Source organism: Streptomyces sp. NPDC104831 (genome assembly GCF_055583025.1).
In genome coordinates, this window is record NZ_JBVJOT010000050.1 from 1 (window position 1) to 56,475 (window position 56,475).

At 75.4% G+C, this 56,475-nt stretch carries 49 protein-coding genes and 1 pseudogene (1 of these 50 only partly in view); 30 read left to right on the forward strand and 20 right to left on the reverse strand.

The features are described from left to right. The first annotated feature begins 403 nt into the window (after positions 1-403). Positions 404-1,312 carry a CAP domain-containing protein gene (locus ACZ63H_RS29035; RefSeq protein ID WP_469870039.1) on the forward strand — a complete coding sequence of 303 codons (909 nt, stop codon included), beginning with the start codon at positions 404-406 and terminating at the stop codon, positions 1,310-1,312. A gap of 404 nt (positions 1,313-1,716) precedes the next feature. On the opposite strand, the gene ACZ63H_RS29040 is transcribed toward ACZ63H_RS29035, so the two are convergent. The 3 genes and pseudogenes from ACZ63H_RS29040 to ACZ63H_RS29050 all read right to left on the reverse strand — a co-directional run bounded on the left by ACZ63H_RS29040 (position 1,717) and on the right by ACZ63H_RS29050 (position 4,421). Next, positions 1,717-3,429: a CAP domain-containing protein gene (locus ACZ63H_RS29040; protein WP_469870041.1), complete on the reverse strand. Its 1,713-nt coding sequence runs from the start codon at positions 3,427-3,429 to the stop codon at positions 1,717-1,719. A 205-nt stretch (positions 3,430-3,634) separates the two neighbouring features. After that, positions 3,635-3,853: pseudogene (locus ACZ63H_RS29045) on the reverse strand (RNA polymerase sigma factor); the annotation flags it as partial. 166 nt (positions 3,854-4,019) lie between these two features. Then, positions 4,020-4,421, reverse strand: coding sequence for a winged helix-turn-helix transcriptional regulator (locus ACZ63H_RS29050; protein ID WP_469870043.1), 402 nt, complete (start codon positions 4,419-4,421; stop codon positions 4,020-4,022). 106 nt (positions 4,422-4,527) lie between these two features. Between ACZ63H_RS29050 and ACZ63H_RS29055 the strand changes: the two genes are divergently transcribed. The 3 genes from ACZ63H_RS29055 (at position 4,528) to ACZ63H_RS29065 (ending at position 7,622) form a co-directional block, all read left to right on the forward strand. Continuing rightward, positions 4,528-5,394 carry an alpha/beta fold hydrolase gene (locus tag ACZ63H_RS29055; RefSeq protein WP_469870045.1) on the forward strand — a complete coding sequence of 289 codons (867 nt, stop codon included), beginning with the start codon at positions 4,528-4,530 and terminating at the stop codon, positions 5,392-5,394. 403 nt (positions 5,395-5,797) lie between these two features. Then, positions 5,798-6,871, forward strand: a complete 1,074-nt coding sequence (locus tag ACZ63H_RS29060) for an NAD(+)/NADH kinase (protein ID WP_469870046.1) — start codon at positions 5,798-5,800, stop codon at positions 6,869-6,871. Between the two features lie 250 nt (positions 6,872-7,121). Beyond that, a complete protein-coding gene (locus ACZ63H_RS29065; protein WP_469870048.1) occupies positions 7,122-7,622 on the forward strand; it encodes a peptidylprolyl isomerase in 501 nt (166 codons plus the stop codon). 79 nt (positions 7,623-7,701) lie between these two features. Here ACZ63H_RS29065 and ACZ63H_RS29070 read toward each other — a convergent pair whose 3' ends face one another. After that, positions 7,702-8,481, reverse strand: coding sequence for a thioesterase II family protein (locus tag ACZ63H_RS29070; protein ID WP_469870050.1), 780 nt, complete (start codon positions 8,479-8,481; stop codon positions 7,702-7,704). Between the two features lie 162 nt (positions 8,482-8,643). Between ACZ63H_RS29070 and ACZ63H_RS29075 the strand changes: the two genes are divergently transcribed. The 3 genes from ACZ63H_RS29075 to ACZ63H_RS29085 are packed head-to-tail and all read left to right on the forward strand — an operon-like array spanning position 8,644 to position 11,494. After that, positions 8,644-9,300 (forward strand): helix-turn-helix transcriptional regulator, encoded by a 657-nt coding sequence (locus ACZ63H_RS29075; protein WP_469870052.1) that lies wholly within the window; start codon positions 8,644-8,646, stop codon positions 9,298-9,300. 8 nt (positions 9,301-9,308) lie between these two features. Further along, entirely contained in the window at positions 9,309-10,475 is a 1,167-nt protein-coding gene (locus ACZ63H_RS29080) for an alanine racemase (protein WP_469870054.1), read from the forward strand. 50 nt (positions 10,476-10,525) lie between these two features. Continuing rightward, positions 10,526-11,494, forward strand: coding sequence for a threo-3-hydroxy-L-aspartate ammonia-lyase (locus ACZ63H_RS29085; RefSeq protein WP_469870056.1), 969 nt, complete (start codon positions 10,526-10,528; stop codon positions 11,492-11,494). Positions 11,495-11,837: 343 nt separating this feature from the next. Here ACZ63H_RS29085 and ACZ63H_RS29090 read toward each other — a convergent pair whose 3' ends face one another. The 3 genes from ACZ63H_RS29090 to ACZ63H_RS29100 all read right to left on the reverse strand — a co-directional run bounded on the left by ACZ63H_RS29090 (position 11,838) and on the right by ACZ63H_RS29100 (position 14,829). Beyond that, positions 11,838-12,344, reverse strand: coding sequence for an NUDIX domain-containing protein (locus ACZ63H_RS29090; RefSeq protein ID WP_469870058.1), 507 nt, complete (start codon positions 12,342-12,344; stop codon positions 11,838-11,840). A gap of 383 nt (positions 12,345-12,727) precedes the next feature. After that, positions 12,728-13,801 (reverse strand): enoyl-CoA hydratase/isomerase family protein, encoded by a 1,074-nt coding sequence (locus ACZ63H_RS29095; protein WP_469870060.1) that lies wholly within the window; start codon positions 13,799-13,801, stop codon positions 12,728-12,730. Positions 13,802-14,058: 257 nt separating this feature from the next. After that, positions 14,059-14,829, reverse strand: coding sequence for an SAM-dependent methyltransferase (locus tag ACZ63H_RS29100; RefSeq protein ID WP_469870062.1), 771 nt, complete (start codon positions 14,827-14,829; stop codon positions 14,059-14,061). Between the two features lie 432 nt (positions 14,830-15,261). On the opposite strand from ACZ63H_RS29100, the gene ACZ63H_RS29105 reads away from it, so the two are divergent. From ACZ63H_RS29105 to ACZ63H_RS29130, 6 genes are all read left to right on the forward strand, one after another. Continuing rightward, positions 15,262-15,600 (forward strand): antibiotic biosynthesis monooxygenase family protein, encoded by a 339-nt coding sequence (locus tag ACZ63H_RS29105; RefSeq protein ID WP_469870064.1) that lies wholly within the window; start codon positions 15,262-15,264, stop codon positions 15,598-15,600. Beyond that, positions 15,597-16,484 carry an NAD(P)-dependent oxidoreductase gene (locus ACZ63H_RS29110; protein WP_469870066.1) on the forward strand — a complete coding sequence of 296 codons (888 nt, stop codon included), beginning with the start codon at positions 15,597-15,599 and terminating at the stop codon, positions 16,482-16,484. The genes ACZ63H_RS29105 and ACZ63H_RS29110 overlap by 4 nt, the downstream gene beginning before the upstream one ends. Continuing rightward, positions 16,481-17,593, forward strand: a complete 1,113-nt coding sequence (locus tag ACZ63H_RS29115) for an amidohydrolase family protein (protein WP_469870068.1) — start codon at positions 16,481-16,483, stop codon at positions 17,591-17,593. The genes ACZ63H_RS29110 and ACZ63H_RS29115 overlap by 4 nt, the downstream gene beginning before the upstream one ends. Next, on the forward strand, positions 17,590-18,834 hold the full coding sequence (locus ACZ63H_RS29120; RefSeq protein ID WP_469870070.1) for a cytochrome P450 family protein: 1,245 nt from the start codon (positions 17,590-17,592) through the stop codon (positions 18,832-18,834). The genes ACZ63H_RS29115 and ACZ63H_RS29120 overlap by 4 nt, the downstream gene beginning before the upstream one ends. A gap of 126 nt (positions 18,835-18,960) precedes the next feature. Then, positions 18,961-20,532: a benzoylformate decarboxylase gene (gene mdlC, locus ACZ63H_RS29125; protein WP_469870072.1), complete on the forward strand. Its 1,572-nt coding sequence runs from the start codon at positions 18,961-18,963 to the stop codon at positions 20,530-20,532. 52 nt (positions 20,533-20,584) lie between these two features. Further along, the gene (locus tag ACZ63H_RS29130) at positions 20,585-21,838 is read left to right on the forward strand and encodes an MFS transporter (protein ID WP_469870074.1); all 1,254 of its coding nucleotides are present in this window, start codon (positions 20,585-20,587) and stop codon (positions 21,836-21,838) included. Here the strand turns inward: ACZ63H_RS29130 and ACZ63H_RS29135 are convergent. Continuing rightward, a complete protein-coding gene (locus ACZ63H_RS29135; RefSeq protein ID WP_469870076.1) occupies positions 21,795-23,885 on the reverse strand; it encodes a SpoIIE family protein phosphatase in 2,091 nt (696 codons plus the stop codon). The two genes, ACZ63H_RS29130 and ACZ63H_RS29135, sit on opposite strands and share 44 nt — an antisense overlap. Before the next feature lie 500 nt (positions 23,886-24,385). On the opposite strand from ACZ63H_RS29135, the gene ACZ63H_RS29140 reads away from it, so the two are divergent. Continuing rightward, complete coding sequence (locus ACZ63H_RS29140) at positions 24,386-25,225, forward strand: class I SAM-dependent methyltransferase (RefSeq protein ID WP_469870078.1); 840 nt, start codon at positions 24,386-24,388, stop codon at positions 25,223-25,225. Here the strand turns inward: ACZ63H_RS29140 and ACZ63H_RS29145 are convergent. The 4 genes from ACZ63H_RS29145 to ACZ63H_RS29160 are packed head-to-tail and all read right to left on the reverse strand — an operon-like array spanning position 25,213 to position 29,908. Then, positions 25,213-26,268, reverse strand: coding sequence for a 2-hydroxyacid dehydrogenase (locus ACZ63H_RS29145; protein ID WP_469870080.1), 1,056 nt, complete (start codon positions 26,266-26,268; stop codon positions 25,213-25,215). The genes ACZ63H_RS29140 and ACZ63H_RS29145 overlap by 13 nt on opposite strands. 28 nt (positions 26,269-26,296) lie before the next feature. Continuing rightward, on the reverse strand, positions 26,297-26,902 hold the full coding sequence (locus tag ACZ63H_RS29150) for a histidine phosphatase family protein (RefSeq protein ID WP_469870082.1): 606 nt from the start codon (positions 26,900-26,902) through the stop codon (positions 26,297-26,299). Further along, a complete protein-coding gene (locus ACZ63H_RS29155) occupies positions 26,899-28,395 on the reverse strand; it encodes an FGGY-family carbohydrate kinase (RefSeq protein WP_469870084.1) in 1,497 nt (498 codons plus the stop codon). Before ACZ63H_RS29155 ends, ACZ63H_RS29150 begins: the two co-directional genes overlap by 4 nt. Continuing rightward, complete coding sequence (locus tag ACZ63H_RS29160) at positions 28,388-29,908, reverse strand: FGGY family carbohydrate kinase (protein WP_469870086.1); 1,521 nt, start codon at positions 29,906-29,908, stop codon at positions 28,388-28,390. The genes ACZ63H_RS29155 and ACZ63H_RS29160 overlap by 8 nt, the downstream gene beginning before the upstream one ends. A gap of 333 nt (positions 29,909-30,241) precedes the next feature. Here ACZ63H_RS29160 and ACZ63H_RS29165 point away from each other — a divergent pair, with 333 nt between their 5' ends. The 4 genes from ACZ63H_RS29165 to ACZ63H_RS29180 all read left to right on the forward strand — a co-directional run bounded on the left by ACZ63H_RS29165 (position 30,242) and on the right by ACZ63H_RS29180 (position 34,631). Beyond that, a complete protein-coding gene (locus ACZ63H_RS29165) occupies positions 30,242-31,063 on the forward strand; it encodes a DeoR/GlpR family DNA-binding transcription regulator (RefSeq protein ID WP_469870087.1) in 822 nt (273 codons plus the stop codon). A gap of 232 nt (positions 31,064-31,295) precedes the next feature. Beyond that, on the forward strand, positions 31,296-32,618 hold the full coding sequence (locus ACZ63H_RS29170; RefSeq protein ID WP_469870088.1) for an MFS transporter: 1,323 nt from the start codon (positions 31,296-31,298) through the stop codon (positions 32,616-32,618). Positions 32,619-32,936: 318 nt separating this feature from the next. Continuing rightward, positions 32,937-33,992: a class I mannose-6-phosphate isomerase gene (locus ACZ63H_RS29175; RefSeq protein ID WP_469870089.1), complete on the forward strand. Its 1,056-nt coding sequence runs from the start codon at positions 32,937-32,939 to the stop codon at positions 33,990-33,992. Positions 33,993-34,061: 69 nt separating this feature from the next. After that, positions 34,062-34,631, forward strand: a complete 570-nt coding sequence (locus tag ACZ63H_RS29180) for an AAA family ATPase (protein ID WP_469870090.1) — start codon at positions 34,062-34,064, stop codon at positions 34,629-34,631. Between the two features lie 12 nt (positions 34,632-34,643). Here the strand turns inward: ACZ63H_RS29180 and ACZ63H_RS29185 are convergent, their stop codons facing one another. Next, a complete protein-coding gene (locus ACZ63H_RS29185; protein ID WP_469870091.1) occupies positions 34,644-35,075 on the reverse strand; it encodes a tetratricopeptide repeat protein in 432 nt (143 codons plus the stop codon). 146 nt (positions 35,076-35,221) lie between these two features. Then, positions 35,222-36,724, reverse strand: coding sequence for a glycoside hydrolase family 43 protein (locus ACZ63H_RS29190; RefSeq protein WP_469870093.1), 1,503 nt, complete (start codon positions 36,722-36,724; stop codon positions 35,222-35,224). Positions 36,725-36,924: 200 nt separating this feature from the next. Here ACZ63H_RS29190 and ACZ63H_RS29195 point away from each other — a divergent pair, with 200 nt between their 5' ends. After that, the gene (locus tag ACZ63H_RS29195) at positions 36,925-37,500 is read left to right on the forward strand and encodes an NUDIX hydrolase (protein ID WP_469870095.1); all 576 of its coding nucleotides are present in this window, start codon (positions 36,925-36,927) and stop codon (positions 37,498-37,500) included. 181 nt (positions 37,501-37,681) lie between these two features. On the opposite strand, the gene ACZ63H_RS29200 is transcribed toward ACZ63H_RS29195, so the two are convergent. The 5 genes from ACZ63H_RS29200 to ACZ63H_RS29220 all read right to left on the reverse strand — a co-directional run bounded on the left by ACZ63H_RS29200 (position 37,682) and on the right by ACZ63H_RS29220 (position 42,469). Beyond that, positions 37,682-38,503, reverse strand: coding sequence for a hypothetical protein (locus ACZ63H_RS29200; RefSeq protein WP_469870097.1), 822 nt, complete (start codon positions 38,501-38,503; stop codon positions 37,682-37,684). 53 nt (positions 38,504-38,556) lie between these two features. After that, the gene (locus ACZ63H_RS29205; RefSeq protein WP_469870099.1) at positions 38,557-39,165 is read right to left on the reverse strand and encodes a TIGR03086 family metal-binding protein; all 609 of its coding nucleotides are present in this window, start codon (positions 39,163-39,165) and stop codon (positions 38,557-38,559) included. Positions 39,166-39,329: 164 nt separating this feature from the next. Continuing rightward, positions 39,330-40,679, reverse strand: a complete 1,350-nt coding sequence (locus ACZ63H_RS29210; protein WP_469870101.1) for an aminotransferase-like domain-containing protein — start codon at positions 40,677-40,679, stop codon at positions 39,330-39,332. Between the two features lie 139 nt (positions 40,680-40,818). Then, positions 40,819-41,775 carry an alpha/beta hydrolase gene (locus tag ACZ63H_RS29215; RefSeq protein ID WP_469870103.1) on the reverse strand — a complete coding sequence of 319 codons (957 nt, stop codon included), beginning with the start codon at positions 41,773-41,775 and terminating at the stop codon, positions 40,819-40,821. A gap of 49 nt (positions 41,776-41,824) precedes the next feature. After that, positions 41,825-42,469, reverse strand: a complete 645-nt coding sequence (locus ACZ63H_RS29220; protein ID WP_469870105.1) for a TetR/AcrR family transcriptional regulator — start codon at positions 42,467-42,469, stop codon at positions 41,825-41,827. Positions 42,470-42,646: 177 nt separating this feature from the next. Here ACZ63H_RS29220 and ACZ63H_RS29225 point away from each other — a divergent pair, with 177 nt between their 5' ends. Then, a complete protein-coding gene (locus ACZ63H_RS29225; protein WP_469870107.1) occupies positions 42,647-43,723 on the forward strand; it encodes an alpha-hydroxy acid oxidase in 1,077 nt (358 codons plus the stop codon). Positions 43,724-43,931: 208 nt separating this feature from the next. After that, entirely contained in the window at positions 43,932-45,419 is a 1,488-nt protein-coding gene (locus tag ACZ63H_RS29230) for a class I adenylate-forming enzyme family protein (RefSeq protein ID WP_469870109.1), read from the forward strand. On the opposite strand, the gene ACZ63H_RS29235 is transcribed toward ACZ63H_RS29230, so the two are convergent. Further along, positions 45,360-46,037, reverse strand: a complete 678-nt coding sequence (locus ACZ63H_RS29235) for a 4'-phosphopantetheinyl transferase family protein (RefSeq protein ID WP_469870111.1) — start codon at positions 46,035-46,037, stop codon at positions 45,360-45,362. The two genes, ACZ63H_RS29230 and ACZ63H_RS29235, sit on opposite strands and share 60 nt — an antisense overlap. An 18-nt stretch (positions 46,038-46,055) precedes the next feature. On the opposite strand from ACZ63H_RS29235, the gene ACZ63H_RS29240 reads away from it, so the two are divergent. The 9 genes from ACZ63H_RS29240 to ACZ63H_RS29280 all read left to right on the forward strand — a co-directional run. Further along, the gene (locus ACZ63H_RS29240; RefSeq protein WP_318204976.1) at positions 46,056-46,319 is read left to right on the forward strand and encodes a phosphopantetheine-binding protein; all 264 of its coding nucleotides are present in this window, start codon (positions 46,056-46,058) and stop codon (positions 46,317-46,319) included. Positions 46,320-46,473: 154 nt separating this feature from the next. Beyond that, a complete protein-coding gene (locus ACZ63H_RS29245) occupies positions 46,474-48,123 on the forward strand; it encodes a class I adenylate-forming enzyme family protein (protein WP_469870114.1) in 1,650 nt (549 codons plus the stop codon). Beyond that, complete coding sequence (locus ACZ63H_RS29250; RefSeq protein ID WP_469870116.1) at positions 48,120-49,403, forward strand: beta-ketoacyl-[acyl-carrier-protein] synthase family protein; 1,284 nt, start codon at positions 48,120-48,122, stop codon at positions 49,401-49,403. Before ACZ63H_RS29245 ends, ACZ63H_RS29250 begins: the two co-directional genes overlap by 4 nt. Beyond that, the gene (gene hppD / locus ACZ63H_RS29255; RefSeq protein WP_469870118.1) at positions 49,400-50,464 is read left to right on the forward strand and encodes a 4-hydroxyphenylpyruvate dioxygenase; all 1,065 of its coding nucleotides are present in this window, start codon (positions 49,400-49,402) and stop codon (positions 50,462-50,464) included. Before ACZ63H_RS29250 ends, hppD begins: the two co-directional genes overlap by 4 nt. A 46-nt stretch (positions 50,465-50,510) precedes the next feature. After that, on the forward strand, positions 50,511-51,428 hold the full coding sequence (locus ACZ63H_RS29260; RefSeq protein WP_469870120.1) for a phytanoyl-CoA dioxygenase family protein: 918 nt from the start codon (positions 50,511-50,513) through the stop codon (positions 51,426-51,428). After that, on the forward strand, positions 51,428-52,324 hold the full coding sequence (locus ACZ63H_RS29265; RefSeq protein WP_469870122.1) for a prephenate dehydrogenase: 897 nt from the start codon (positions 51,428-51,430) through the stop codon (positions 52,322-52,324). Before ACZ63H_RS29260 ends, ACZ63H_RS29265 begins: the two co-directional genes overlap by 1 nt. Positions 52,325-52,391: 67 nt before the next feature. Next, the gene (locus tag ACZ63H_RS29270; RefSeq protein ID WP_469870124.1) at positions 52,392-54,344 is read left to right on the forward strand and encodes an FAD/NAD(P)-binding protein; all 1,953 of its coding nucleotides are present in this window, start codon (positions 52,392-52,394) and stop codon (positions 54,342-54,344) included. Continuing rightward, positions 54,341-55,828, forward strand: a complete 1,488-nt coding sequence (locus ACZ63H_RS29275; RefSeq protein WP_469870126.1) for a nitrosuccinate lyase — start codon at positions 54,341-54,343, stop codon at positions 55,826-55,828. Before ACZ63H_RS29270 ends, ACZ63H_RS29275 begins: the two co-directional genes overlap by 4 nt. Then, positions 55,825-56,475, forward strand: the 5' portion of a protein-coding gene (locus ACZ63H_RS29280) for an alpha/beta hydrolase (RefSeq protein ID WP_469870128.1). 228 nt of this gene lie beyond the right edge of the window; the window shows 651 of its 879 coding nt (coding positions 1-651); the start codon lies at positions 55,825-55,827; the stop codon falls past the right edge of the window. Before ACZ63H_RS29275 ends, ACZ63H_RS29280 begins: the two co-directional genes overlap by 4 nt.

Below are 56,475 nucleotides of genomic sequence, written 5' to 3' on the forward strand. Positions count from 1 at the left end.
TTCGCGATCTCCCACAACCCATCCGGAACAATCCAACTCCACGTACCCCGCCCCATGCCCTGACCAACGAACAATCACCACATAGGACACGGTCTAAGGGGGGCGGATAGTAGACGCCACTCCCGCGACATAGGGGATTTGTCCGTCTTGCCGTGGACGAGGGGCGGAGGGACGACGACGGCGGGACAGCCCGCGAATGCCTCGTCGTATCCCCCGTCCAGGGCGCGTTCCTGAGGAGTCGACAGCACAAGGCGAACATCGCGGTCGCGAAGATCTGCATCTCCCGGTCCCGCTGACAAGGGCCGGGACGACCTACGTAAGGCGGTAGTAGAAGGTCCCTTTGCGTCTCGTGTGAGGCCGTCCCGAGAATGGGCGCTCCGCGATCACCGAGTGAGGTTGACGTATGGGACAGCACCGCAAGTCCAAGCACTACCGGCGCATAGTCGTCACCGCCGTCGCCGTCGGCGCCGTGGGCGTGCCATCCGTCGCCCTGGCCTGCACCGACTGGCCGTACGGCACGGACCCGCACCCCCGCGCGGAGGTGACGAGCGCGCCCGTGGCGCGGGGGCAGCACCCGCACGGGCAGCACCGGCGCACCGGGGTGGAGGCGGCCACGGGGCAGACCACCGCACCGGCCGCCACGGCACCGGCCCCGGCGCCCGCCACCACTCCCCCGCCCGCCGCGCCGTCCGTCTCGGCGCCGGTCGCGCCACCGGTCGCCAACCCTTCGCACACGCACCGGAGCGCACGGCCGAAGACGCGTCCGGTCGTGACGGTCCGGCCCACCGCCCAGCGGACCCAGACCCCCGCCACGCCCGCCATCCCCGCGACCGCCACGCCCGGTACCCCCACATCCACGGCGTCCGGCGCCACCGCGACCCCCACGACCACCGCGACCGCCATGCCGAGCGCCCCGCAGCCCGCCGCCACGGCGTCCGGGGCCACCGCCGAGGTCCTGCGGCTGGTGAACGCCGAGCGCGGCAAGGTGGGTTGTCCGGCGCTGACCGCGAACCCGGCGCTGACCCGGGCCGCGCAGGCCCACAGCCAGGACATGGCCGCCCACCGGAACATGTCGCACACCGGGTCCGACGGCTCCGACCCGGGCCTGCGCCTCACGCACGCCGGTTACACGTGGAGCAGCTACGGCGAGAACGTCGCGTACGGCTACACCACGGCGGAGCAGGTCATGGCGGGCTGGATGGACAGCCCCGGCCACCGGGCCAACATCCTCAACTGCGCCTTCCGGGAGATCGGCGTCGGTCTGGCGCAGCCCGGCGGCTACTGGACCCAGGACTTCGGCACGTCCCGGTAGCAGCCGGCTCGGCACCGGCATCGGCAACAGTGGGCCCAGGCTGTTGAGGGGGTTTGTCGGCCCGCCGACGCCGGTGGCCGGCCCGAGCGTGATGCCGCCGGCAGTGCCGACGCGCGAGGGCAACCGGTCCTGACCGTGCGTCACCTGGAGAGGGAAGGGACGTACAGGCCGGCGGAGGTCAGCGCCACGCCTAGGTACGGCGCGGGGCCGGGGACGCACACCACGCCCCGCGACCGCGGCGGCCGGGAGCAGGTACGACCAGCGGGCACACCGCGAGGGCGGGGCGAGGGCTCTCCCGGCTGTTCCGCCGCGACCTCGGGATGACGTTCCCGCAGTGGCGCGCCCAGGTGCGGCTGCACCACGCGCCGGCCCGGCCGGGGGCGGCTGACGGGCCGGGTGGCGGCTCAGGGTTTCGCGCCGAAGTTCTGGGTCCACCAAGGGCCGCCCGAACCGTTGTGGACGCCCACGCCGATGTCCTTGAACGAGCAGTTGAGGATGTTGGCGCGGTGGCCGGGGCTGTTCATCCAGGAATCCATCACCGCCTGCGGACTCCGCTGGCCCCGGGCGATGTTCTCGCCGTACGTGGACCAGCGGTAGCCGGCGGCGGTGACGCGCTCGCCGGGGCCGGCGCCGTCCGGGTCGGTGTGGTCGAAGAAGCCGCGCGCGGCCATGTCGTCGGAGTGGCCCTGGGCGGCCCGGTCCAGTTGCGGGTCCTCGGTGACCGGTCCGCATCCGGCGGCGGCCCGTTCCTCGTTCACCAGCGCGACCACCTGCGCCACGGTACCGGCGGGCGCCGGCCGTGTCCGCGGTGTCGCCGGGGTGGGGCGGGGGGTCGCGGACGCGGGCGGCCGGGCCTGCGGCGTGCCGGTCGTCCGCGCGGGATCGGGGCTCTTGGCGGCGGGGCCCGGCTTCTTCGTCTTCTGCTTCCGCGGCAGCGAGGGGGACGGCGACGGGGAGGGCGGGGGCGGCGCCGAGGTGCGGACGGGGGCGGGCGCGGAGAGGTCCGCGGCGGGGGCGTCGGCGGTGGGCGCGGCGGCCGTCCGCCCGGTCTCGGGCCCGGAGCCGGTGCCGAAGTACCACATGCCGCCGCCCGCCACGCAGACCGCGACCACGGCGCCGCCGACGGCACGGCGCCGGCCGCGCCGACGGCGCCGTGCCTCGTCGCGGGCGGTCGCACGCCGACGGGAGGCGCGTACGCCGACGGGGCCGCCCCGCTCGGTGTCACCGGCCCGACCGGTCCCCGCGGACGAGTCACCACCCGGCCCACCGAAGCCCGCCCGCCCCGCGTCCGGCCCGACGAGACCCGAATGCCCCGCGTCCGGTCCGGGGAAGCCCGGCTCCCCCGCCTCGGGCCCGGCGAAGCCCGCCTGCGTCCCGCCCGGCTCGCCGAAGCCCGCGTGACCCGCGTCGGAGCCGCCAAAGCCCGCGTGCGTCCCATCCGGCCCGCCGAAGCCCGCGTGACCCGCGTCGGAGCCGCCAAAGCCCGCGTGCGTCCCATCCGGCCCGGCGAAGCCCGCGTGACCCGCGTCGGAGCCGCCAAAGCCCGCGTGCGTCCCCTCCGGTCCCGCGAAGCCCGCCGTCTGCGTCCCGTCCGGCCCGCCGGAGCCCGCGTGGTGTCCCCCATCCCCGGCAGAGCCCAACCGCGTGGCGTCCGACCCGCCGGAGGCTGCCTGGTGCGCGCCGTCCGCCGCGGCGAAGCCCGTGTGCGGCAGGGGGGAGGTCGTGTGCGCGGTCAGGTGGAGGCCGGTCGCCACGGCGGAGCGTGCCGTCGTGAGCAGGGCCGAGGACACCGCGACGAGGGCGAGCCCGGCGAGCAGGCCCTCGGCCGGGAGCAGGCCGCTCCACAGGCCGCCGCAGCGCGCGCAGTCGCGGGCGTGCCGGGCTATCCGCTTGCGCCACAGGGCGGAGGGCAGGCCGTCCCAGGACGTCAGCACGCCCCCCAGATCCCCGCAGGCGGGCCGGGTGTCGAGCGCTCGTACCACCACGCGGGCCGACTCCAGCCGCGCCTTCATCCGCTGCACCCGTACCGCCGTGTGCTGCGGCGACACCCCGAGGGCGGAGGCGACCTCGGCGCGGGTCAGTTCGCCGGCGCACTCCAGCCACCACAGCGAGAGCACCTCGCGGTCGTCCGGCTCCAGCCAGCGCGTCGCGCGCGGTCTCCTGGCGCTGGCCGGACAACTGGAGCCGGACGATGGTCAGGTCGACGAAGTCGGCGCCCGGGTCCGCGACGTCGGCGGCCTCCTCCACGGCGCCCGGGGCGAGTTGGCGGTCCCGCCAGTGCGCGCGGACCCGGTTCATCGCGATGGCCACCAGCCAGGAGCGGAAGTTCTCCGGGGTACGCAGGTCACCGAGCGAGCCGAGGGCCCGGAGCACGGTCTCCTGGACCACGTCGTCGACGTCGACCGAGCCGTTCAGGGCCCGCCCCACGATGTTGTACACGAGCGGGAGGTAGGCCCCGACCAGGGCGTCCTGGGCGCCCGGGTCCCCCGCCCGGGCGGCCTCGACCAGTGCCGCCGTGTCCACCGTGTGCTGTGTCCTCATCAGAGCTTCCCTGTCCTCGGCGCCGAACGATGCTGTGCGTCACCTGGGAGACCGTCCGGTGCGGCGCCGATAACAGTTTCGGATGACAGTTCTTCGGAGAATCGTTCGAGGGGAGGCTCACAGGGGCGGCACGCCCTCCGCAAGGAGGGAGATCACACCGGGTCGCTCACCGCTGTTCTCGCCGGTCGCTCAGCTCGTTGGCCCGGTCGACCTCGGCCATGTGCTCCTCGGCCCAGTCCCGTACGGCGGCGAGAACGGCGTCGAGCGACAGGCCGAGCGCGGTGAGCCGGTAGTACACGCCGGGCGGTACGGAGGGCTCCACCCGGCGCTCGGCCAGGCCGTCGCGGACCAGGTTCCGCAAGGTCACGGAGAGCATCTTCTGCGAGACGCCCGGCATCCGGCGCTGCAGTTCGGCGAAGCGCACCTCTTGCGGCGCGGCCTGCGCGAGCACCTTCACCGCCATCGACGTCCACTTGGTGCCGATCCGGTCCAGCAGCCGGCGGGTCGGGCACGCGGGGTCGAACAGGTCGCCGCGCGCGGCGGACGCGTCCTTGGCCTGGGAAGTCACCTGGAGCTCACCAACTGACGGGAAAGTGCGGTCTGTTGCCGCCGAGCCTAGTTACCTAACGTGCCCTTGTCACCATCGGTTACTCAAGGATGGCGAGGGATCGCTCATGACTGTCACCCCCGTGCCCGGTGTGCGGCTGCGCCGGATCGTTGTCGGCGGGACCGGACTCAATGTCGCCACGGCCGGCGCGGGCCCGGCGGTACTGCTGCTGCACGGCTTCCCGCACACCTGGCGGCTGTGGAGCGAGGTCATCGGGCCGCTGGCCCGCCGCTACCGGGTGATCGCGCCGGATCTGCGCGGGTTCGGCGACAGCGACCGGCCGGCGGACGGCTACGACGCCGCGACGCTCGCCGCCGACGCGGCGGGCCTGCTGGAGGCGCTGGACGCGGGCCCGGCGGCCGTGGTCGGCATCGACCTCGGCACCCCGCCCGCGTTCCTGCTGGCCATGCGGCGGCCCGGCCTGGTTCGGCGGCTCGTGCTGATGGAATCCCTGCTGGGCGATCTGCCGGGCGCCGAGGAGTTCCTCGCGGCCGGGCCGCCGTGGTGGTTCGGGTTCCACGCGGCGCCCGGGCTGGCGGAGTCGGTGCTGACGGGTCACGAGGCGGCGTACGTCGACTGGTTCCTGGAGCGCGGCACGCTGGGCCGGGGCGTGCGGCCGGACGTGCGTGCCGCGTTCGGCCGCGCCTACACCGGCGGCGGGGCGCTGCGCGCGGCGTTCGGCCCCTACCGGGCGCTGCCCGCCACTGCCCGGCAGGTCCGGGAGGCCGTGGCCGGCGCCCGCCTCACCGTGCCCGCCCTCACCGTGGGCGCCCACCCGGTGGGCCGCTCGCTGGAACGGCAACTGCGGCCGTACGCGGACCGGTTGACCGGACACGTCATCCCCGACTGCGGCCACATCATCCCGTTGCACCGCCCGGACGCGCTGCTGGCCCTGCTGGAGCCGTTCCTCGCGGCGGACGACGGCCGGGGATGACGGCTGCCGCCCCACGCGGACGCGGTACGGCGCCGGACGGCCCGGCTCGCCGCACGCCCGCCCCGGCATACGGCCCGGCACGGCGCACGGCCAGCCCCGGCATACGGCCCGGCTCGACGTACGGCCCGGCACGCCGTACGGCCCGGCTCGACGTACGGCCCGGCTCGACGTACGGCCCGCCCCGGCACACGGCCCGGCTCGGCGTACAGCCGCCCCGACGCACGGCCCGGCACGCCGTACAGCCCCCCGGCATACGGCCCGCCCCGGCACACGGCCCGGCACGGCGCACGGCCCGGCACGGCGGTGTCCGGGCCGTCCGGCGGCGTGGCGCGCGGCGTGCCGGTGCCGTCCGCGGCGAGGATGGCGCCGGGCAGGAAACCGGCTGGGAGGCGGGTGTGCGGGTATGACGGTGAACCGTGTCGGCCTGGTCGTGCACGGCGGGCGCGCCGAGGCGGTGGCCGCCGCGCGGGACGTGCGCGCTTGGTGCGCCGAGCACGGGGTGGGGTGCGCGGACATCGACGTGTGGCGGGAGGGCGCGCGGCACAGCGCCCGCGAGGAACTGGCCGACGCGGGCGATCCGGACCTCATCATCACCCTGGGCGGTGACGGCACGTTCCTGCGCGGAGCCCGGCTGGCGGCCGAGAACGACGCCCTGGTCCTCGGCGTCGACCTGGGCCGGGTCGGCTTCCTGACGGAGGTGCCCGCCCCGGCGGTGCGGACCGCGCTGGACGCCGTGCGGGAGGGTCGGATCCACGTGGAGAGCCGGATGCTGCTCACCCTGCGCGCGTCCTGCCGGCTGGAGGTGCCCGCGCACATGGAGGCGCTGCTGGAGTACGGGCGCGGGCCGCTGCTGCCGCCGCCCCCGGTGCGCACGGAGTGCGAGTCGGGCGGGGACTGGGGGGTGGCCCTGGACGTGACCGCGCTGAACGACGTGGTCCTGGAGAAGCTGTCCCGGGACCGGCAGGTGTCGGTCGGGGTGTATCTGGCGGGCCGGCTGCTGGCCTCGTACTCGGCGGACGCGCTGCTGGTGGCCACGCCCACGGGGTCCACGGCGTACAGCTTCGCCGCGGGCGGCCCGGTGGTCTCGCCCCGCGCGGAGGGCCTGGTGTTCACGCCGGTCGCGCCGCACATGGTGTTCAACCGGTCGGTGGTGGCCGCGCCGGACGAGCCGATCGCGCTGCGGGTGCTCCAGCGGTCGGGGCGGGCCGCGGTCAGCATCGACGGCCAGTTGCGCGGGGTGCTCGGCCCCGGGGACTGGATCGGCGTGTACGCCGCTCCCCGCCGGCTGAGGGCGGTCCGGCTCGGTCCGATGGACTTCTACGGCCGGCTGCGGGAGCGGATGAACCTCACCGACGCGCCGGCCGCGCTCGCCGACGGGCAGGCCGCCCCGCTGTGGCCGGTGACCACGCCGCCGCCGGGCGACCTGGCGCATCTGGCGCTGCCCCCGGCGCCCGGCGACGGGGCCCGGCCGTCCTGACGCCCGGGCCGGACGGCGCGGCGCCGCGGCCGGCCGGGAACCGGCTCGCGGGCCGTGCCCGCACCTCGGCGTGACCCGGATGGCCGTTCGAGGCCCGGGGCGCCGCGGCGTCGTACGCGTGACCTGTGGTCGTATATTCCATGGTGATCTCGGGCCGCCGGACCGGCGTGCCCGTCGGTCGCACCGGAGAACGGCCGGCCGGGCCGTACCTGTAGCGTGGGCGAGTCCCACCGGAATGAGGAGATTTTTGATGTCGACAGTCGAGCTGAACACCAGCGCCGGCCGGATCGTGCTGGAGCTGAACGACGCCGAGGCGCCCAAGACGGTCGAGAACTTCCTGGCGTATGTGCGCAGCGGCCACTACGACGGCACGATTTTCCACCGGGTGATCAACAACTTCATGATCCAGGGCGGCGGTTTCACGCCGGACATGAAGCAGAAGCCCACCCAGGCGCCGATCCAGAACGAGGCCGACAACGGCCTGAAGAACGACAACTACACCGTGGCGATGGCGCGGACGAACGACCCGCACTCGGCGACGGCCCAGTTCTTCATCAACGTTTCGGACAACGCGTTCCTCAACTACTCCTCGAAGTCCCCGAACGGCTGGGGCTACGCCGTGTTCGGCCGGGTCACCGAGGGCCAGAACGTCGTCGACGCCATCAAGGGCGTGAAGACGGGCAACTACCAGGGCCACCAGGACGTCCCCAAGGAGCAGGTGGTCATCGAGTCCGCCAAGATCCTGGGCTGACGCCCTCCGCCGGGCGGCACCGTCTCGACCGGTGCCGCCCGTGCCGTGTTCCCGGCCGGTGCCGCCGCCGTCCGCGGGCTCAGAGCGCCGCGCCGGTGCCGGGCGCAAACCGCCGCAGCGCGGCCCGGATCCGGTCGAGGACGGCCTGCCGCTGGTCGACCAGGTAGAAGTGGCCCCCGGGGTGGACGTGGCACTCGAAGGGGCCGTCGGTCTCCTTTTCCCAGGTCCGGGCCTCGTCCGGGGTCACCCGCGGGTCGGCGTCGCCCGTCAGCACGACGAGCGGGCAGCCGAGCGGCGGGCCGGGGGTGGGCCGGTAGGTCCCCACGGCGTGGTAGTCGGCCCTCAGCGCGGGCAGGACCAGCTGGAGCAGGTCCTCGTCCTGGAGGACGGCGGAGTCGGTGCCGTCCATGCGCATGACCTCCTCGATCAGCTGGGCGTCGTCGCCCAGGTGGACGGTCTCGGTCCGCTCCGCGGACGGGCCCCGGCGGCCGGAGAGGAAGAGCACCGCGGGCGGGCGGCCGGCGTTCTCCAGCAGGCGGGCCAGCTCGAAGCCGACCAGGGCGCCCATGCTGTGCCCGAACAGCGCGAGCGGCGTCCCGTCCCGCTCGTCCAGCGCGTGGAACACCCCCTGGGCGAGTTCCCGGAGCGAGTGCGCGAAGGGTTCCCCGGCGCGGTCCTGGCGGCCGGGGTACTGCGCGGCACGCACGTCCACCGCGGGCGACAGCGCCTTGGAGAAGGGGAAGTAGAAACTCGCGGAGCCGCCGGCGTGCGGCAGGCAGAGCAACCGCGGCGCACCCGGGTCCGGTTCGTGGAAGCGGCGCAGCCACTTCGGGTGCCCCGCGCTGGACCGGTCTGCCATGGATCCCCCTCGTCGGTCATGCCGTGCGCGAAACGCGCTGGTACGGAGGGTAGTTGACGTCCGGCGGCGATGCGGGCCGGATCACCTGGACAGCGGCGGCCCACCCGACTTAGACTCACCGTCCAGAAATGGACCGCAAGTCGAGGCCGGTGGGGAGGCCCCGTGGAGCACCGGGCGGACGCCGGACGCGCGGACGGCGCGGACGACGAGCACCTCCTGCGGGAGGCGGAGAAGATCGCCGTCGCGCTGGGCCGCATGTTCCCCGGCCTGTGCGAGGTCGTGCTGCACGATCTGCGCGATCCGGACCACGCGATCCGCGCCATCGAGAACAACCTCTCCGGCCGCCGGGTCGGCGACCCCGCCACGGAGCTGGGCCTGGCCCGCATCGCCGACCCCGACTACCCCGGCGTCGTGCAGAACTACCCGAACCGGTTCCCCGACGGCCGCCCGGCGAAGAGCACGTCCATCGGCATCAAGAACGCGGCGGGCGAGTACGTCGCCGCCCTGTGCCTGAACCTGGACGTGTCCGTCCTGTCCCCGGTCACCCTGGCCCTGTCCAACCTCGTGGCCACGGACTGCGCGCACCGCGAGCCGCCCCTGGAGACCCTGCGGGACCGCGCCGCGCGGGAGCTGCGGGAGACGGTGGAGGCCCGCGCCGCCGAGCGCGCCGCCACCCCGCGCTCGCTGAGCCGGGAGGAGAAGAGGGCGCTGGTACGGCAGTTGCAGCGCGACGGCTACTTCGACTCGCGCGACGCCGCGCAGACCATCGCGGACCTGCTCGGCGTGTCCCGGGCGACGGTCTACAACTACGCGAAGTGAGGGGTCACATGAGCACCGCCTGCTCCCCCGCTGCCCGGACCCTGGCCGGCCCCGACACCCCGTTCGCCGTCGTGGACGCGCACCGGTCGCGGCGCAACAGCGCCCGGCTGCGGGCCCGGGCGGACCGCCTCGGGGTCGGCCTGCGCCCCCATGTGAAGACGGCGAAGAGCCTGGACGCCGCCGCCCTCCTGCACGGCGGCGCGCCCGGTCCGGTCACCGTCTCCACCCTCGCCGAGGCCGAGGCGTTCGCCGACGCCGGGTACCGCGACCTCACCTATGCCGTCGGCGTCGAACCGCGCAAACTCCAGCGCGTGACCGCCCTGGTGCGCCGCGGGGTCACCCTGCGCGTCCTGCTGGACAGCACCGAGCAGGCGTCGTTCGTCGCCGGGGCGGCCCGGGAGGCCGGCGTGGCCCTGCCGGCACTGATCGAGATCGACTGCGACGGCCACCGCGGCGGCCTCAGGCCCGGCGCCCCCGAACTGACCGGGATCGGCCGGATCCTGCACGACGCGGGCTGCCTGGACGGCGTACTGACGCACGCCGGCGAGTCGTACTCCGCCTTCACCGTCGAGGAGCGGCGCGCGGCGGCGCGGAGCGAACGCGACGCGGCGGTCGCGGCGGCCCGGCGGCTGCGCGCGGCGGGGCTGCCGGTGCGCACCGTCAGCGTGGGCTCCACGCCCACCGCGCACGCCGCCGAGGACCTCACCGGGGTCACCGAACTGCGCGCCGGCAACTACGTGTTCTTCGACCTGGTGATGGCGGGGCTCGGTGTCTGCGCGCCGGCCGACATCGCCCTGTCGGTGGTGGTCACCGTCATCGGGCACCGCCCGGAGTACGGGTGGATCGTGACCGACGGCGGCTGGATGGCCCTCTCCCGCGACCGCGGCACCGCCGCCCAGCCCCGGGACCAGGGCTACGGCCTGGTCACCGACCTGTCCGGCGCCCTGATCCCGGGCCTGGTCATGACCGCCGCCAGCCAGGAGCACGGCACGCTGACCGCCCGGGACGGCGCCGCCCTGCCCGGACTGCCCATCGGCACCCGGCTGCGCGTCCTGCCCAACCACGCCTGCGCCACGGCCGCCCAGCACCACGGCTACCACGTCGTCGACAGCTCCGGCGGTACGACGGCGTGCCCCGCGATCGAGGCGTACTGGCCCCGGATCTCCGGCTGGTGACCGTCCCGTTGCGCTTCCCCGTCCCGTCCCGTCGTCCGGAGGACCCACTCATGCCCGCCGCACCGCCCGTCACGTTCGCCGATGTCCGCGCCGCCGCCGCCCGCCTCGAGGGCGTCGCGCACCGCACGCCCGTCCTGACCTCCCGCACCCTGAACTCCCTCGTCGGCGCGGAGGTGTTCATCAAGGCGGAGAACTTCCAGCGGATCGGCGCCTTCAAGTTCCGCGGCGCGTACAACGCCGCCGCCCAGCTTCCCCCGGAGCAGCTGGCGAAGGGCATCGCCGCCTACTCCTCCGGCAACCACGCCCAGGCCACCGCGCTGGCCGCCCGCGAACTGGGCACCAGCGCCGTCATCCTGATGCCCGAGGACGCGCCCCGCTCCAAGCGGGAGGCGACCGCCGGGTACGGGGCGGAGATCGTCACCTACGACCGTTACACCGAGGACCGCATCGCGCTCGGCCACGCCCTGGCCGAGGACCGCGGTCTGGCCCTGATCCCGCCCTACGACCACCCGGACGTGATCGCCGGCCAGGGCACCGCCGCCCTGGAACTGCTGGAGGAGACCGGCCCGTTGGACGCCCTGGTGGTGCCGGTGGGCGGCGGCGGCCTCATCGCCGGCAGCGCCACCGCCGCCACCGCGCTGCACCCGGGCATCCGGGTCGTCGGCGTCGAACCGGAGGGGAGCGACGACACCAGGCGCTCCCTGGAGGCCGGCGCCCGCGTCACCGTCCCGGTGCCCCGCACCATCGCCGACGGACAGGCCCTGCCCACCCCCGGCGAACTCACCTTCCCCGTGAACCAGCGGCTGGTCGACTCGATCGCCCTGGTCAGCGACGCGGAGATCCTCACCGCGATGCGGTTCGCCTTCGAGCGCCTGAAGATCGTCCTGGAGCCGAGCGGCGCCACCCCGCTGGCCGCGCTGCTCGCCGGACGCGTCGGCGCCCTCCCGCGCCGGGTCGGTGTCATCGCCTCCGGGGGCAACATCGACGCCGACCGCTTCACCGCCCTGATCGGCGGCTGAACCGCCGGACGCCCGCGGGTCGGGCGCCGGCCGGGGCGAGGCCGGCGGGGACGCGGTACCCGCCGGGCGCCGGCACGCCCACCGGATGACCCTGCCCGCGGCGACCGCCGCCGGGCCCGGCCGTCGCCCGGCCCGGGGCCGCCGGGCGCCCGGACGCCGTGACGGCGGCCTTACGGGCACCCGCGGCGGTGTACCGGGCGAGGACCCCGCCGGCGAGGAGCGCCTGGGCGTCCGGTCGGGCGTGCGGCGGGCGGACCGGGCGGCGCGGCTTCCCCCACGGGGTCCGGGGGCCTCTCGGCCGCCCCGGCCGTATCCGCTCCGGGACCGGGCCCCTCCGCACGCCTCACGCCTCCCCCCAGTCCCAGGTGTCGAAGTACCCGGCCACCCCGGTGCGGCGGGCCTGGGCCACGGCCGCCAGCCGGGCGAAGTCCCGGTCCGGCATCAACGGCCGCCACTCGGGCAGGGACAGCACGCGCACCTCGTCGTGCTCGTCCGGGTCGAGGGTGATGCCCCGGATCTCCGCCTCGCCGAGCCGGCCCCCGTCGAAGATCAGGCCCATGCTGCTGTACGGCCACTCGTCGCCGGGCAGGCCGTAGACCGCGGCCAGCAGCCGGGGCGGGCCGGTGACCGTGATGCCGGTCTCCTCGCGGCACTCCCGCACGGCCGTCTCCCACGGCCGCTCGCCCGGCTCCATCGTGCCGCCGGCCATCTGCCAGGGGTGCGCGGGACTGTACGGGGCGTGCAGCTGGACGGGCCGGTCCCGCTCGTCGGTGAAGTGCACACAGGCGAACCCGGTCGCCTTCATGAGCTGCTCGGCGTACTCCTCGGGCGGCAGCCAGACGCGGGTCACGCCGTCACCCGCCCGGGGCCGGACGTGCGGGAGGTGATCAGGCGGGTGTCGAGAGGCTTGGGGAACACGTGCGCGAAGGTCCTTCCGGGGCGGTGCCGTTCGGCGGGTGCGGAGCGTCGTACACCCGGTACAACGCCGCCGGGCGCCGGGCGGCACGACCGGCACGCCGGCGACGCTGGCCCCTGCCGGGTGATGGGGGCGCACTGCACACGGGGGCCGAAACGCCGATGCCCGGCGGGGCCGGGGGGCGCGGACGGCCGCCTCGCGGGCCGTCACCACCCCCCGGCGCGACCGGGCGGCGCGGACGGCGCCGGGTGGCGGGGTCCGCCGCCCGGCGCGCGTTCCCGTACCGGCCCCCCCGGCGCGGCCCGGGTACGGCCGCGTCAGCCGCCCAGCCCCAGCTCGCGGTCGCCGAGCGGGGCGAAGAAGCGTTCCACCGCGGTGTCGGTGACCTCGGCGAGGCTCGCGGGCGACCAGCGCGGGGTGCGGTCCTTGTCGATGATCTGCGCCCGGATGCCCTCGACCAGGTCGGGGCTGCTCAGGGCGGCGCAGGAGACGCGGTACTCCTGGTCGAGGACCCGTTCCAGCGAGCCGAGGCGCCGGGCGCGGCGGATCGCGGCGAGGGTGACCTTGAGCGAGGTGGGCGACCTGGCGAGCAGGGTCTCGGCCGTCTCCTTCGCCTCCGGACCGCCGTGGGCGGACAGCCGCCCGACGATCTCCTCGACCGTGCCGGCGGCGTAGCAGGCGTCGATCCAGTCCCGCCGGCCGGCCAGCAGCCCCTCGGGCGCCGGCTGTTCGTGGCGTGCCACGGCGTCCGCCGCGGGGAGGTCGGCGAGGTCCGCCGTGAAGGCGCCGAGGGCCCCGGACGGGATGTAGTGGTCGGCGAGCCCGCACAGCAGGGCGTCCCCGGCGCCGATCGGGGTGCCCGTCAGGGCCAGGTGGGTGCCCAGTTCGCCGGGGGCGCGGCCGAGCAGGTGGGTGCCGCCGACGTCGGGGACGAAACCGATGCCGGTCTCGGGCATGGCGATCCGCGAGCGTTCGGTGACGACGCGGACGCCGCCGTGCGCGGAGACGCCGACCCCGCCGCCCATCACGATGCCGTCCATCACGGCGACGTAGGGCTTGGGGTAGCGGGCGATGCGGGCGTTCAGGTGGTACTCGTCGCGCCAGAACGCGGCGGAGGCGGTGCCGTCGCCGTCGCGGGCGTCGTCGTGGACGGCGCGGATGTCGCCGCCCGCGCACAGGCCGCGCTCTCCCGCGCCGGTGATGACGACGGTCTCCACGGCCGGGTCGTGCTCCCACGCGGTCAGGGCCTCGTCGATCCGGCGGACCATGACGTGGTTCAGGGCGTTGAGGGCCTCGGGCCGGTTGAGGGTGAGGTACGCGGCCCGTCCGCGCGTGCGCAGCAGGACGGGTCCGGCGGTGTCGGGCGCGCCGGTCCGCGCGCTGCCGGTCATCCGGACGCCTCCGTCGGGTCTCGGTCCACGGTGACACGCATGATCTCGTCGCTTCCTTCCGGGTCGGGTGCGCCCACGGTCGCGGACGATCTTCTCAGTGCCGTGCCCGGTGAGGCGGCGGCAGCCCCCTCCTCGCGCCGGGGACGGCGCGCGGGAGGGCCGGCGGACCAAGCGGCGGCGCGCCGCCCTCGGGGGCCTCGCGCTCGCGTACCGCTTCCGCGCCGCCCGGCCCGCCCCCTGCGCGGCCCGGTGTCCCGTCAGGCGCGGCCGGCGGCCCCGCCCGTCCCCGCCCGGTCCGGTGCCGGCCGCAGCACCAGGCAGACGAAGCCGAAGGCGTCGCGGTAGACGCGCAGCCACTCGTCGCGGTGGGTCGTGGCCGTCTCCAGCGCCTTGGGGCTGTCCGGGTGGCCGGGGTGGTCCAGCGCCCAGGAGGCCAGCGTCCCCGTCCAGGCCCATTCGTAGTCGTCCAGTTCCCGGCGCGTGCTGACGTGTCCGTGGACCGGCGTCCAGCCGTCCGCGACGACCCGGTCCAGTGTGGTCGGCAGGTCGTCGAGGTCGCCGAGCAGGGCGACGGCCCCGGCGGACGGCTCGTGCTGCCAGAACCCCTCCCCGACCAGGACGCGTCCGCCGGGCGCGAGGTGGCGGCGCGCCGCCGCCAAGGTGGCCGGCAGACCGCCGAAGGCGTGCGTCGCCCCCACGCACAGTACGAGGTCGAAGGCGTGCGGCGCGGTGAACCGGGCGGCGTCCTGGCGGTGGAGGACCAACCGGTCCCGGACGCCGAGCCGGTGCGCGGCCCGGCGCGCGTCCGCCAGCGCGCGCTCGGAGAGGTCGACGCCCTCGGCGCGCAGGCCCGGGCGCGCGGTCAGGGCCCGCAGGAGCCACTCCCCGCCGCCGCAGCCGAGGTCGAGCACGCGGCCGTCGCCGGGGGGCAGGGCCCGCTCCAGCAGTCCCCGTACCGCGTCGTCGTCGAGCGGCGCGGCTATCGGGTGATCCGCGTGAGCGCGCCGGGACATCTCCTCACGGTCCATCGGCGGAGCCTGACACGGCCTCCGGCCCCCGCGCATCCGGTTTTCCCGCAGGACACCGCGCGGAGAGCGACGCGGGGAGCGACGCGGGGAGCGACGCGGGGAAAGCGCCTCGGGAACACCGGCGCGGGGAAAGGGACGCGCGTGGGAAGGCCGCTGACCGCCCGTCGGCGGTCAGGAGTCCGGCGGCGGTCCGGAGGCGGTGCCGCCCCTCACCGGAACCGGCCCGCGGCCACCCGAAAGAGTCGGCCGGCGGGATCCCTCCGCGCCCCGCCCGCCGGGCCCCGGACACCGCCCCCCGCTCACCCGAACCGACTAATGACGCAGCGTGCACCCCTTGTCCCCACTGGGCCCTGACCCGTTCGGAGTTGCGGCCGTACGGGCGACGTGAGTCCGTGGGTGTCGTGTCCCACCGGATCTCACTCAGGAGGAGACATGGACACCAACCACCAGGGCCGATCGGCCGACAAGCTGGGCGTCGTCTTCGCGGTCCGCGTCATCGAGGGCCGTGAGCAGGGCTTCCTCGACCTGTACGAGCACCTCCGGAAGTCCGTGGCCGGCACCCCCGGTCACCTCGTGGAGCGGCTCGGCCGGCCCGCCGACGACTCCCGCCAGTGGGTGATCACGAGCGAGTGGCAGTCGGCCGAGCAGTTCTTCGCCTGGCAGCAGAGCGAGGAGCACCGCGAGCTGGTCGCGCCGCTGCGCGAGTTCGTCGACCAGCGGCAGTCGCTGCGCTACCGCGTCGTCAAGGAGACCCGGGGGGTGACATCGTGACGCGCCCGGCGCACGGCCCCGTCGCCGTACTCGGCCTCGGCGCGATGGGCGCCGGACTGGCCCACCGCCTGCTCGACCAGGGCATACAGGTCCGGGTGTGGAACCGTACCCCGGACCGCACCGCGCCGCTCGCCCGGGCCGGCGCGCACGTCGCCGCGCACCCGGCCGAAGCGGTCGCGGGCACGAGCGCCGCCCTCTGCGTCGTCGCCGACGGCGAGGCCCTCGGCACCGTACTGCGCGGACCGGACGGCGTGCTGGCCCACGGCCCCTACGCGGGCACCCTGCTGTGCGCGAGCACCGTCGCCCCCGAGGAGGTCGTCCAGATCGCCGGGGACCTGCCCGCGGCGCTGGACGTGGGCATGCTCGGCAACCGCGACCACGCCCGCGACGGGGAACTGCGGTTGTTCGTCGGCGGCGCCGAGGACGCCTTCAAGGCGGCCCGTCCGCTGCTGGACGCGCTGGGCAAGGACGTCGTCCATCTGGGCGCGCTCGGTTCCGGCATGCGGATGAAACTGCTCCTCAACCTGCTGATGGGCATCGAGGTGCAGGCGCTGGCCGAGGCCACCGAGCTGGCGGAGGCCTCGGGACTGGACCGGCAGCAGGTCCTGAAGACCGTCGCGGGCAGCGGGTTCGCCTCGCCGGTCATGGCGTTCAAGTCGCGGCGGCTGGCGGCGGGCCGCTTCGACGAGCCGGACTTCCGGCTGCGGCTGATGGCGAAAGACCTCATGCTCGCTACCAAGCAGGCGGCAGCCGCCGGCCTGAGCCTGCCGCTGGCGACCGCCGCGGCGGAGACCCACGTCCGCGCCACCGAGCAGGGACTGGGCGACCAGGACTGTGCCGCGATCACCCGCGCACTGAGACCGAAACCGGGAACCGACACGTGATCATCGACATCCACGGGCACCTGTCCCCACCGGAAGCCGCCGCGCGCTTCCCCATGCCGCCGAGCCTGACCGACGTCGACGGCATGCTCGCCGCCCGCGCCGAGGCCGGCATCGACCTGACCATCATCGGCAGCCCGGTGGGGGCCGGGGCGATGGCGCGGGTGCCGGGCGTGGACAACTACGCGCAGCCGCGTGACCGGCTGCGCGCCTTCCACGCCTGGATGTCGGGCCTGATCCGCCGCTTCCCGGACCAGTTGCGCGGCTATGTGTACGCCAACCCGTTCGGGGACGACGACCACCTGGAAGGGGTGCGGGAGACCCTGGCGGACCCCGCCTTCGTCGGCCTGATCACCACCTCCAGCGTCCACGGGGAGCTGCTCGGCTCGCCCCGCGCCGACGCGTTCTTCGCGCTGGCCGCGGAGGCGGGGGTGCCGGTCCTGGTGCACGCCCCGGCGGAGCCGGCCGGCACCGAGCGGGTCGAGCAGACGGCGTTCGTGGAGCAGATCGGCCGCTTCGGCGACGTCACCCTGGGCATGGCGATGATCGCGTACGCGGGGTGGCTGGACAAGTACCCCGGTCTGCGGCTGATCGGCGCGACCGGCGGCGGCGCGATCGCGCTGCTGCCGGAGCGGTTGCAGACCGCGGCGCGCCCCCGGCACTGGGCCGGGGGCGCGCCCCCCGCCGGCCGGCCGGGAGCCGCCGAGGCGCCCGGTGCCGCCGACAGGCCGGGTGCCGCCGGTGTGTCCGGTACCTCCCGCGCCCACGCGCCCCGCCCGGGCGGCGCACCCGGCGGCCCCGGCACACGCCAGGCACCCCCCGCTGCCCCGTCCCCCGCCTCCGGCACCGCCCTCACCCCGTCCCCCGACCCGGCCGCCGCCCTGCGCCGCATGTACGTCGACACCAGCCCGTTCAGCGCGGCGCACCTGAGTCTGAACGCGGAGGTGCTGGGCCCGGAGCGGATGCTGTTCGGCACCGACTCGCCGCCGATGGCCGCGCCGTTGGGGGACTTCGTCCGCATGATCGAGAAGCTGCCGCTCGACAAGGCGTCCCAGCAGCTCGTCCTCGGCGGAAACGCCCAAGCCGTCTTCGACCTCAGGAGCCGTCCGTGACCACCACGCAGGAGGCCGTCGCCGCGGCCGAGCGCTGCACCCCCGAGTTCCGCCGCGACCCGCACGCCGTCTACGCCCGCCTGCGCGCGCAGGCACCGGTCTGCGCCGTGAGACCGCCGCACGGCAACGAGACGTACCTGATCACCCGCTACGAGGACGCGCGGGCCGCGCTGTCGGACCCGCGGCTGAGCAAGGACATGTACGGGGCGATGGACGCCTACCGGCGGATCTTCGGCGACTCGTCCATCGCGCTGGACGACAACATGCTCAACTCCGACGCGCCCAAGCACACCCGGCTGCGCAGGCTGGTCAACTCGGCCTTCACCCCGCGGCGGGTGCAGGCGCTGCGGCCGCGCATCGAGGAGGTCGTCCGCGAGCTGCTCGACGCGTGCCCGACCCGGGAACCCGTCGACCTGCTGCCGGTGTTCGCGTTCCCGCTGCCGATCATCGTGATCTGCGATCTGCTCGGCGTGCCGGCCGAGGACCGGTCGAGGATGCAGCGGCTGTCCACCACGGTGGCGCAGACCGGGTTCGGCGAGGAGTTCAAGCGGGCCCAGCAGCGGGCGGAGGAGGACCTGCACGCGTACTTCACCGAGCTGATCGCCGCCAAGCGGGAACGCCCGGGTGACGACCTGCTGAGCGCGCTCATCGCGGTGCGGGACGGCGAGGACGGCTCGCTCACCCAGAACGAGCTGGTCTCCACGGCCTTCCTGCTGATGTTCGCCGGGCACAAGACGACGGCGTACCTGATCGGCAACGCCGTGCACCATCTGCTGGCGCACCCCCGGCAGTCGGCCGCCGTACGGGAGAACCCGGAGCTGATCCGTGCGGCGGTCGAGGAACTGGTGCGCTACGACGGCTCGGTGGAGACCGCGACGTTCCGCTACGCGACCGAGGACGTGGAGTACGGCGGGACCCTGATCCCCAAGGGGGCCCTGGTCCAGATCGCGCTCAGCTCGGCCAACCGCGACGCGGAGAAGTTCGACTCCCCCGACGAGCTGAACGTGACCCGGCCGGGCAACGCGCAGGACGCCCATCTGGGTTTCGGGCACGGCAGCCACTACTGTCTGGGCGCCCCGCTGGCCCGGCTGGAGACCCAGTCCGCCCTCAGGCTGCTGTTCGACCGGTTCCCCCGGATGGCCCTGGCCGACCCGGCCGCCGGGCCGCGGTGGCTGGAGGTGCCGTTCCCCGCCTTCCGCGGCCTGGCGGAACTGCCGGTCGTCCTGGACCCCGCCGGGTAGGGGCGGCGGGGCCGGACGGCGGCGGACCGGAACCGAGGGCGTCCGGCGTATGGCGGCCGGGGCGCGCGCTCCCTACTGTGTGCCGCGTCGCCTCGTGAGGGACCGCCCGTTCGGAAGGGGCCGCCCGTGCCATCCGTGCGCCGTATCGCCCACGAGTTCCTGGAGCGTCAGGGGCTCACCACGATCTTCGGCAACCCGGGCTCCAACGAGCTGCCCTTCCTCGCCGGTCTGCCCGACGGGTTCCGGTACGTGCTGGGTCTGCACGAGGGCGCGGTCGTGGGCATGGCCGACGGCTACGCGCAGGCGTCCGGCCGGCCCGCGCTGGTCAACCTGCACTCCGCCGCGGGCTCCGGCAACGCGCTGGGCGCGCTGACGAACGCGGTGGCCTCGCGCACCCCGCTGGTCGTCCTGGCCGGGCAGCAGGTGCGGCCGGCCATCGGGCCGGAGGCGTACCTCACCAATGTCGACGCGCCCGCCCTGATGCGGCCGCTGGTCGGCTGGGCCGCGGAGCCGGCGTGCGCGCGGGACGTGCCGCGGGCGCTCGCCCAGGCCGTCTTCGAGGCGCGGCTGCGGCGCCGGCCGTCCTTCCTGTCCGTGCCGTACGACGACTGGACGGCCGACGCGGACGAGAACGCGCCGGCCGTGTGGGAGCGCCGGGTCGAGCGGGCGGGGGCGCCCGGCGCGGAGCAGGGGCGCCGGCTGGCCGCGGCGGTGGCCGCGGCGCGGCGGCCCGCCCTGGTGCTGGGCGGTGACATCGACGCGGACGGGCTCCTTCCCGACGCGGTGCGGCTGGCCGAGCGGCTCGGTGGTCCGGTGTGGGCGGCTCCCTCGGTCTTCCGGCTGCCCTTCCCCAACCGGCACCCGCTGTTCCGGGGAGTGCTGCCCGCGGGCATCGAGCCGGTCTGCCGCGCCCTGACGGGCCATGACCTCGTCCTGGTCCTCGGCGCGCCGGTGTTCCGGTACCACGAGCACCTGCCCGGCCGGTATCTGCCGGAGGGCACCCGGCTGATCCAGGTCACGGAGGACGTGTCCGCCGCCGCGCGGGCACCGGTCGGCGAGGCGCTGGTCGCTCAGCCCGCCGCGGTGATCGGTCTGCTGCTGGCGGCGCTCGGCGCGCCGGGGCCGCCGGCGGGCGGCTACCGGCCCGTGCCGGCGCCGGCCCGGACGGACGGGCCGGGGCTGCACCCGGAGGAGGTCTTCGCGGCCCTGCGGGAGGAGCAGCCCGCGGACACGGCGTACGTGGTGGAGTCGACCTCGACGGTCGCGTCCTGGTGGCGCCAGATGGACCTGCGCCGGCCCGGCTCGTACTACTTCCCGGCCGCCGGCGGCCTCGGCTTCGGGCTCCCCGGCGCGGTCGGGGTGGCCCTCGCCCGGCCCGGCCGGCCGGTCGTCGGCGTGATCGGGGACGGCTCGGCCAACTACGGCATCACCGCGCTGTGGACGGCCGCCCGCTACCGGGTCCCCCTCACCGTGGTGCTGCTGCGCAACGGCACGTACGGGGCCCTGCACCGGTTCGGCGGACTGCTCCGGGTGACGGACGCGCCGGGACTGGACATCCCCGGACTGGACTTCACCCGCATCGCCGAGGGCTACGGGGTGCCCGCCCGGCACGTCGGCGATGCGGCTCGGCTGCGGGCCGCGCTGTCCGAACCCGTGGACGGGCCCCGGCTGCTCCAGACCGACACGGTGCTCACCTAGCCCGCCGGCTCCTTTCCCGTCCGTTCCGCAGCCGCTCAGGGGGTCCGTCGTCATGTCGTCCGCCGCCTCGTCCCGCGCGTCCGGCACTCCGGCGGGGGCCGGCACCGCCGGCCGCTCCGCCTGGACGGTGGTCCTGTGCTGGATCACCGTCCTGCTGGAGGGCTACGACCTCGTGGTCCTCGGCGCCATCATCCCGACCCTGTTGAAGACCCGGCACCTCGGCATGACGGCGGGCGACGCGACCACGGTCGCCACGCTGTCGCTCGTCGGGGTCGCCGTCGGCGCGCTGCTGGTCGGTCCGCTGGCCGACCGGCTCGGCCGGCGGCTGCTGCTCATCGCCTCGGTGGTGGAGTTCTCGGTGTTCACCCTCCTGGTCCCGCTGGCCGGTTCCGTGGCGGTGTTCGCCGCGCTGCGGCTCGCGGCCGGGGTGGGGCTCGGCGCGTGCATGCCCGTGTCGCTGACGATGACGGCCGAGCACCTGCCGGCCGGGCGGCGGGCGCGCGCCGGCACGCTGACCATGACCGGGTATCACACCGGTGCCGTGATCACCTCGCTGCTGGCGCTCCGGGTCGCCGGGAACTGGCAGGTGCTCTTCTACGTCCTCGGCGCCGCCGGACTGCTGGTGGCGGTGGTGCAGTGGTTCCGGCTGCCGGAGTCGGCGGCGTTCGTCCGTGCCCGGGAGGCGGCCGGGGGGCGCCCGCGGGTGGCGTTCGCCGGGCTGCTGAGGCCGGCGTACCTGCGCGCGGGCGTCGGGGTCTGGGCCGCCTCGTTCATGGGGCTGCTGCTGGTCTACGGCCTGAACACCTGGCTGCCGAAGCTGATGAACGACGCCGGGTATCCCGTGCCGACGGCCGTGACGCAGCTGCTCGTGCTCAACGCCGGCGGGGTGGCCGGGCTGGTGCTGGGCGGTTTCGTGGCCGACCGGCGCGGCATCAAGCCGACCACGCTGGGCTGGTTCGCCGTCTCGGCGGTGCTGCTCGCCTGCCTCGGCGTCCGGATGCACAGCGACCTGCTGCTCGGCACGGTCGTCTTCCTGACCGGTGCGTTCGTCTTCTCGGCGCAGGTGCTCGTCTACGCCTACGTCACGCACTACTACCCGGCCGCCGTCCGGGGCACCGCCCTCGGCTCGGCGTCCGGCATCGGCCGGGTCGGCTCCCTCGTCGGCCCCTCGGTCACGGGCGCCCTGGTGACCGCCGGGGTCGGCCATCCCTGGGGCTTCTGGTTCTTCGCCGCCGTGGCCGGGTGCGCCGTCCTGGCCGTGCTCACCCTGCCGGCCCAGCCGCCGGAGGCAGCACGTGGGCGATGAGGAGGGCGACGTCGTCGTGGTCGGCGGGGTCCCGCAGCAGGCGCAGCAGCCGGTCGCAGGTCTCCTCCGTGGAGCGGTCCGGCGGCTCCAGCAGGCGCAGCAGCGCCTCCAGGCGCTCGTCGATGGGGTCGTCGCGGGTCTCCACCAGCCCGTCCGTGTAGAGCACGAGGCGGTCGCCGGGCGCGAGGCCGACGGTGGTGGTCTCGAAGGGCACCCCGCCGACCCCGAGCGGGGTGCCGGTGGGCAGGTCCAGCAGCCGCGGCCGCTCGCCGGTGCGCACCAGGGCCGGGGGCAGATGGCCGGCGGACGCCACGTGCAGCCGGGCGTGGTGGGGGTCGTAGACGGCGTACAGGCAGGTGGCGATGTAGGGGTCCAGCTCGCGGGTGGTCTTGTCGAGGTGGCCGAGGATGCGGGCCGGTTCGAGGTCGAGGTCGGCCAGGGTGGCCATCGCGGTGCGCAGCCGGCCCATGGTGGTGGCGGCCGGGATGCCGCTGCCCATGACGTCGCCCACCGCGAGGGCGGTGCGGTCGCCGTCGAGGGGGATCACGTCGTACCAGTCGCCGCCGACCTCGTCGCGGGCCTGGGCGGGGCGGTAGCGGACGGCGACCTCCAGGCCGGGGCGGCGGGGCGGGGGCTGCGGCAGCAGGCTGCGCTGGAGGGTCTCGGCGGCGCTGCGGATGTGCTGGTGCAGGACGGCGTTGTCGATGCTCAGGGCGGCGGAGGAGGCCAGTTCGCAGGCGAGGGTGAGGTCGTCCTCGTCGAACGGGAGCGGGTTGCGGGCCCGGGCCAGGCCCATGACGCCGAGGATCTTCTCCCGGGCGATGAGCGGGACGGCCATGTCGGTGTGGACACCGGCCCGGGCGAGCAGCGAGGCGGCTTCGGGGTCGGCGGCGATGCGGGAGTGGTCGCCGCCGCGCACATGGGTGATCAGCAGGGGTCGGCGGGTGCGCAGGCACTGCGACGCGGGGTGGTCGGCGTGGTAGGTGGTGAGCCGTCCGGGCGGCACCATGGCCCGGCCGGCGTCGGTGGGGTAGGCGGTCTTCACCGCCACGGCGCGGAACAGCGCGGGGCCGTCGCCGAGGTCGGTACGGCCCGTCTGCAGGACCGAGTCGAGGAGGTCCACGGCGACCATGTCGGCGAGGCCGGGCACCAGGACGTCGGCCAGTTCCCGCGCGGTGCGCTCCACCTCCAGGGTGGTGCCGATCCGGGCCGAGCCGTCGGCGATCAGGCGCAGCCGCCGCTGGGCCTGGTCGGCCTTCTGCGCGGCCCGGTACCGGTCGGTGACGTCGACCACCACGTTGGCGATGCCGAGGACCCGGCCGCGGTGGTCCTCCAGCCGGTAGACGGACACCGCCCAGGCGTGGTCCTCCTCGGGGTCGGCGGACGTACGGCCCACCACCTGCTGCTCCACCAGGGGGGTGCCGGTGTCCAGGACGCCCCGCATCAGTGCCTCGGCGCCCTCGAAGGTCGGGTCGGACAGGATCTCGCGGAACCCGCGGCCGACGTGGTCGGCCTCGGCGACGCCGTGCATGGCGGCGAGGGCGGGGTTGACGGCGAGGTAGCGCAAGTCGGTGTCCAGGACGGCCAGCCCGATCGGCGCCTGGCTGACCAGCCGGTTGGACAGGGCCAGCTTGCGTTCCATCTGGCGCAGGGCGACGCGGTCGACGGCGAGCCCCAGGGCGTAGTGGTCGCCGAGGCTGTCCGTCAGCCGGACGTTGCGGAACTCGATCATCCGGACGGTGCCGTCCTTGTGCCGGACGGGGAAGGCACCGGCCCAGCGCCGGCCGGTCTCCATGACCTGGGCGAACAGGGTGAGCGCCGCGTCCTGGTGCTCGGGCTGCAGGAGCAGCGACGCCGCGTACTGCCCGACCGCCTCGCCGCGGGTGTAGCCGAAGAGTTCCTCGGCCTGGGGGCTCCACATGTCGATCTTGCCGTCGGCCTCCAGCAGCACCGCGGCGACGCCCAGCAGGTCCAGCAGTCCGCTGGGGTCGGCCGCGGCGCCCGCCAGATGGTCGGCCGGCTCCGGACGCCGTGTGTCCCGTCTCATCGAACCGCGCTCCTTCCCTCGGCAGGCGCCACCGGTACCGCCGGCGCGGCCGGCTCGCCCCGCGGGTCGGGCGGGCCGGTCTTCCCCGCAGATCAGCAGCCCTCTCCACGATGCGGCACGGGGGCGTGGACGGCCACGGCGGAGGGCCGGGGCGGGGGCAGCGGTAGGGTGCGGCGCTCGCTGCCCCGCCGCCCCGGTGCGTGCCGCCGACGGTCCGGCCGGCCGGTCCGGACCGTGCCGGTACGAGGCACGACGAGCCGATCGCCGCCGGTCGGGCCGGGGTGATGGTCCTGGCCGCCGCCCAGGGCCTCGTCCGGGGCGGCGGGGGAAGCCCGCCCCCGGTCCCCCGCAGCGACTGGCCCGGCACCGCGCGGCGGTGACCGAGACCGCCCGCCGGCTCGACGGCCCCCGGCCGCCGAAGGAGTGACCGAGCCGCGCAACCGCCTGCCCCCGGGACGCCCGGTACCGGCCCCGCGGCCCGATCGCCTACCCTGCACCCCATGCCCGACGACCCCGCCCGCGCGCGACGTGACGACCGGCCCGAGGAGTCCCGGCGGGCGCGGTTGGGCCGGACGTTCGACGAGGACGCGGAGCTGTACGACCGGGCCAGGCCCGGGTATCCGTCCGGGCTGTACGACGACCTCGCGGAGCTGGCGGGCGTCCGCGGCGGCAGCCGGGTGCTGGAGGTGGGCTGCGGGACCGGGCAGGCGACGGTGCCGCTGGCCGCGCGGGGCTGCCGGATCACGGCGCTGGACGCGGGGCCGCGCATGGCCGCCGTCGCCCGCCGCAAGCTGGCCGCGTTCCCGGCGGTGGAGGTGGTGACGGCGCGGTTCGAGCGCTGGCCGCTGCCGGCGGAGCCGTTCGACGCGGTGGTCTCGGCGACGGCGTTCCACTGGATCGACCCGGCGGTGCGGATGGGCAGGGCCGCCGACGCGCTGCGCCCGGGCGGGGCCCTCGCCGTGGTGCGCACCCAGCACGTGCGGGGCGGCACCGAGGAGTTCTTCGCCGAGGTCCAGCGCTGTTACGAGCGCTTCGACCCGGACACCCCGCCCGGGCTGCCGCCTGTCGAGGCCGCCGATGTCGACGGCTCGGACCACGCGGCGGAGGTGGAGCGCAGCGGCCGGTTCGGTCCCACGGTCTTCCGCCGCCACGAGCGGGACATCACCTACACCACGGCGGAGTACCTGGACGTGCTGCGCACCTACTCCGGTCACCGGGCGCTGCCGGCGGCCGCCCTGCGGGGGCTGCTCGACTGTGTCGCGGCCCTGGCCGACGGGCGGTACGGCGGCCGGGTGACCAAGCGGTACCTCAGCGAACTGGCCGTGTCCTACCGGCGGTGACGGCGGGTCAGGGCCTCCGGGTTGGCGCAGTGGGCCGGTGGTTCGCCGCGCAGGAAGCGGGCGGCCTCGGCGGCGGTGATCCGGGCCGCCTTGTGGGCGACCTCGCGGCTGGCGCCGGCGATGTGCGGGGTGAGGACGATCCCCGGGGTGGACAGCAGACGGGAGCGGGCCGGTACCGGCTCGGTGGGGAACACGTCGAACCCGGCGGCGGCGAGGTGTCCCGACTCGAGCGCGTCGCACACCGCGTCGTAGTCGGCCAGGGCGCCCCGGGCGCAGTTGACGAGGACCGCGCCGCGCGGCATGGCGCCGATCCGGGCCCGGCCGATCATGCCGCGGGTCTCCTCGGTCACGCGGGCGTGCAGGGAGACGATCCGGGAGCGGTCCAGCAGTTCGTCCAGGGACACCAGCCGGGCGATGTCCCCCACCGCCTCCGGGCGCACGTAGGGGTCGTGGACGAGGACCGTGGCGCCCATGGCGTGCAGGACCCGGGCGACGCGCGAGCCGACGGCGCCGAAACCGACCAGGCCCACGACCGAGCCGTCGATCTCCACGCCGCAGCGCGTGTAGTCGTAGTGGTCGCCGCGCCACACGCCCCGTTTGAGGTCGCTGTGCACGTCGGCGATGCCCCGGGCGGCGGCGAGGATCAGCGCGAGGGCGTGCTCGGCGGTGGCGACGGCGTTGCGCCCGGGGGCGTAGCAGACGGCGACGCCGTGCCGGGTCGCGGCCTCCAGGTTGGCGTTGACCGGGCCGCCCCGGCCGACGCAGAACAGCTCCAGGTCGGGGCAGGCGGCCAGTACCCGGTCGGTGAGCGGGCCCATCTGGGTGACGCAGATCCGGGCGCCGCGCAGCGCCTCGATCATCTCCTCCTCGCTGCCCGATGCCTCGTCGACCTCGGCGACCTTGCCGAACGGCGTGTGCGGCCACGGCAGCCGGTGCCGGCGGACGTCCAGTTCGGTGCCGGGCGGCACGGCGGCGCGCAGTTCCTGTTCCAGCAGGTGCGGCAGGACGAAGTGGTCGCCTGCGGCGAGGACGGTGGTGGGCACGGTGGTTCTCCCGGAAGGGGGTGGGGGTTCAGCGGACGGGGGCGTTGAGGCGGAGCAGCGCGGCCTGGCCGTCGCGCAGCCGCAGTTCGGTGAGCGCGCCGTTGCGCAGGATGGGGAAGACCCGGCGGTAGCGGGCGAGGGGGATGCCGAGGAGCGCGCACAGCACGAGGCGCAGCAGGGTGGAGTGGGCCACGACGAGGACGCGGCCGTCGGGGAGTTTGTGCGCGGTCTCCTCCAGGCAGTCGATCGCGCGGCCGGCCGCGGCGGCGGGGTCCTCGCCGCCGGGCAGGTGGTGGGCGACCGGGTCGGCGAGGAAGGCGGCGAGTTCCTCGGGGAACGCGTCGGCCATCTCCGCGCGGGTGAGTCCGTCGCCGCGGCCGAAGTCCACCTCGCACAGGCGCTCGTCCACCCAGGGGGTGAGGCCGAGGGCGGTCGCGGCGGGTCCTGCGGTGAGCCGGGCCCGGGTGAGCGGTGAGCACAGGACGGCGTCCAGGTGCTGCCCGGCGGCCCAGGCACCGAGTTCGGCGGCCTGCCGGCGGCCCAGCTCGGTGAGCGGGACGTCGGTGCGGCCGGCGTAGCGGTTGTCGGCGTGCCACACGGTCTCCCCGTGGCGCACGAGCAGGAAGTCGGTCACGGCCGGGCCTTTCCGCGCGCGTGGCCGGCCACGGCCGGCGGCAGCCAGCCGCGGCGGGCCAGCGCGTCGACGAAATCGAGGTAGACGGGGAGCAGACGGGCGGTGCGGGCGGGGTCGGGGCGGACCTGCGCGCCCGGCCGCACCATGCTGCCCGCGGCGTCCCGCAGCGTGGCGCCGGAGGCGGTGGCGGCGAGCACCGCCATGCCGAGAGCGCTCTCGGCGTGCTCGGGGAGGCGGACGGGGCGGCCGAGGACATCGGCGCGCAGCCGGGTCCAGTAGCGGTTGCGGGCGCCGCCGCCGGTGAAGGTGAGCGGGCCGGTGACGGGGGCGCCGAGGTGGTCGAGGTAGTCGAGGCAGAGCCGTTCGACCAGGGCCACGCCGAGCAGGCAGGCGTGGAACTCCTCGGCGTCGCCGCGGGGCCGGCCGAGGGTGAAGGGGACGGCGTCCGGGGCGCGGAAGGGGAAGCGTTCGCCGCCCGGGCCGGCCAGCGGGTAGACGACGGCGGTGGAGCCGGTCGCGGCGGCCCGTGCGGTGAGCGCGTCGAGGTCGCGGGGGCGGGCGCCGGGAAAGCGCCGGGCGAGGACGCCGGCGCCGCTGCCGGAGGCGCCGCCGGGCAGCCAGGTGCCGTCGGGGCCGCGGTGGCAGTAGACGACGCCGCCGGGGTCGCGGACGAGGTGCCGGCTGGTCCCCTTGAGGACCAGGGTGGTGCCCAGTACGGAGTTCCAGGCGCCCGGGGTGAGCGTGCCGGCGCCGATCTGCGCGGCGCAGCCGTCGGTCATGCCCGCGGTGATCGGCGTGCCGGCGGGGATGCCGGTGGTCTCGGCCGCGGCGGCGCACACGGTGCCGATGACGGTGCCGGGCCGCACGACGTCGGGCAGCAGCCCGGCCGGGACGCCGAGGGCGTCGAGTTCGGCCTCGGGCCAGCGTTCGGCGATCAGGTCGTAGCCGGTCTTCAGGGCGTGGCTGGCGTCGCTCGGGACCTGGTGCCCGGCCAGCCGCCAGGTGAGGAAGTCGGCCTGGTGCAGCAGTCGCGCGCCCGCCGGCCGGTCCGTGTCGTCCAGCAGCCACAGCAGCTTGGGCAGCGCCCAGGAGGGCTGCATGGCGCGGTAGCCGAGCCGGTCCCACACGGGTCCGCCGAGGGTGTTCACGCGGTCGGTGTAGGCGTCGGCCCGGCGGTCGTCGTACATCAGCCCCGGGGTGAGCGGGACGCCCGCCGGGTCGGTCAGCAGCACGGTGCCGGAGGTGGCGTCCACGGCCAGGCCCCGTACCCGGCGCGGGTCGATCCCGGTGAGCGCCTCGCGGCAGGCGGCGGCGAGCGCGGACCACCACAGCCCGGGGTCCTGTTCATGGCGTACGCCGGTGCGGCGGCCGGTCAGCGGGCGCGAGGCGGCGCCCAGCAGCCGGCCGGTGCCGTCCACGGCGACCGCGCGGGCGCCCTGGGTGCCGAGGTCGAGTCCGACGTGGACGGCGTCGGGGGACAGTGCGTCAGACATGCGGCAGCTCCGGGGCGGGGACGGCGGCGGGTGCGGACGCGGGGGCCCAGCCGAGGGAGCGGGCGGCGGCGCGCCAGGTGAGGCAGGTGTCGTGGAGGCCGTCGTAGAGGGCGGCGCGGGCCGGGTCGGGCGCCCAGCTCGCCCCCATGCGGACGTACTTGGCGGCGGCCTCGCGGACGCCGCGCTCCGCCCCGGTGCGGACGAGCCCGGTCAGGAACGCGCCCTTGGCGCCGGGTTCGGTGTCGGTGGAGCGGGCCGTCGGCACCCCGGTGACGTCCGCGATGAGTTGGCACCAGCCGTCGCTGGCGGCGCCGCCGCCGCACAGGCGCAGTTCGTGGACGCCGGTCCCGCAGGCGGCGAGGCAGTCGCGGACGACGAGGGACAGGCCCTCGAAGACCGCGCGGGCGACGTGGGCGGGCGTGTGGTCGAGGGAGAGGCCGAAGAACACGCCGCGGGCCCGGGGGTCGAGGAAGGGGGCGCGTTCGCCGGCGGGCGAGAGGTACGGCAGGAACGCCAGCCCGCCCGCGCCGGGTTCGCCGCCGAAGGCGAGCCGGCCGAGGCGGGCGGGGCCGGGGACGCCCAGGGTGCGGCAGGCCCAGTCGAGGACCTCGGTGCCGGCGAGGGTGGGGAAGGCGCGCAGGATCCGTTCGCCGTCGTAGGCGATGTTGACGCCGCACGGTTCGCCGCCGGTGTCGGGTGCGCGGGTGACGATCTCGGTGCACAGGGTGGTGCCGAGGATGGCGCACGCCTGGCCGGGTTCGACGGCCCCGGCGCCGCGCGCGGTGGCGGCGATGTCGTAGGGGGCCATGACGACGGGCAGGCCGGCGGGCAGCCCGAGTTCGTCGGCGGCCCGGCGGGTGATCCCCGCGACCCGCTCGTGTTCGCCGAGGACGCGCGGCAGCAGCGGCTCGGCCCAGGCCAGGCCGAACAGGTCGAGGAGCGCCGGGTCGTAGGCGCCGGTGGCGTGGTCGAGGAAGGGCGCGGAGGCGTCGGAGGCGTCCACGGCGGTGACGCCGGTGAACTTCCGGAACAGCCAGCCCGCCGCCGTCAGGGCGGTGCGGGAGCGCCGCAGCCGCTCCGGGTCGTGCCGGGCGAGCCAGGCGAGCACCGCGTTGGGCATGCCGCTGCACGTGAGCGAGCCGTTGCGGCGGAAGGCGCGGTCCAGGACTCCGTCGGCCTGCCAGCGGGTGAGCAGGTCGCCGGCGCGTCCGTCGGACCACAGGATCGCCGGTCCGGTGGGGCGGCCCGCGCCGTCCACGAGCCAGCAGCCGTCGCCCTGGGCGGTGAAGCTCACCAGCCGCACCGGATCCCGTCCGGGGGCGGGCCGGGACAGGGCGTCGCGCGCGGTGCGCACGACCCCGTGCCACACGGCGTCCATGTCCTGCTCCGCCCAGCCGGGGCGGGGCCGCAGCACCTCGCTGACGGCGCGGCAGACCGCCAGCTCCCGGCCCTGGTCGTCGAAGACGACGGATTTCACGACCGAGGTTCCGACGTCGATGGTGAGGACCGCCATGACCGCGAACACCTGCCCTTTCGCCGAAGGCCGCGCCCACGGACCAGGTCCGCCGGACCAGGGGTCCGGCCGTGTGCGGCTCGCGGACATCAGGTAAACGCGGCCTCGGAGCGGCCGTCAATCGGCCCCGGGCTTTATCCCGCGGCCGGACGCGGACGCCGTGTGACGTTCCCCGCCGGTCCGGGCGCGGGCCCCGGCCGGTGCGCCGCTCGCGCGGACACCGGCCAGGTCACCGGCCGCCCGCGCCGTGTTACGTTCGTGTGGGATTCTCACGCGCCGCTGCGCGGCCACGCCGCCGGCCGGGGGCCCGGGCCCGGGAGAGGAGCGGCTGCCATGGCCGGTGTGGACGCCCGTACGGACGCCCGGGAGGAGCGCCGCGGCCGGCTGCGCGCCCTCGTCACGGACCGGGGGTTCGTGCGGACCGCCGATCTCGCGGCCGAGTTCGGGGTGAGCGTGATGACCGTCCACCGCGACCTGGACGCCCTCCAGGCGCAGGGCTGGCTGCGCAAGGTGCGCGGCGGGGCGAGCTGTCTGCCCTCGACGCAGTTCCACGGCAGCACCGGGGAGCGCCTGACGACGATGGTGCGGGCGAAGCAGTCCCTGGCGCGGGCCGCCGCCGGGGAGCTGGCGCCCGGGCAGGTCGTGATGATCGACGACTCCACGACCTGTCTGCACCTGGTGCGGCACCTGCCGGACCACACCCCCGTCACCGTGATCAGCAACTCGCTGCCGGTCGTCTCCGCGCTGGCCCACGAGCCCGGCGTGGCCCTGATCGCCCTGGGCGGCACCTACTTCCCGGCCTACGACGCGTTCATGGGCGCGCACACGGCGCAGAGCGTGCAGGCGTTCCGCGCGGATGTGCTGTTCATGTCCACCACGGCGGTCACCGGGGGCCGCTGCTACCACATGTCGCCCGAGACGGTGCAGGTCAAGCAGGCGATGATGGCGGTCGCCGCGCGCCGCGTCCTGATCATCGACCACACCAAGTTCGCCCACCAGGGGCTGTACGCGCTCGCGCCGCTCACCGACTTCGACCTGGTGCTCGTCGACGACGCGGCCCCGGCGGCGGAGATACGGCGGCTGCGGGAGGGCGGGGCGCAGGTCCGTACGGTCGGCCCCGCCCCCGAGCCGCCCGGCCCGCACGACGCCGCGTGAACATCACACGGTCCTCACTCGGCGCGCTCCGGCGCACCGGACCGCGCACGCGCACGTGACCTGGGCCGACGGTCCCGTCACCGGGTCGCCCGCGCCACGACCTCACACCGGCCGTCACAGGGCCCGCGTGGTGTTCCTCCCGACGGATTGACCCCGTCCTCGGGCGGACCTTTCATCGGTGCCACGCCGTACGGCACTCCGCTGTCCCCCTTTTCCCGAGAAGGTGGCGTCCGTGACCGTCCCCCCGAATCCCCCGGTCGCCCCCGGGGAGACCGCTCCCCGTGGAGTCCTGGACCGCGTCGGCATTCCGAAGGCCCTCTCCTGGGGATTTCTCGGTGTCCTGATCTTCATGATCGGTGACGGGGTCGAATCGGGTTTCCTCTCGCCCTATCTGCTGGACGAGGGAATCTCCAAGGACCGGGTGGCGCTGCTGTTCACCGTCTACGGCGTCACGGCCAGCGTGTCGGCGTGGTTCTCCGGGGCCCTGTCCGACCTGTGGGGGCCGCGCCGGGTGATGCTGCTGGGCCTCGGCATCTGGTCCGCGCTCCAGGTGGCCTTCCTGGGCCTCGCGGTCCCCACGCACCACTACGTCCTGCTGGTCGTCACCTACGGCCTGCGCGGTTTCGGCTATCCGCTGTTCGCCTACGGCTTCCTGGTGTGGGTGACGGCGGTGACGCCCCGGCGCCGGCTGGGCTCGGCCGTGGGCTGGTTCTGGTTCGCCTTCACCGGCGGGCTGCCCACCCTCGGCTCGCTCGTCGCCAGCTTCACGGTGCCGTGGCTGGGCACCTACCGCACGCTGTGGTTCGCGCTGGTGCTGGTCGTCGCGGGCGGGCTGGTCGCGCTGCTCCTGGTGCGCGAGCCGACGGGCGGGCAGCGGCTGGCGCCGCCCGGCGAGCGTCCGGTGGCCACGCTGCTCGGCTCGCTCTCCATCGTCTGGCGCGAGCCGCGCATCGGCGCCGGCGCGGTGGTCCGCACCGTCAACACCGCCGCGCAGTTCGGCTTCCTGGTCTTCCTGCCGGTGTTCTTCACCGACACGCTGGGCTTCTCCCTGACCGAGTGGCTGCGGCTGCTCGCGGCGATGTTCGCCACCAACATCTTCTTCAACCTGCTCTTCGGCCTCGTCGGCGACCGCATCGGCTGGCAGCGCACCGTCGCCTGGTTCGGCGGGGTGGGCTGCGCGGTGACCACGCTCCTGCTCTACTACGGCACCGCGGCCGCCGGCGACGACTTCCCGACGGCCATGGTGCTGGTGGGCCTCTTCGGCGCCACCCTCGCGGGCTATGTGCCGCTGTCCGCGCTCATGCCCTCGCTGGCGCCGGACCACAAGGGCCAGGCGATGTCCGCGCTCAATCTCGGCGCGGGCGCCAGCACGTTCGTCGGCCCGGCCGTGGTCGGGCTCTTCCTCGGGCCGCTCGGCGTCGAGGGCGTGATGTGGATCTTCGCCGGGCTGTATCTGGCGAGCGCCGGCCTGACCGCCTTCCTCACCCTGCCCGGCCGGACCACCGCGCCCGGCACCCGCGTCGTACCGGCCGCGCCGGGAGCGGGAAAGGCATAGCCGGCCGGAGCGGGGAAGGCATAGCCGGCCGGACCCGCGCCGACTGCCCGACGCACGCCCGGCCCACGAGGCACCCCGGCCCCCGGCGCCCGCGACGGCCGCCGGTCACCGGCGCGGGCGCCGAGCCTCGCGGCCCGGCACGCCTCGGCCGGGGCGCCCGCGCCGCCCGGGAGCGGCACGACGTGTGCCGCGGGCCGGTTCCCGCCCGCGCCCCGGTCACCGGTCCCCCGCACCGTGAACCCTTTGCCCCGGTTTGCCGACCGGCCCGGCGGGAACCCCGCAGCGGAGCACGCCCGGCCGACACGGGGAGGGGAGCCCATGGACTGGTATCCGCTGCGCCTGACGACGCCGGTCAAGCAGCACGTGTTCGGCGGGCACGTGCTCGCCGGACGGTGGGGACGCGCGGGGCTGCCCCCGGGTCCGGTCGCCGAGACCTGGGAGGTCAGCGACGTGGACGGCGAGGGCGCGGTGGTGACCGAGGGGCCGCTGGCCGGGTCCTCGCTGCGCGCTCTGGTGCGGGAGCACCCCGAGGACCTGCTCGGCCGCGGCCGGCGCGGTGACCGGTTCCCCGTGCTGACGAAGTTCATCGACGCCACCGGGCCGCTCCCGGTGCATCTGCACGCCGACGACGAGACCGCCCGCCGGGTCGAGGGCGCGCCCAACGGCAAGACCGAGGCGTGGCACATCCTGGAAGCGGCCCCCGGGGCCACCGCCCTGGCGGGTGTCCGGCGCGGCGTCGACCGCGAGCGGCTCCACCGGGCGCTGCTGGCGCAGGACTTCGACGCCGTCCTGCGCCGCCTGCCGGTGCGCGCCGGGCAGACGCTCTACGTGCCCGGCGGCACCCTGCACAGCTTCGGCCCCGGCACGCTGGTCTACGAGATCGAGCAGACCTCCGACATCCAGCAGCACGCCATGCGCCACCGGATGGAGGACGGCTCCCCCGTCCCGGACCGGGAGTGGCACGCCAACCTCGAACGGCTCCTCCAGGAGTGGCGGCCCGAGCCGCGCCCCGACTTCCGATCCGGGCTGAGCGTGCCGGTCGACGACGGGGTGGAACGCACCGTGCTGTGCGCCGGACCCCACTTCGCGCTGGAGCGGTGGCGGGCCGGCACCGCGGCGCCGCTGGTGCACGCGTTCTCCGGCGCGAGGGTCCTCAGCAACGCCGGGGCGCCCGTCACCGTCACCACCCCCGGGGGCCGGGAGCGGCTGGGCCGGGCCGAGAGCCTGCTGCTGCCCGCCGCGCTGGGCCGGCTGCGGATCGAGGGCCCGGCCGACGTCCTGCTCGGCTACCTCCCCGACCTCGGCACCGACATCCGCGCGCCCCTGCTGGCGGCCGGCCACGGCCCGGGCGCGATCGACGCGCTCGGCGCGTGACGGAACCGCCCGGCGAGGCGGAGTATGGGGACCGCGAGTCACCCTGCCGCCGCGAGACGAGGAACCCCCATGCCCCAGTCGCCCGACCGAGACCTGTACGTCGTGACGGGTGTCTCCGCCAGCGGCAAGTCGACCGTGTCCCGGCTGCTCGCCGACCGGCTCTCCCCCAGCGCGCTGGTCGAGGGGGACGTCCTGCGGGTGATGGTGCGCAACGGGCGCCGGGAGATGACGGCCGAGCGCACCGCGGGCGCGCTGGCCCAGCTGCGGCTGCGCCACCGGCACGCCGCCCTGCTGGCCGCGTCCTATCTGCGGGAGGGCTTCCACACGGTGGTCGAGGACGTGATCCTCGGCGACCATCTCCAAGGGTTCCTGTCGTGCCTGCCGGAGCCGGCGGTACGGCTCGTGGTGCTGGCCCCCGACGCCCAGGCCGTGCGCCGGCGCGAGTCCGGACGGGGCAAGGTCGCCTACGGCTCCCGTTGGACACCCGCCCAGCTCGACACCGTGCTGCGCGAGGAGACCCCGCGCATCGGCCTGTGGCTGGACAGCACCGATCTGAGCGCGGACCAGACCGTGGACGAGATCCTGCGCCGCCGGGACGAGGCGTTGCTCCCCGCCCGGCGGCACACCGGGGCTTCCTGAGGCGGCGGGCCGTCAGCCGTCGGCGGGGCTCTCGCCGGCGAAGGCCGCGGCCAGGCGCAGCCAGGGCACGGCCTCCTTGTGGCGGCCCTGGCGTTCCAGGGTGCGGCCCAGCATCAGGTGGGCGTAGTGCTCCACCGGGTCCCGGTCGACGACCAGCCGCAGCTGCTCCTCGGCCCGCCGCAGCTGCGCCGAGTGGTAGTAGGCGCGGGCCAGCAGCAGCCGGGGCGCGGTCTGCTCGGGGACCTCCTCGACCACGGCGGGGAGCAGCTTGGCCGCCCCGATGTAGTCCTTGGCGTCGAACAGCAGCAGGGCCCGCTCCCAGCGCTCCGCCGTCGTCTCCTCGTGCGGGACGCCGGGTCCCTGGTCGAACAGGTGCAGGGCGCTTGCCCAGCGGTCCGGGGCGACTCCGCCCGTCGCCGGGTAGTCGAGGAAGGTGTCGCTCATGGTTCCTCCCTTGGGTGAGCGGGCGACGCGCTTTTTGTTGACGCATCAACCGGCATCGCTAACCGCCACCCCTGCGCCGGTATTCCCGGAGTCCGCCGCCCGGCTCCGTCCTCCTCGTCCTCCTCGACCGCCTTCCCGGCCGCGCCTCAGCCCCCGTACGGCTCGTAGTCGAACCAGTCGAAGTGGACCGTGCCCGCCGAGGCGTACAGGCCGAGCACGCGGCCGGTGAAGCCGCCGGCGACCTCGGTGGAGAGGTAGCGGCCGTCCAGCCGGGCGAGTTCGGTGAAGGTGCCGTCCGTCTCCCGCACGCCGAACGCGACGGTGTCGGGCCCCTCGCGCGGGTCGGTGAACTCCTCGGCGGGGGTCGTCTCGACGCCGAGCACCACCGGGCCGCCGGCCGACGGGCGGGACGCCACGACCGAGCGCAGGGGACCGATCCGGGCGATGACCCGCACCTCGGTCGCCGTGGCCTCGATCTCGTAGTGGTGCCGCTCGTCCAGGCGGACGGCGAGTCCGCCGCTGCCCTCCGACGGGTCGACCAGGGTCCGTGCCCGGCAGGACAGGTGCTGCTGGCGGCGGCCGACGAAGGTGACGTCGGTGTCGTCCGGCGACTGCCCGCGGGCCCGCAGGCTCAGCCAGCCGGCGCGTCGCCCGGTGGTGCAGTCCTCCTCGTGCCGGAAGCGGGGCGAGATCCAGCCCGGGGCGAGGCCGCCGCCGTCGAAGTCGTCCCGGACCGGCGCGGCGGCGGGCGTCCCGAGCGGCCAGGGGGGCGGGGCGAGGGCGGACGCCACCTCGCCGACGACCGGCCAGTCGTCGACCCAGGTCACCGGGGCCAGGAAGGTCTCCCGGCCGAGCACGTGCCAGCCGGGCGAGCCGCCGCGCGGCCTGACGCCGAGGAACACCATCCACCAGGAACCGTCGGGTCCCCGCACCAGGTCCCCGTGGCCGGTGTTCTGGACGGGGTGGTCGGTGCCGCGATGGGTCAGCACCGGGTTGGCCGGGCAGGGCTCGAACGGACCGTCGGGGGTACGGGACCGGGCGACCGAGACCCCGTGGCAGCGCTCGGTGCCGCCCTCGGCGATGAACAGGTACCAGTACGCGCCGACGCGGTACAGGTGCGGCGCCTCCGGGGCCTTGGCGCCGGGCGTTCCCGACCACAGCCGCCGCGGCTCGCCGAGGGTCTGCCCGGTGCGGGGGTCGATGCGGACCTGGCTGACGCCCGCGACGGTGCACCAGCAGGTGCCCTCCTCGTCCCAGGCCAGGTCCGGGTCGATGCCCCGCACCCCGGGCAGCCGGACCGGATCGGACCAGGGGCCGGCCGGGTCGGTGGCGGTGAAGAGGAGGTTCCCGTCGCCGCTCACGTTCGTCACGATCAGCCAGAAGCGGCCGTCGTGGTACCGCAGCGTCGGCGCGTAGAGGCCGCCGGAGGAGGGCGCGCCGGGCGGCAGCCGCAACTGGCCGGGCCGGTCGAGGGCATTGCCGATCTGGGTCCAGTGCACCAGGTCGCGACTGTGGAAGACCGGGATGCCGGGGTAGTACTCGAAGCTGGAGCAGACCAGGTAGTAGTCCTCCCCGGCCCGGCAGACGCTCGGATCGGGGTGGAAGCCCGGGATCACGGGGGTGCTGCCGCCGTCGGGCACGCTCGGCACATCGAGTCCTTTCCGCCAAGGCCCGCGCCTGCGGCGTGGAGCGAAAGTTTCGGTGATATGTTCGAAATTATGTCCGGGCGAGGCTATCGACAGCCGGTTCGGCGGTCAACGCCCGCTCCCGGCGGGCCCGGCGCGCCCGTCGAGGGGCCGGCGGGCGCGCACGAGACGGCTTCCGGCACCCCGCCGCTAGGATGCCGGGCGTGGTCACAGCCCCGCACGCGGTCCTCGATCTCCTCGCCCGCCACCGCCCGGAGGGTCCCGCCGAACGCGCGGACGTGGAGCGGGTGCGCGCCCTCGTCGCGGCGGGCGACCCGTGGCGGCGGTCGAACCCGCTGCACATCACCGGGTCCGCGCTGGTCGTGCACGAGGAGAGCGGCCGGGTCCTGCTGCGCTGGCACCAGCGGCACCGGTCCTGGCTGCTGGTCGGCGGGCACGCCGACCCCGACGAGTCCGACCCGCTCGCCATCGCCCTGCGCGAGGCGCGGGAGGAGACGGGCCTCACCGACCTCGTGCCCTGGCCGGACGCCGGGGTGCGGCACCTGGTGGTCGTGCCGGTTCCGGCGCATGCCCGGGAGGCGGCGCACGAACACGCCGACATCCGCTTCGTGCTGGCCACCCGAGTCCCCGGGGCGGCCCGCCCGGAGAACCCGCGGGCACCGCTGCGCTGGCTGACACCTCGGGAGGCACGCCGTGTGATCACGGAGGAGAACGTCCGGGAGACCCTGTCCCGCGTGGCACCCCTGCTCACGGACCGACCCGGCCGCACGGGGCCGTAGGGGCTGCCCGCTCCCGCTGTTCGTGGCCGTTCCCGGTGACTTGGACGCGTCGGACGGCGCGGCGGACGCCTGCCGTGACACGCGGTCACACGACCGGCCGGTGCACCGCGTCCCCCGGGCCCGGAGCGGTGCGCCGCCTGGCCCACCCCACCGGCCCGCCGCCGGACCGGGTCCGGCCGCGCTAGCCGGTCCGTTCGGCCGCGGCGCGGATCCGGTCCGCGTCGTTCGTGCGGAGACTGGTGAAGCAGGCGCGCCTGAGGGCGTCGTACGACCGGATCTCGATGCCGGTTGCCTCCCGGACCAGGGACAGCGCGCCGCCCGGCTTCCGCGCGGGCGGCACCACGTCGTCGCCGGTGCGGCGGAGCCAGGTGTAGGCCACCGACAGCACGTCCTTGACGGGGTAGACCCCGGAGTCCACCAGGGCCTTGGCGAAGGCGGTGAAGTACCTGAGGTGCCGCGCCCGGTCCTGCGCGAGGGCGTGGAAGACGTCGCGGAGGAGGGGATCGGCGCTCGTACGGGCCGCGTCCTCGTACGCCCCGCGGGCGTCGGCCGCCGCGCAGGCCCGAAGGGCGCAGAACCGGGCGTAGTTACCGGTGGGGAAGGTGCCGGGGGGCTCGCCGGCGCCGGGACGGCCGATGCCGGCCATCTCCCCCAGGCGGTCGAGGGCGGCCGCGTGCCGGGCCTCCTCCGTCGGCCAGTGGTGGGCCGTCCAGGCGGCGGCGATGCGCAGCACGTCGGCGCCGAGCGGGTTGGTCCCGCCGATCTCGTCGGCGAGCCGCGCGCCGTCCACGGCCGGAGGAGGGCCGTACGGCCGGGCCGTGAACGCCGGGTGCCGGAGCAGGGCGGTCCGCGCGCGCTCCCCCGGGCCGGACAGGCGGCGGCCGGCGAAGAGGGTGTCGGGCGACCAGCGGTGCCGTTCGTGGTCGCTGCGCTGGGCGCGCAGCACGTCGGCGACGGTGGCCCCGGAGCGGAGTTCCCCGACGATGTCGGTCGTGATCGGCATGTGCCTCGCCTTCCGCCTTGCGTTCGGGGAACGTCCGCTGGAGGAACGTCGGTTCAGACCGAGCCGGCCGCCGCCGCGGACCAGTCGGGGGACCTGCCGAGCGATGTCAGGACGAGGTCCAGGGAGCCAGCGCCGGGCGCGGCGGGCAGGGCGGGCCGGAACAGCGGGGCGGGTCCGAGCCGGCGTTCGTCGTTCGGCACCCGCAGCGCGACGGCGAGGGCGGCCTCGACCACCTCCTCGTCCAGGTCCAGGGGCAGGCCGAGCGTGCGGGCCACGTCCCAGCCGTGGACGACGTAGTCCAGGAGGTGGAAGCCGATGGCGGTCGGGGCCGGGAAGTGCCTGCTGGTGCTGATCTCGGGGAGGGCGAACTCCCGGGTGAGCACGTCGGGCCGGGCGAAGCCGTCGATGGCGGCCCACGCCGCGTCCCGGTACGCCGCCGCCGGGTCGTCGCCGAGCGCGCCCGGCTGCCACGCGGCGAGGTCCGCACCGCGTCCCGAGGCCGCCGCGGCGAAGCCGTGGTGCTGGCCCGCCATGTGGGAGACGAGCTGATGGAGCGTCCAGCCGGCGCAGGGCGTGGGCAGATCCCAGTCCTGCGGGTGGGCCTGCCGCACCAGGCGTACGGTCTCCAGCACAGCCGTCCGGTCGAGCTTCCGGAGATCCATGCGGGCCCTTTCGCGAGGGGGGTTGCGGGCTGGGCCAGACATTAGCACGATCGTGCGTTTAGTTTTAGGGGGCGGAGTGGGGACGGGGCCCGGCGCCGGGTCCGGCCGGGCCCCCGGATCCGTACGGCCGGCGGGCGCGTGCGCCCCGGACCCGCGCCGCCGCCTCAGTCCCGTCCGGCCGCCTCGCGCGCCGCCGACTCGACGAACAGGGCCAGCCGGCGCACGCCCTCCACGATCTCCTCCGGCGTCAGGGAGCTGCAGGAGAGCCTGAGGCGGTGGTCGCCGCCGCCGTCCGCGTAGAAGTCGCTCATGGGCGTCCACAGGACTCCGAAGGCGCGGGCGGAGTGCTCGAGGGCCTTGGTGTCGGCGACGAACGGGACGTCGACGACGAGGAAGAAGCCGCCCGTCGGCTCGTTCCAGCGCACGCCCAGCTCGCGGCGGCGCTCCTCGGGGAAGTGCCGTTCCAGTTCGCCGAGCAGCGTGGCCAGGTTGGCGCCGTAGGAGGCGATGGCCTCGGCGTTGGCCTCCCGGAGCCGGCAGTCGCACTCCACCAGCAGCCCGCCGATGACGGCCTGGCCGACGGCCGAGGTGTTGACCGTCGTCATGCTCTTGATCTTGGACAGCTCGTCGGCCAGCAGGGAGCGCCGGCCGCCGGGGCCGATGACCTCCTGGTCGGCGACGACGTACCCGACGCGGGCGCCGGGCAGCGCCGTCTTGGCGAAGGACCCGAGGTGGAGCACCCTGCGCGCGCGGTCCATCGCCTTCAGGGTGGGGCGGGCGGACCCGGTCCGGACGAAGAACCCGTAGGGGTCGTCCTCCAGGATCAGCAGGTCCTCCTCCGCGGCGACCCGCAGCAGCCGTTCGCGCGCGGCCACGGTCATGCTGGTGCCCGACGGGTTGGCGAAGTCCGGCACCACGTACAGGGCGCGGGGCCGTCCGCCCGCCGCGCGCACCTGCCGGGCCGCGTCCCGGAAGGCGTCGGGGTCGGGGCCGTCGGCGCCCTCCGGGACGGGATGGGTACGGATGTCCAGCAGCCGGGCGGCGCCGGTGATGCCGACGTAGCAGGGCGAGCTGACCAGGAGTGTGTCCTCGGGACCGGCGAACAGGGCCCGCAGGGTGAGCAGCATCGCCTCCTGGCAGCCGGTGGTCACGACGATCGCCTCCGGGGCGACGTGGATCCCCTCGTCGTTGGCCAGGGTGCGGGCGACGAGTTCGTGGATGAGGCCGTTGGTGCGCCCGTACTGGAAGAGGTGGGTGCGCACCCGGTCCTTCGGCCAGCCGAGGGTGCGTTCCAGGTGGTCGGTGTAGGAGCGCAGGTGGCGGGCGAGGTCGTCGGTCTCGAACATGCCCTCGGCGGGCCTGCCGGGCGCGAAGGAGAGGGCGTCGGGGAAGCGGGCGACGACCTCGTTGAGGAAGTTCATCGCGTCCAGCACGGGATCGGTGAGCGAGCCGTGCAGGTCCTCGAGCGCGAGCGCCGGAGCGGCGACGGCGTCCGTCACGGTGGTGTCCGTCATGGTCGGCCCTTACTGGTGGCGGCGGTCGGAGCGGCCGGCACGGCCGGTGCCTGCCGGTGGCGGCGGCCGGGGCGGGCGTCGCGGCCTGCCCCTGCCGGAAGCGGCGGTCGGGTCCGTCCCTCGCCGGCGGCGGGGGCGGTCACGGCCGGACCTCGTCGGCGGCGGCCGCGAAGGCGGTGCGCAGGTGGTGCGCGGCCTGCTCCACGGCGCGGCGGGCCGCGTCGAGGGTGCCGGACATGGTGAAGAAGCCGTGCGCCGTCCCCGGGTAGCGGGTGGCCCCGGCGGGCACCCCGCACTCCCGCAGCCGCCGCGCGTAGTCCTCGGCCTCGTCGCGCAGCGGGTCGTACTCGGCGGTGATCACCAGGGCCGGCGGCAGGCCCGTGTGGTCGGCGGCGCGCAGCGGGGAGGCGAGGGGGTGCGTCCCGTCCTCGGGCGCGGCCAGGTAGTTGTCCCAGTACCAGTGCACGGACTTGTCGTTGAAGAGCAGCGGGTCGGTGTTCTCCCGGCGGGACGGGGTGTCCGCCAGGTAGTCGGTGTTCGGGTAGACGAGCAGCTGGGTCAGCAGCCCGGGGCCGCCCGCGTCCCGGGCCATGAGCGTGACGGCCGCGGCGAGGTTCCCGCCGGCGCTGTCGCCGCCCACGGCCAGCCGGCTCGCGTCGCCGCCGAACCGCCCGGCGTGCTCGGCGGCCCACCGGAGCCCGGCGAAGCAGTCCTCGGGGGCGGCGGGGAACTTGTGCTCGGGGGCCAGCCGGTAGCCGACGGAGACGGTGAGGCAGCCCGCGGAGTTCGCCAGGGTGCGGCAGAGCGCGTCACTGGTGTCCAGGGAGCCGAGGGTCCAGCCGCCGCCGAAGAAGTAGACGAGCACCGGCAGCGGGCCCTCGCCCGCCGGCCGGTAGACCCGGACCGGCAGGGGCCCGCCGGGGCCGGGGACGGTGAGGTCGTGGACCTCGTGGACCGGTTCGGGGGTGCCGGCCGCCGCCCGGATGGCCGCGAGGTCGGCGGCCCGGGCCTCGTGGAGCGTCATCGTGTACAGCGGACGGGCGCCCTCGGCCGCGCGCCGGTCGTAGAGGGTCTGGAGCTGCGGGTCCAAGGGCATGGTGCCTCCGGGAGGTCCAGGGCCCGCGGGGCGTGCGCCCGCGGGCGGTTCACAGGGTGTCGGGAATGAGCGCCGGATCCGTGGCGGCGTCGCGCAGCCTGCTGACGATGCCGTCGGCGGCGCGGCCGTAACTGGTGAAGTTGGCGTGCAGGACGGATTCGGCGTTGGCCATCTCCAGCAGGGCGACCAGCTCGAAGGCGAGCTGGGCGGTGTCGGCGTCCTGGCGGACCTCCCCCGCCTTCTTGGCCTCGTCGATCATCTGCTCGACGAGAGTGAACCAGTTGCCGTGCGCGCTCGCCACGGCATCGTGCACCTTGCCCCGGCGCGCGTCGTACTCGGCCGAGACCGAGTAGAAGAAGCAGCCGCCCGGGAAGACGCGCCGCGCGGAGTAGGCGAGCCAGTTGCCGCACAGGCACCGCAGCCGGCCGAGGCCGGCGGGCAGGGCGCGGGCCGGCTGCACGACGTGCTCGATGAAGACCTTGATGGCGGCCCGCACGGTGGCGAGCTGCAGTTCCTCCTTCGATCCGAACAGGGCGAACACCCCGCTCTTGCTGAGGTGCAGTTCACCCGCGAGACGGCCGAGGGACAGGCCCTCCAGTCCCTCGACCGACGCGATCCTGACGGCTCGCTGGAGGATCGCCCGCCGGGTCTGGTTGCCACGCTCGATCCGCCCGTCCGTCGCTGTCCTTGCCAAGGCACACCTCCTCGCCGTCTCCCGCCAGGGGGACGTCCGTTCCGTGACCACATGACGATCACATTATGTGGACGACCGTGCGGACATGTGGGGGGAGTTAGGTTAGTGTACGACCGTGCGGTTAGTTCGGGACACGGTCGGCAGCGCGGGAGCGCGCCGGGAACAGGGGTGGACGCGGTGGCGTTGGCGCTGCACGAGTACGAGTCCGCGGCGCGGGAACGGCTCGCCGGCCCGGTCTGGGACTTCCTGGCGGGCGGGAGCGGGACCGAGTCGATGCTGACCGCCGGCCGCGCGGCCCTCGACCGGATCCGGCTGCGGCCACGCTGTCTCGTCGACGTCTCGGACTGCGATCCCCGAACCTTGCTGCTGGGGGCGGAGCTCGCGGCACCGCTCGGCATCGCGCCCATGGCGTACCACCGGCTCGCCCACCCCGAGGGGGAGGTGGCGACGGCGCGGGCCGCCGGCGAGACCGGCACGCTCTTCACGGTCAGCATGTTCGCGAGCCGCACCCTGGAGGACATCGCGGCGGCGGCCACGGGCCCGCTGTGGCTCCAGCTCTACTGGCTCAGGCGCCGGGAGGCGATGCTCGCGCTCGTCCGCAGGGCGGAGGACGCGGGCTACCGCGCGCTCGTCCTCACGGTCGACGCGCCGAGGGTCGCCCACCGCCCGCGGGACGCCCGCAACGGCTTCGCCGTCCCCGAGGACGTCCGCGCCGTCAACCTCGACCCCTCCGTGATGTCCGCCTCCCACGCCGGCGCGCCCGGGGCGTCCGCCATCGCCCGGCATTCCCGTGAGCAGTTCGACGCCTCCCTCACCTGGGCCGACCTGGCCTGGCTGCGCGAGCGCACCCCGCTGCCGCTGGTATTGAAGGGACTGCTCACCGCGGAGGACGCCGAACTCGCCGTGAAACACGAGGTGGACGCCATCGTGGTGTCGAATCACGGAGGGCGGCAGCTCGATTTCGCCCAGCCCGCCGTGGAGGCGCTTCCGGAGGTCGCCGAAGCCGTGTCCGGGCGTTGTCCGGTGATCCTCGACGGTTCGGTCCGGCATGGCGCCGATATCGCGAAGGCGCTCTGTCTCGGCGCGGATTCCGTTTTCGTGGGACGCCCCGTCCTGTGGGGACTGACACATTCCGGAACCGCCGGCGCAGCCGCCGTGCTGCGGACGTTGGCCGAGGAATTCGATGAGGTCATGGCCCTGATGGGGGCGCCTCGCGTCCACCTTTTCGGGCCCACGGGGGTTACTCGGCAGTGAATTGACCCCACCCTCGGGGTCTCCTCCCATTCATCTTTTTCCACCCCGGATGAAGGGGACTTCGGCATGCGCGAAAAGCTGCTGCCTACATCTGTCGGATGTGCGGCAAACTCGCCAAAGTTTCGCTTGATTACTCGAAAGTAGTAGGCAACGATGAATCTGCGGCCCCGGGGGATACGAGGCAGCCGCAACGACAAAGCTTTGATTGGTGGGGATTTCCGTGGGGGAAGCGGTGCCGAAAAGGGCCGTTTGCAGTGAAGGCGCCTGGATAGACGACCTTTTACTCGCGGGGGACGGCCGTACGACCGTTCTCCGGCTGTCCGGGCCGGTCAGCAGGGGGGAACTGCGCCGGCTCGTCGCGGAGGAACAGGAGCGTCTGCGGGCCGCCGGCCTGGCGGCCGGGGGCACGCTCGCGGTGCGGGTGCCGCCCTCGCTCGCGTGCATCGTCGCCATGCTCGCCGGGTGGCGCACGGGAGCCCAAGTAGCCCTGCTGGACCACCGGCTGACCCCCCACGAGGTGGGCAAGGCGATCGCGCGGCTCACTCCGCAACTGGTCGTCGAGCCGGTCGGCGACGTCACCGGCCGGCTGCGCGGCCACTTCGACATCACCACCCGCGTCACCGCGCCGCACGGCGGCCGGCCGGCCGCCACACCGCACGCGCTGCTCCAGCTCAGCTCGGGCTCCACCGGCCCGTCCAAGGTCATCGGCCGCACGGTCGGCAGCCTCCTGACGGAACTCGACCGGTACGCCCGGCTGGACGGCTTCCCCCGCAGGGGCGAACGCACCGTCGTCCTGGCCTCGGTCGTCCACGTCCTCGGACTCGTCGGCGGACTGCTGCACGGACTCGCCGCCGGCACGGAGATCGTGCTGCCCGGCACCCAGACGGTCGACGGCATCCTCAGGGCCGTCGCCGCGGGCGACGCGCCGACCACCCTTCTCGGCGTCCCCTCGCAGGCCGCTCTCCTCACCGCGGCCCGGAACCCGCCGCGCCTCCCCCAGCTGCGCCGGATGATCGTCGGCGGCGAACTGGTGCGCGCGGACGTCTGGGAGCGGTTCACCCGCACCTACCGCGCCGACCTGGGCGCCATGTACGGCATGACGGAGGCCGGGGTCATCGCCACCGACCTCACCGGGGCCCACCGCCCCGGGCTCACCCCGGCGCCCGGGATGAGCGTGCGCGTCGAGGACGGCCAGATCCTGCTGGGCCTTCCCGACAACCCGTACGTGGGACCGGCCGACCCGGCCCGGTTCGTCGACGGCTGGCTGCGCACCAAGGACGCGGGCAGCCTCGACGCGGACACCGGCCTGCTCACCGTCCACGGGCGGCTGGACTCGCAGGTCTCCGTCGGCGGGCTGAAGGTCGACCTCGCCGAGGTCGAGGAGGTGCTCGGCGCCCTGCCGGGGGTGGCCGACGCCGTGGTCGTGCAGGGCACCGGCATCGAGGCCTTCGTCACCGTGCGGGAACAAGAGGTCTTCGACGGCCTCGCCGCCGCGCTCGCCGCGCGGCTCGCGCCGTACAAGCGGCCCCGCACGCTGCACGCCCTGCCCGAGATCCCGCGCACCGTCACCGGCAAACCGGTGCGCAACGCCGAGGTGCTGCGCACCGCCGCGCGCGCCGCGGCCCCCGCGGTCGGGTCAGCCCCGGGCGCCGGAGGCGATCCGGTGCACCTGGACGTGGACACCGCCCTCGCCTGAACCACCCCCGAGACCCCCGGTGTCACCGCACAGCGCGACACCGAGGACATGACGGCCGTCGTCGACGAGGACGGCGGCGGACGCCAGCGCGTCGGCACCGGGCAACGGGCTCGGCACCGGCCGGGCGTCCCGGCCCGGAGGCCAGTCCCGCGGCAACGGCATGCGACGGCTCATGCCACCGCCGCGCAGTCCCCGGCCGAGTGCCTTGCCGACGGCCTCCTTCTGCGTCCACAACCACAGGAAGGCCACCGAGCGTTCCGCCTCGGGCAGGGCGCCGATCCAGGCCGCCTCCGCGGGGTGGAGCCACGCCCGGGCCATCGGCTCGGCGCGCAGCGGCCGTACCCCTTCCACATCGACACCCACCGCGGCCCCGCGCGTCAGGGCGATGGCCACCGCCGTGCGCGTATGGGCCACGCTCACCCGCACGCCCTCGCCGGCCCCGCCGAGGAACGGCCGGCCGCCGGGTTCGTGCCCCACCCATACCCCGGACTCCGGGACGCCGAGCATCCCGGCCGCCCCCCGCAGCAGCAGGGCGCGTGCCGTACCGCGCTCGTCCCCGTCCGTGGTGCACCACAGCACCGTCACCGTGTCCGGGTCCATTCCCGGGTGCCCGTCCATGAAGCAGGAGTCAATCAAATGTCCGCTGAGGTTGAGAAGTTCATCATCGAGGCGCTGCAGAACATGAACTACGACGTGTCCGAGGTCACCGGCGACACCCCGCTCGGCCCGGCCGGCCTGGACCTGGAGTCCCTCTCGGTCGCCGAGATAGCGATCCAGGTCGAGGACACGTACGGGGTGAAGTTCGAGGAGGACGAGATGGAGACCGTCGCGCTGCTGACCGTCTCGGGCCTCGTCAAGGAGATCGTCGACCGGGCCTCCGCCGCCGCCGCGGCCAAGTGACCTGACGGCCGGCCACGGCCCGGCCCGCACGCCCCCTCCCGTCCCGCCCGCCCCGGCGGCGGGCGGGAGGGGCGGCGGCCGGCCGCCCCGGACGGCCGTGCGCGTACGCGAAGACCGAGACAGACAAAGGCCCGACAGTAGGGACCGACGGGAAATGAACCCGAAGAACGAGCGCGCGGAGCTCGCCGCCGATCAGCGGCTGGGCGTGGGCAACGTGCTGACCACACTGATCGAGCGGGGCACCGGCCTCGACCGACCGACCCTGACCTTCGACACCGAGGTGGACGGCCACCCGGCCTGGCAGGCCCTCACCCTGGCGGAGCTGGGCGAGCGCGTCGCCGCCCGGGCCGCCGCCCTGCACACCCTGGGCGTCAGGCCCCGGGACCCGGTCGCCGTCTGGGTGAGCGACGGCGCCGACCAGGTGCTCGGCTATCTGGCACTGGCCCGCCTGGGCGCGATCCCCGCGCTCGTCAACGGCAGGCTCCCCGCCGAGCAGGCGGCCGAGTACATCAGGCGGCTGGGCGCCGTCGGGGTCATCGCCGACCGCCCGCACCGGGACGCGCTGTCCTCGGCCGGCAGCACCACCCCGCTGCTCGCGGACCCCGCCGACCTGGGCACCGGCGACCCCGGCGCGGCCCCCGCGGCCTACCGGCACCACGGCGGTGAGCCCGTGGTCGTCACCCACTCCTCCGGCACGACCGGCCTGCCCAAGGCGGTCGTCCACTCCCACCACAGCCTGTTCGCGGCCATCCGGCACCGGCTGTCCCTGCCCAAGGGCCAGGGCCTGGACCGGATGCTGGGCGCGCTGCCCTCCGCGCACGCGGCCACCGTCATCGCCGTGAACCTCGCCCTGACCAACCGCGCCCAGCTGGCCGTCCTCTCCCGGCAGAGCGGCACCCTGGTGCTCGACGCCATCGAGTCCTGGCAGCCCGCCAGCGTCCTCGGCTTCGCCGCCACCTGGTCGGAGCTGGCGGGCGAGGACCTGTCCCGGCGCGACCTCGCCTCCGTGCGCACCTGGTGGAACACCGGGGACTGCGCGCACGAGGCGCACATCCGCAAGCTCATCGCGAACGGCACGCGCGAGTCGGTCACCGCCCAGGGGCGGGTGACGCGGCCCGGCTCGTTCTTCGTGGACGGCCTCGGCTCCTCGGAGATGGGGCACTCCCAGTTCCACATCACGCACACCCCCGACACCGGGCGCTACGGCCGCTGCATCGGCAGGCCGCACGCCTTCTCCGACATCGCGGTCGTCGACGACGACGGCGAGCGGCTGGGCACCGGCGAGGTGGGCCAGCTGGCCGTCAAGGCGCCGACGCTGTCCCTGGGTTACTGGAACGACTCGGTGACCACCTACCGCACCCGCCGGGACGGCTACTTCCTCACCGGCGACCTCGTCTACCGCGACGAGGAGGGCTACTACTACCACGTGGACCGCCTGGTGGACGCCGTCGACCTCGGCGACGGCCACCGCCTGTACACCATGCTGTGCGAGGAGCGGGTCCTCGCCGACTGCGCCGACGTGCTGGAGTGCACGGTCGTCGCGGTGCCCACGGACGGCCGGGTCGCGACCTCGGTGCTGCTCGTGCTCGACCCGGCGGCGGACCGGGACGCCGACCGCACCGACGAGGTGCTCGCCGCGCTGGAGCCGTGGGTGGCCCGCACCGTCGAGCGCGTGGTCGTGGTCGAACCCGACCGCATCCCGCTCGGCGCGACCGGCAAGGTCCGCAAGTTCCTGCTGCGCCGGCGCTTCCTGGACGGCGAGCTGCTGGGCCGGGAGACCTCCGCGAAGCAGGTCGCCGTATGACCGCCGCCCTCCCCGGTGCCGTGATCACCGGGCTCGGCACCTTCACCCCGCTCGGCCGGGGCGCCGCCGACACCTTCGACGCGCTGTGCCACGGCAAGTCCGGGCTGCGCAGGCCGCCGGAGGGACACCTGCTCGACGGCACCGTGGGCAGCGCCGGCATCGCCCCGGACATCGAGGCGCGCGAGGTGCTGCCGCCCAGTGAGGGCCGGCTCGTCGACCGCTACGCCCTGATGGCCCTGGCCGCCGCCGACGACGCCCTCGCCGACGCGGGGATCGTGGTGGGCCGGGACGTCGACCCCGAGCGCGTCGCGGTCGTCGTCTCCAGCGGCGCGGGCGGCCTGACCACGTACGAGGCGCAGGCCCACGAGCGGGTCCGGCGCGGCCCGACGGCGGTCAGCCCCTATCTGCTGCCCGGCATGCTGCCCAACATGGCGGCGGCCCGGATCGCCATCAAGCACGGCATCCGGGGCTGGAGTTCGGCCGTCGCCACCGCCTGCGCGGCCGGTGCCCACGCCGTGGCGGAGGCCGCCCGGCTGATCCGCTACGGCGAGGCCGACGTGGTGGTCTGCGGCGGCGCCGAGGCACCGCTCAACCCGACCTCCGCGCTGGCGTTCGCCCACGCCCGGGCCCTGGCGAGCGGCTGGGACGACGACCCGGAGGCGGCCAGCCGTCCCTTCGACCGCCGCCGCAACGGGTTCGTGCTGGCGGAGGGCGCCGGGGTGCTGGTCGTGGAGCGCGTCGAGCACGCCGACGCCCGGGGCGCCGCGGGCTACGCCGACCTGCTCGGCTGGGGCGCCACCACCGACGCCTTCAAGCCCACCGCGCCGCGCCCCGACGGCGAGGGGGCCGCGCAGGCCATGCGCGGGGCGCTGCGCACCGGCGGTCTGACGCCCGACGACGTCGGCTACGTCAACGCGCACGGCACCGCCACCAAGCTGGGCGACATCGCCGAGGCGAGGGCCGTACGGGCCGTGTTCGGGGAGCGTTCGCCGGCCGTGAGCAGCACCAAGTCCATGACCGGGCACCTGCTCGGCGGCTCCGGCGCGGTGGAGGCCGCGATCTGCGCCCTCGCCGTCGCGCGCGGCACGCTGCCGCCCACGCACAACCTCGACGAGGTCGACCCGGACTGCGACCTCGACCACGTACGGGGCGAGGCCCGGCGCACCCCCGTAAGGGCCGCGCTGTCCAACTCGTTCGCCTTCGGCGGCCACAACGTCAGCCTGCTGTTCGGCACCGCCGGCACCCGCGTCCGGCGCCGCGAAGAGGGAGAGAGCACGTGAACATCGGAGCCGTGGACCACGTCGAGTTCTACGTCGGCGACGCCCGGCAGTCGGCGTTCTACCTGTGCACCGCGTTCGGCTTCCGGCTGCGCGGCCAGGCGGGTCCCGAGACGGGCCGCGCGGACAGCCGGTCCCTGCTGCTGAGCCAGGGCGGCATCGACCTCGTGCTCACCTCCGCGCTGACGCCCGGTCATCCGGCGGCGCACTACGTCTCCCGGCACGGCGACGGGGTGGCCAACATCGCCTTCGAGGTCCCGGACGCCGCCGAGGCGTTCGCGACCGCGGTCGAGCGGGGGGCGACGCCGGTGGAGGAGCCCGTCACGCACGGCCGGGGCGGCACCGAGGTCGTCACGGCGTCCGTGCTCGGCTTCGGCGACGTGGCGCACCGCTTCGTGCAGCGGACCGGGGACCGGGCCGACTTCCTGCCCGGCACGATGGACATCTTCGCCGACGACCCCGACGAGAGCGAGCGGCTGCTGCACACCGTCGACCACGCGGCGATCTGCCTGCCGGCGGGCGCGCTGCGGCCGACGGTCGCCTTCTACGAGGAGGTCTTCGGGTTCCGCCAGATCTTCGAGGAGTTCATCGAGGTCGGCGAGCAGGCCATGGACTCCAAGGTGGTGCAGAGCCCGTCCGGTGAGGTCACCTTCACGCTCATCGAACCGGTGACGGACCGTCAGCCCGGCCAGATCGACACGTTCCTGGAGCGTCACGGCGGCGCCGGGGTGCAGCACCTCGCGCTGCTCACCGACGACATCGTCACCGCGGTGCCGGCCATGGAGGCGCGCGGCGTCGGCTTCCTGGACACCCCGGGCACCTACTACGACGAGCTGGCCGGGCGGCTGGGCGAGCCGGAGCTGCGCATCGAGGACCTGCGGCGCACCAACGTCCTGGTCGACCGGGACCACTGGGGCCAGGTCTTCCAGATCTTCACCCAGTCCATGCACGTGCGGAAGACCTTCTTCTGGGAGGTCATCGACCGGCACGGGGCCCGCACGTTCGGCAGCGGCAACATCAAGGCGCTCTACGAGGCCGTGGCCCGCGAGAAGGCACCGGCCTGACGCCGGCCGACGCCCACCACCCCCTTCAAGGCACACGAGGAAGACCGTGACTGTTCAGGACCCCACCGCTTTCACCCTGACCGAGGAGGAGCGCGCGCTCCTGCCCACCGACGAGGACGTGGCCTTCTACGCCGAGCACGGCTGGTACCTGTCCAAGAAGATCTTCACCGACGAGGAGACCGCACGGCTGGAGGCCGCCAGCGAGCGCTTCTACGCCGGTCACCGCGACCGTACGCTGCCGGTCCGCCCGCCGAAGCTCGCGTACTGGGAGCCGGAGCACGGTCCCGTGCAGCGGCACAACGACTACATCCACTACGAGGACGACACGATCGGCGCCGTCCTGCGCAAGCCGCTGCTCGGCGCGGTGGCCGCGCGGCTCGCCGAGGCCGCGGAGATCAGGGTGTTCCAGTCCACCCTGATCTACAAGCCGCCGGTGGCCGGGGAGCCGTCGAACATCGTGCCCTGGCACTTCGACCGGCACTACTGGGCCACCTCCACCTCCGAGCGGATGCTGACCGCGTTCATCCCCTTCCACGACTGCGACGAGGAGCTGGGCACCATCACGATGGTGGACGGCAGCCACCACTGGAAGGAGACCGCCGCCAACGACGCGACGTCCCTGCACTTCGCCGAGCGGGACCGGGGCGAACTCGACCAGATGCTGGAGGAGAACGCCGCGTACAACAACACGGAGGTCCGCAAGGTCCCGATGGTGATCCCCCGGGGCCACGTCAGCTTCCACCACTGCCGCACCTACCACGGCAGCGGCGCCAACGTCGGCGACCGGCCCCGCCGCGCCATCTCCTTCCACCTCCAGGACGGCGAGAACCGCTACCGGCCCTTCCGCCGCTCCGACGGCACCCCGGTGGCGTACAACCACGACGTGCTGGTGCGCAGGACCGCCGAGGGGACCCCGGACTACGCGGACCCCGAGTTCCTGCCGGTGCTGTGGCGCACCCGCTGATGCGCACCGTCGCGGTGGTGGGCACGGGCCTGATCGGCACGTCGATCGCGCTGGCGCTGCGCGCCCGGGGCATCACCCCCTACCTCCTCGACGACGACCCCGAGGCCGCGCGCACCGCCGCCGGCCTCGGCGCGGGGGTGGTGGGAGCGCCGCGCACCCCGGTGGACCTGGCCGTCCTCGCAGTACCCCCGCAGCACGTCGCCACGTCGCTGCGCCTCCAGCAGACGCGGGCGCTGGCCCACGACTTCACCGACGTCTCCAGCGTGAAGGCGCGGCCGCAGCGGGAGGCCGCGGAGCTGGGCTGCGACCTGGCCCGCTTCGTGGGCGGGCACCCCATGGCGGGCCGGGAGCAGTCGGGGCCGCTCGCGGCGCTGCCCGACCTGTTCCACGGCCGGCCCTGGGTGCTGACCCCGGCGGGCCAGGCCGGCCGGCGGGCGGTCGGCCGGGCGACGGAGCTGGCCCGGCTGTGCGGGGCGCGCCCGGTGGTGATGGAGCCCGCCCAGCACGACCGGGCGGTGGCCCTCGTCTCGCACACCCCGCACCTGGTCGCGAGCCTGCTCGCGGGCCGGCTGCTGGACGGCGAGGAATCACAGCTCCAGCTGGCCGGCCAGGGGCTGCGCGACGCCACCCGGATCGCCGCGGGCGACGCCGGCCTGTGGACGGACATCCTCAGCTCCAACGCGGCGGCCGTCGTGGAGGTGCTGACGGAGCTGGCCGGGGAGCTGGAGACGGCCCTCGGCGCCCTGCGGGAGCTGGCCGAGGCCCCCGCGGCCCCGGGCGCCGACGGCCGGGCCCGGCTCACCGCGGCCCTGGCCCGCGGGGTGCGCGGGCGCGGCCTCATCCAGGGGCGGGCCCCCGGCGGCCTGCGGCTGAGCGGTGCCGCCGCCGGGACATGAGGCGCCGCCCCGCCCCCGGCGGGCGACCGGGCCCACGACGACCTTCGACCCAGTGGAGCAAGTGACTATGACCAGCCGACGGCTCGACGTCTGCGTGATCGGTGCCGGGCCCCGCGGCCTCTCGGTCCTCGAACGGCTGTGTGCGAACGCCGCGGCGGACCCGGACCGCCCCGCGCTCACCGTGCACATGGTCGACCCGTATCCCCCCGGCGCCGGGCGGGTGTGGCGCACCGACCAGTCCGAGCACCTGCTGATGAACACGGTGGCCTCCCAGGTCACGATGTTCACCGACGACAGCGTGCGGATCGAGGGGGCGCTCGCCCCTGGGCCGAGCCTGTACGAGTGGGCGCGCTTCCTCACCCTGATCGGCCCCATGGACGGCGCGCGCCACGACGAGCGGGTGCTCGCCGAGGCCCGCGCGCTCGGCCCCGACTCGTATCCCACCCGCGCCTTCTACGGCCACTATCTGGAGTGGGTCTTCCAGCGGGTCACCCGGACCGCGCCGGGCGGCCTGACCACCGTGGTGCACCGGGCCCGCGCGGTCGGCCTGACCGACGAGCCGGACGGCACCCAGCGGGTGCGGCTCGACGACGGCCGGAGCCTGGCCGGCCTGGCCGCCGTGGTCCTCGCCCAGGGCCACCTGCCGGTACGGCGCTCCGGCCGCCAGCGGGAGCTGGCCGAGTTCGCCGCGGCGCACGGGCTCGGTTACGTCACGCCCGCCAACCCGGCGGACGTGGACCTGTCGGGGGTGCGCCCCGGCGAGACGGTGGCCCTGATCGGGCTGGGGCTCAACTTCTTCGACCACACCGCCCTGTTGACGCTCGGCCGGGGCGGCCGGTTCGAGCGGCAGGACGGCCGGCTGGTCTACCTGCCGTCCGGGCGGGAGCCCCGGCTGGTGGCCGGCTCCCGCCGGGGCCTGCCCTTCCACGCCCGGGGCGAGAACCAGAAGGGCCCGCACGGGCGGCACGAACCGGCCGTGCTGACCCCGGAGGTGATCGAGGAGCTGCGGGAGCGGTCCCGGCGCCTCGGCGGCATCGACTTCCGCGAGACGGTGTGGCCGCTGGTCGCCAAGGAGGCCGAGACCGTCTACTACACCGCGCTGCTCACGGCCGCGGACCGGACGGCGGACGCGCGCCGGCTGCGCGCGGCCTATCTCGCGGCACCGCCGGGGAGCCGCCGCGAGCGGGACCTCCTCGACGAGTTCGGCGTGGCGCCGGCCGACCGCTGGGACTGGGACCGGATCGCCCGCCCGTACGCGGGACGCGCCTTCGTCTCGCCGGCGGACTTCCGGGGCTGGCTGGTCGCCCACCTGCGCGCGGACCTGGCGGCGGCGCGGGCCGGCAACGTCGACGGGCCGCTGAAGGCGGCGCTCGACGTGCTGCGCGACCTGCGCAACGAGCTGCGGCTCCTGATCGACCACGGCGGCCTCACCGGGCGCTCGCACCGGCGCGACCTGGACGGCTGGTACACGCCGTTGAACGCGTTCCTGTCCATCGGGCCGCCCGCCGGGCGGATCGAGGAGGCGATCGCCCTGATCGAGGCGGGGGTGCTGGACGTGCTCGGCCCCGACGCCCGCGCCGGGGCGGACCGGGCACGGGGGACGTTCACGATCGAGTCCGCGGCGGTGCCCGGCTCCCGGGTCCGGGCCGGCACCCTCATCGAGGCGCGGCTGCCGGAGACCGACCTGCGCACGACCGCCGATCCGCTGCTGCGCCGGCTCCTCGCCGCCGGGCGGTGCCGCCCGCACCGGATCGGCGACCCGGAGGGGACGTCGTACGAGACGGGCGGCCTCGCCGTCACCGGGGCGCCGTTCCGGGTGATCGACGCCGAGGGCCGGGCGCATCCGCGCCGGTTCGCCTTCGGGGTGCCCACGGAGTCCGTGCACTGGGCGACGGCGGCCGGCATCCGTCCCGGGGTGAACTCGGTGACGCTCCAGGACTCGGACGCCGTCGCGCGTGCCGTCCTCGCGGCGGCGGACCGGCGGCCGGACGACGAGATGATCGGAGAGCTGACCAGGTGAGCACCCCCGGCACGCACACCCCTGAGACGGACACCCCCGGCGCGGGCGCGCCCCTCGTCGACGCCGGGCTGCTGAGCCCGGTGCGCGCCGGCAGCCGCGCCGAGGAGACCACCTCCGACCAGGCGTGGCTCCAGGCGATGCTGGACGCGGAGGCGGCGCTGGTACGGGCCCAGGCGCACCTGGGCAACGTGCCGGTCCAGGCGGCGCGGACCATCACCCGGCTGGCCCGCGCCGACCGCCTGGACCTGCGCGCGCTGGCCGTGCTCGGCCGGGGCGCGGCCAATCCGGTGGTGGCCGTGGTGCGGGCGTTCACCGACCTGGTGGCAGCCGTGGACCCGGCCGCCGCGGACCAGGTGCACCGGGGCTCGACCAGCCAGGACATCCTGGACACCGCCGCGATGCTGGTGGCCGCCCGCACGCTGGACGTGTTGCTGGCCGACCTGGACGAGGTGGCCGGCTCGCTGCGCGCGCTGGCCGGCGCGCACACGGGAACGCTGATGGCGGGCCGGACGCTCGCGCTGCACGCCGTGCCGACCACGTTCGGCCTCAAGGCGGCCGGCTGGCTGGTGGCCGTGACGGAGGCGGCGGACCGGCTGCGCCGGCTGCGCGCCGGGGGACTGGTCGTCCAGCTCGGCGGCGCGGCGGGCACGCTCGCGGGCTACGTCGAGTACGAGCGGCTGGACAGGGAGGCGCGGGGCGAGCCCCCGGAGCCCGGGTACGCGCGCCGGCTGACGGAGCGGTTCGCCGTGGAGACCGGCCTCGGCGCCCCGGTCCTGCCGTGGCACAGCCACCGGGCGCCCGTCGCCGCGCTGGCCGCCGAACTGGCCCTGGTCTCCGGGGTGCTGGGCAAGATCGCGGTGGATGTGCAGTCGCTGGCGCGCACCGAGACCGCCGAGGTGGCGGAGCCGGCGGCGGCCGGGCGGGGGGTCTCCTCGGCGATGCCGCACAAGCGCAACCCGGCGCTGGCCACGCTGATCCGCTCGGCCGCCCTCCAGGTGCCCGCGTACGCGGGTGTGCTGGCGCAGGCGATGCTCTCGGAGGACGAGCGGTCGGCCGGTGCCTGGCACGCGGAGTGGCTGCCGCTGCGCGAGTGCCTGCGGCTGGCGGGCGGCGCGGCGCACACCGCGCGGGAGCTGGTGGCCGGGCTGGTGGTGGCGCCCGGGAGGATGCGCGCCAACCTGGAGCTGACCGGCGGGCTGATCGTCTCCGAGCGGCTCGCGGCGGTGCTGGCGTCCGTGCTCGGCAAGGCGACGGCCAAGGAGGTGGTGAGCCGGGCCGCCGCCGAGAGCGCCGCCACCGGCCGCCCCCTGCCCGAGGTCCTCGCGGCCGCCCCCGAACTCGCCGGCCGCTTCGACGCCGCCGCCCTCGGCACCCTTGTGGACCCGGCCGCGTACACGGGGGCGGCCGGGGAGCTGACCGACCGGGCGCTCCGCGCGGCCGGGGGCCCGGCCGCCCGGGACCGGGTGCCGGGGGCCGGACGGTGACCCGGGGTGCCGCGCTGGTCGGTACGGCCCTCAACGCGCTGGCCCGGCCGGCCCCGGGCCTGGCGGGGCGGGCCGCCTACGCGCTGTTCCGTCATCCGCTGCGGCGGGGCAGGGTGCTGCCCGGGGAGCGCGCCGTCCACGAGCGGGCCGCGGTCGAGGAGCTGGCCCTCGGCGGCAGACGGGTGCGGGTCTACCGGTGGGGGGACGGCGCGCGGCCGGTGCTGATGCTGCACGGCTGGCAGTCCCGGGCCTCGCGGTACGCGGGTCTGGTGCCGCGGCTGGAGGCGCTGGGGCTGACCGGGATCGCGTTCGACGCGCCCGGGCACGGCGACTCGGAGGGCGGCACCACCACGATCCTGGAGTACGGCGAGATCAGCCGGCTCCTCCAGGAGCGGTACGGGGTGTTCCACACGGTGGCCGCCCACTCCCTCGGTGCCACCGCCGCCTTCCTGGCGCTGCGCCGCGGGCTGCGGGCCGAGCGTCTGGTCACGGTCGCCGCGGTGAAGGATTTCGGCCATTTTCCCGACGAGTTCGCCCGCATCCTCGGGCTCGGGCCCGGCCTCGGGCAGGACCTCCGCCTCCGGATCGAGCACCGGCTCTTCGCGCAGGTCCCGGACCCCTGGGGGGAGTTCGACGCCACCTCGCGC

Coding starts and splice junctions, on each gene's coding strand:
- ACZ63H_RS29035 (WP_469870039.1), top strand. CDS start 404: ATGGGACAGCACCGCAAGTCCAAGCACTACCGGCGCATAGTCGTCACC.
- ACZ63H_RS29055 (WP_469870045.1), top strand. CDS start 4,528: ATGACTGTCACCCCCGTGCCCGGTGTGCGGCTGCGCCGGATCGTTGTC.
- ACZ63H_RS29060 (WP_469870046.1), top strand. CDS start 5,798: ATGACGGTGAACCGTGTCGGCCTGGTCGTGCACGGCGGGCGCGCCGAG.
- ACZ63H_RS29065 (WP_469870048.1), top strand. CDS start 7,122: ATGTCGACAGTCGAGCTGAACACCAGCGCCGGCCGGATCGTGCTGGAG.
- ACZ63H_RS29070 (WP_469870050.1), bottom strand. CDS start 8,481: ATGGCAGACCGGTCCAGCGCGGGGCACCCGAAGTGGCTGCGCCGCTTC.
- ACZ63H_RS29080 (WP_469870054.1), top strand. CDS start 9,309: ATGAGCACCGCCTGCTCCCCCGCTGCCCGGACCCTGGCCGGCCCCGAC.
- ACZ63H_RS29085 (WP_469870056.1), top strand. CDS start 10,526: ATGCCCGCCGCACCGCCCGTCACGTTCGCCGATGTCCGCGCCGCCGCC.
- ACZ63H_RS29095 (WP_469870060.1), bottom strand. CDS start 13,801: ATGACCGGCAGCGCGCGGACCGGCGCGCCCGACACCGCCGGACCCGTC.
- ACZ63H_RS29100 (WP_469870062.1), bottom strand. CDS start 14,829: ATGGACCGTGAGGAGATGTCCCGGCGCGCTCACGCGGATCACCCGATA.
- ACZ63H_RS29105 (WP_469870064.1), top strand. CDS start 15,262: ATGGACACCAACCACCAGGGCCGATCGGCCGACAAGCTGGGCGTCGTC.
- ACZ63H_RS29130 (WP_469870074.1), top strand. CDS start 20,585: ATGTCGTCCGCCGCCTCGTCCCGCGCGTCCGGCACTCCGGCGGGGGCC.
- ACZ63H_RS29135 (WP_469870076.1), bottom strand. CDS start 23,885: ATGAGACGGGACACACGGCGTCCGGAGCCGGCCGACCATCTGGCGGGC.
- ACZ63H_RS29140 (WP_469870078.1), top strand. CDS start 24,386: ATGCCCGACGACCCCGCCCGCGCGCGACGTGACGACCGGCCCGAGGAG.
- ACZ63H_RS29155 (WP_469870084.1), bottom strand. CDS start 28,395: ATGTCTGACGCACTGTCCCCCGACGCCGTCCACGTCGGACTCGACCTC.
- ACZ63H_RS29160 (WP_469870086.1), bottom strand. CDS start 29,908: ATGGCGGTCCTCACCATCGACGTCGGAACCTCGGTCGTGAAATCCGTC.
- ACZ63H_RS29165 (WP_469870087.1), top strand. CDS start 30,242: ATGGCCGGTGTGGACGCCCGTACGGACGCCCGGGAGGAGCGCCGCGGC.
- ACZ63H_RS29175 (WP_469870089.1), top strand. CDS start 32,937: ATGGACTGGTATCCGCTGCGCCTGACGACGCCGGTCAAGCAGCACGTG.
- ACZ63H_RS29180 (WP_469870090.1), top strand. CDS start 34,062: ATGCCCCAGTCGCCCGACCGAGACCTGTACGTCGTGACGGGTGTCTCC.
- ACZ63H_RS29185 (WP_469870091.1), bottom strand. CDS start 35,075: ATGAGCGACACCTTCCTCGACTACCCGGCGACGGGCGGAGTCGCCCCG.
- ACZ63H_RS29200 (WP_469870097.1), bottom strand. CDS start 38,503: ATGCCGATCACGACCGACATCGTCGGGGAACTCCGCTCCGGGGCCACC.
- ACZ63H_RS29205 (WP_469870099.1), bottom strand. CDS start 39,165: ATGGATCTCCGGAAGCTCGACCGGACGGCTGTGCTGGAGACCGTACGC.
- ACZ63H_RS29210 (WP_469870101.1), bottom strand. CDS start 40,679: ATGACGGACACCACCGTGACGGACGCCGTCGCCGCTCCGGCGCTCGCG.
- ACZ63H_RS29215 (WP_469870103.1), bottom strand. CDS start 41,775: ATGCCCTTGGACCCGCAGCTCCAGACCCTCTACGACCGGCGCGCGGCC.
- ACZ63H_RS29235 (WP_469870111.1), bottom strand. CDS start 46,037: ATGGACGGGCACCCGGGAATGGACCCGGACACGGTGACGGTGCTGTGG.
- ACZ63H_RS29240 (WP_318204976.1), top strand. CDS start 46,056: ATGTCCGCTGAGGTTGAGAAGTTCATCATCGAGGCGCTGCAGAACATG.
- ACZ63H_RS29245 (WP_469870114.1), top strand. CDS start 46,474: ATGAACCCGAAGAACGAGCGCGCGGAGCTCGCCGCCGATCAGCGGCTG.
- ACZ63H_RS29250 (WP_469870116.1), top strand. CDS start 48,120: ATGACCGCCGCCCTCCCCGGTGCCGTGATCACCGGGCTCGGCACCTTC.
- ACZ63H_RS29265 (WP_469870122.1), top strand. CDS start 51,428: ATGCGCACCGTCGCGGTGGTGGGCACGGGCCTGATCGGCACGTCGATC.
- ACZ63H_RS29270 (WP_469870124.1), top strand. CDS start 52,392: ATGACCAGCCGACGGCTCGACGTCTGCGTGATCGGTGCCGGGCCCCGC.